50 protein-coding genes (1 of these 50 running past the window's edge) are annotated in these 57,671 nt (G+C 59.8%); 26 read left to right on the top strand and 24 right to left on the bottom strand.

What is annotated here, in order from left to right:
* Positions 1-1,644, bottom strand: the 5' portion of a protein-coding gene (locus tag DES53_RS20675; RefSeq protein ID WP_113960220.1) for a polysaccharide deacetylase family protein. It extends 231 nt beyond the left edge of the window; only the first 1,644 of its 1,875 coding nucleotides appear in the window; its start codon is at positions 1,642-1,644; the stop codon falls past the left edge of the window.
* Between the two features lie 245 nt (positions 1,645-1,889).
* Here DES53_RS20675 and DES53_RS20670 point away from each other — a divergent pair, with 245 nt between their 5' ends.
* The 3 genes from DES53_RS20670 (at position 1,890) to DES53_RS20660 (ending at position 3,225) form a co-directional block, all read left to right on the top strand.
* Positions 1,890-2,213, top strand: coding sequence for a hypothetical protein (locus DES53_RS20670; RefSeq protein ID WP_147263517.1), 324 nt, complete (start codon positions 1,890-1,892; stop codon positions 2,211-2,213).
* A 148-nt stretch (positions 2,214-2,361) separates the two neighbouring features.
* Positions 2,362-2,628 (top strand): hypothetical protein, encoded by a 267-nt coding sequence (locus DES53_RS20665; RefSeq protein ID WP_113960218.1) that lies wholly within the window; start codon positions 2,362-2,364, stop codon positions 2,626-2,628.
* Between the two features lie 108 nt (positions 2,629-2,736).
* Positions 2,737-3,225 (top strand): hypothetical protein, encoded by a 489-nt coding sequence (locus tag DES53_RS20660; RefSeq protein ID WP_113960217.1) that lies wholly within the window; start codon positions 2,737-2,739, stop codon positions 3,223-3,225.
* Here DES53_RS20660 and nspC read toward each other — a convergent pair.
* Positions 3,195-4,343, bottom strand: a complete 1,149-nt coding sequence (gene nspC / locus DES53_RS20655) for a carboxynorspermidine decarboxylase (protein ID WP_113960216.1) — start codon at positions 4,341-4,343, stop codon at positions 3,195-3,197. The genes DES53_RS20660 and nspC overlap by 31 nt on opposite strands.
* Positions 4,344-4,486: 143 nt before the next feature.
* On the opposite strand from nspC, the gene DES53_RS20650 reads away from it, so the two are divergent.
* Genes DES53_RS20650 through DES53_RS20640 form a run of 3 tightly spaced genes read left to right on the top strand, consistent with a single transcriptional unit; the run spans position 4,487 to position 8,812 of the window.
* Positions 4,487-5,848 (top strand): hypothetical protein, encoded by a 1,362-nt coding sequence (locus tag DES53_RS20650; protein ID WP_113960215.1) that lies wholly within the window; start codon positions 4,487-4,489, stop codon positions 5,846-5,848.
* Between the two features lie 30 nt (positions 5,849-5,878).
* Complete coding sequence (locus DES53_RS33110; protein WP_170157260.1) at positions 5,879-6,250, top strand: hypothetical protein; 372 nt, start codon at positions 5,879-5,881, stop codon at positions 6,248-6,250.
* A 33-nt stretch (positions 6,251-6,283) separates the two neighbouring features.
* Positions 6,284-8,812 (top strand): DEAD/DEAH box helicase, encoded by a 2,529-nt coding sequence (locus tag DES53_RS20640; RefSeq protein ID WP_113960213.1) that lies wholly within the window; start codon positions 6,284-6,286, stop codon positions 8,810-8,812.
* Positions 8,813-8,822: 10 nt separating this feature from the next.
* On the opposite strand, the gene DES53_RS20635 is transcribed toward DES53_RS20640, so the two are convergent.
* Entirely contained in the window at positions 8,823-9,509 is a 687-nt protein-coding gene (locus DES53_RS20635; RefSeq protein ID WP_113960212.1) for a 3D domain-containing protein, read from the bottom strand.
* A 191-nt stretch (positions 9,510-9,700) separates the two neighbouring features.
* Here DES53_RS20635 and DES53_RS20630 point away from each other — a divergent pair, with 191 nt between their 5' ends.
* Both DES53_RS20630 and DES53_RS20625 read left to right on the top strand, forming a co-directional pair.
* Positions 9,701-10,135, top strand: a complete 435-nt coding sequence (locus tag DES53_RS20630; protein ID WP_113960211.1) for a BlaI/MecI/CopY family transcriptional regulator — start codon at positions 9,701-9,703, stop codon at positions 10,133-10,135.
* Between the two features lie 42 nt (positions 10,136-10,177).
* Complete coding sequence (locus DES53_RS20625; protein ID WP_113960210.1) at positions 10,178-14,860, top strand: M56 family metallopeptidase; 4,683 nt, start codon at positions 10,178-10,180, stop codon at positions 14,858-14,860.
* 5 nt (positions 14,861-14,865) lie between these two features.
* Here the strand turns inward: DES53_RS20625 and DES53_RS20620 are convergent, their stop codons facing one another.
* The gene (locus DES53_RS20620; RefSeq protein WP_147263514.1) at positions 14,866-16,122 is read right to left on the bottom strand and encodes a hypothetical protein; all 1,257 of its coding nucleotides are present in this window, start codon (positions 16,120-16,122) and stop codon (positions 14,866-14,868) included.
* 160 nt (positions 16,123-16,282) lie between these two features.
* On the opposite strand from DES53_RS20620, the gene DES53_RS20615 reads away from it, so the two are divergent.
* Together DES53_RS20615 and pyrE are read left to right on the top strand one after the other, a co-directional pair.
* Entirely contained in the window at positions 16,283-16,951 is a 669-nt protein-coding gene (locus DES53_RS20615; protein WP_147263513.1) for a hypothetical protein, read from the top strand.
* Between the two features lie 170 nt (positions 16,952-17,121).
* Positions 17,122-17,703, top strand: coding sequence for an orotate phosphoribosyltransferase (pyrE, locus tag DES53_RS20610; RefSeq protein WP_113960207.1), 582 nt, complete (start codon positions 17,122-17,124; stop codon positions 17,701-17,703).
* A 485-nt stretch (positions 17,704-18,188) separates the two neighbouring features.
* Here the strand turns inward: pyrE and gatB are convergent, their stop codons facing one another.
* The 6 genes from gatB to DES53_RS20580 form a co-directional block, all read right to left on the bottom strand.
* Complete coding sequence (gene gatB, locus DES53_RS20605) at positions 18,189-19,652, bottom strand: Asp-tRNA(Asn)/Glu-tRNA(Gln) amidotransferase subunit GatB (protein ID WP_113960206.1); 1,464 nt, start codon at positions 19,650-19,652, stop codon at positions 18,189-18,191.
* A gap of 188 nt (positions 19,653-19,840) precedes the next feature.
* Positions 19,841-20,302: a hypothetical protein gene (locus tag DES53_RS20600; RefSeq protein WP_113960205.1), complete on the bottom strand. Its 462-nt coding sequence runs from the start codon at positions 20,300-20,302 to the stop codon at positions 19,841-19,843.
* Positions 20,303-20,445: 143 nt separating this feature from the next.
* Complete coding sequence (bamD, locus tag DES53_RS20595; RefSeq protein WP_113960204.1) at positions 20,446-23,034, bottom strand: outer membrane protein assembly factor BamD; 2,589 nt, start codon at positions 23,032-23,034, stop codon at positions 20,446-20,448.
* Between the two features lie 139 nt (positions 23,035-23,173).
* Positions 23,174-23,695, bottom strand: a complete 522-nt coding sequence (locus DES53_RS20590) for a hypothetical protein (protein WP_147263512.1) — start codon at positions 23,693-23,695, stop codon at positions 23,174-23,176.
* A 51-nt stretch (positions 23,696-23,746) separates the two neighbouring features.
* Complete coding sequence (locus DES53_RS20585) at positions 23,747-24,289, bottom strand: hypothetical protein (RefSeq protein WP_147263511.1); 543 nt, start codon at positions 24,287-24,289, stop codon at positions 23,747-23,749.
* 136 nt (positions 24,290-24,425) lie between these two features.
* Positions 24,426-25,055 (bottom strand): hypothetical protein, encoded by a 630-nt coding sequence (locus DES53_RS20580; RefSeq protein ID WP_147263510.1) that lies wholly within the window; start codon positions 25,053-25,055, stop codon positions 24,426-24,428.
* Between the two features lie 192 nt (positions 25,056-25,247).
* Here DES53_RS20580 and DES53_RS20575 point away from each other — a divergent pair, with 192 nt between their 5' ends.
* Positions 25,248-25,526 carry a hypothetical protein gene (locus tag DES53_RS20575; protein WP_113960200.1) on the top strand — a complete coding sequence of 93 codons (279 nt, stop codon included), beginning with the start codon at positions 25,248-25,250 and terminating at the stop codon, positions 25,524-25,526.
* 430 nt (positions 25,527-25,956) lie between these two features.
* Here the strand turns inward: DES53_RS20575 and DES53_RS20570 are convergent, their stop codons facing one another.
* The gene (locus DES53_RS20570; protein WP_113960199.1) at positions 25,957-26,223 is read right to left on the bottom strand and encodes a hypothetical protein; all 267 of its coding nucleotides are present in this window, start codon (positions 26,221-26,223) and stop codon (positions 25,957-25,959) included.
* A gap of 271 nt (positions 26,224-26,494) precedes the next feature.
* On the opposite strand from DES53_RS20570, the gene DES53_RS20565 reads away from it, so the two are divergent.
* From DES53_RS20565 to DES53_RS20545, 5 genes are all read left to right on the top strand, one after another.
* Positions 26,495-26,779 carry a hypothetical protein gene (locus tag DES53_RS20565; RefSeq protein ID WP_113960198.1) on the top strand — a complete coding sequence of 95 codons (285 nt, stop codon included), beginning with the start codon at positions 26,495-26,497 and terminating at the stop codon, positions 26,777-26,779.
* 62 nt (positions 26,780-26,841) lie between these two features.
* Positions 26,842-27,270, top strand: a complete 429-nt coding sequence (locus tag DES53_RS20560; protein ID WP_113960197.1) for a hypothetical protein — start codon at positions 26,842-26,844, stop codon at positions 27,268-27,270.
* A 328-nt stretch (positions 27,271-27,598) separates the two neighbouring features.
* A complete protein-coding gene (locus DES53_RS20555) occupies positions 27,599-29,293 on the top strand; it encodes a GspE/PulE family protein (protein WP_113960196.1) in 1,695 nt (564 codons plus the stop codon).
* A 132-nt stretch (positions 29,294-29,425) separates the two neighbouring features.
* A complete protein-coding gene (locus DES53_RS20550; protein WP_113960195.1) occupies positions 29,426-30,661 on the top strand; it encodes a type II secretion system F family protein in 1,236 nt (411 codons plus the stop codon).
* 306 nt (positions 30,662-30,967) lie between these two features.
* Positions 30,968-31,210, top strand: a complete 243-nt coding sequence (locus DES53_RS20545) for a hypothetical protein (protein WP_113960194.1) — start codon at positions 30,968-30,970, stop codon at positions 31,208-31,210.
* Between the two features lie 172 nt (positions 31,211-31,382).
* On the opposite strand, the gene DES53_RS20540 is transcribed toward DES53_RS20545, so the two are convergent.
* Both DES53_RS20540 and DES53_RS20535 read right to left on the bottom strand, forming a co-directional pair.
* A complete protein-coding gene (locus DES53_RS20540; RefSeq protein WP_170157257.1) occupies positions 31,383-33,014 on the bottom strand; it encodes a LamG-like jellyroll fold domain-containing protein in 1,632 nt (543 codons plus the stop codon).
* A gap of 14 nt (positions 33,015-33,028) precedes the next feature.
* Entirely contained in the window at positions 33,029-33,574 is a 546-nt protein-coding gene (locus tag DES53_RS20535) for a sigma-70 family RNA polymerase sigma factor (RefSeq protein ID WP_113960458.1), read from the bottom strand.
* A 114-nt stretch (positions 33,575-33,688) separates the two neighbouring features.
* Between DES53_RS20535 and DES53_RS20530 the strand changes: the two genes are divergently transcribed.
* The 6 genes from DES53_RS20530 to DES53_RS20505 all read left to right on the top strand — a co-directional run bounded on the left by DES53_RS20530 (position 33,689) and on the right by DES53_RS20505 (position 39,855).
* On the top strand, positions 33,689-34,297 hold the full coding sequence (locus DES53_RS20530) for a hypothetical protein (RefSeq protein ID WP_113960192.1): 609 nt from the start codon (positions 33,689-33,691) through the stop codon (positions 34,295-34,297).
* A gap of 59 nt (positions 34,298-34,356) precedes the next feature.
* Positions 34,357-35,790 (top strand): dihydrolipoyl dehydrogenase family protein, encoded by a 1,434-nt coding sequence (locus tag DES53_RS20525; RefSeq protein ID WP_113960191.1) that lies wholly within the window; start codon positions 34,357-34,359, stop codon positions 35,788-35,790.
* A 223-nt stretch (positions 35,791-36,013) separates the two neighbouring features.
* Complete coding sequence (locus DES53_RS20520; RefSeq protein WP_113960190.1) at positions 36,014-36,397, top strand: bactofilin family protein; 384 nt, start codon at positions 36,014-36,016, stop codon at positions 36,395-36,397.
* 195 nt (positions 36,398-36,592) lie between these two features.
* Positions 36,593-37,645, top strand: a complete 1,053-nt coding sequence (locus tag DES53_RS20515; protein ID WP_147263509.1) for a bactofilin family protein — start codon at positions 36,593-36,595, stop codon at positions 37,643-37,645.
* 291 nt (positions 37,646-37,936) lie between these two features.
* Positions 37,937-38,878, top strand: coding sequence for a quinolinate synthase NadA (nadA, locus tag DES53_RS20510; protein ID WP_113960188.1), 942 nt, complete (start codon positions 37,937-37,939; stop codon positions 38,876-38,878).
* 227 nt (positions 38,879-39,105) lie between these two features.
* Positions 39,106-39,855 carry a YqjF family protein gene (locus DES53_RS20505; protein ID WP_113960187.1) on the top strand — a complete coding sequence of 250 codons (750 nt, stop codon included), beginning with the start codon at positions 39,106-39,108 and terminating at the stop codon, positions 39,853-39,855.
* A 150-nt stretch (positions 39,856-40,005) separates the two neighbouring features.
* Here DES53_RS20505 and DES53_RS20500 read toward each other — a convergent pair whose 3' ends face one another.
* The 10 genes from DES53_RS20500 to DES53_RS20455 form a co-directional block, all read right to left on the bottom strand.
* Positions 40,006-41,040, bottom strand: a complete 1,035-nt coding sequence (locus DES53_RS20500) for an ABC transporter substrate-binding protein (RefSeq protein WP_170157256.1) — start codon at positions 41,038-41,040, stop codon at positions 40,006-40,008.
* A gap of 73 nt (positions 41,041-41,113) precedes the next feature.
* Positions 41,114-41,908, bottom strand: coding sequence for an ABC transporter permease (locus tag DES53_RS20495; RefSeq protein WP_113960185.1), 795 nt, complete (start codon positions 41,906-41,908; stop codon positions 41,114-41,116).
* An 89-nt stretch (positions 41,909-41,997) separates the two neighbouring features.
* On the bottom strand, positions 41,998-42,912 hold the full coding sequence (locus tag DES53_RS20490; RefSeq protein WP_113960184.1) for an ABC transporter permease: 915 nt from the start codon (positions 42,910-42,912) through the stop codon (positions 41,998-42,000).
* A complete protein-coding gene (locus DES53_RS20485; RefSeq protein ID WP_113960183.1) occupies positions 42,909-44,015 on the bottom strand; it encodes an ABC transporter ATP-binding protein in 1,107 nt (368 codons plus the stop codon). Before DES53_RS20485 ends, DES53_RS20490 begins: the two co-directional genes overlap by 4 nt.
* A gap of 209 nt (positions 44,016-44,224) precedes the next feature.
* Positions 44,225-45,154, bottom strand: a complete 930-nt coding sequence (locus DES53_RS20480) for an alpha/beta hydrolase (RefSeq protein WP_113960182.1) — start codon at positions 45,152-45,154, stop codon at positions 44,225-44,227.
* A 342-nt stretch (positions 45,155-45,496) separates the two neighbouring features.
* Positions 45,497-47,509 (bottom strand): prolyl oligopeptidase family serine peptidase, encoded by a 2,013-nt coding sequence (locus tag DES53_RS20475; protein ID WP_211325628.1) that lies wholly within the window; start codon positions 47,507-47,509, stop codon positions 45,497-45,499.
* 170 nt (positions 47,510-47,679) lie between these two features.
* Positions 47,680-49,017, bottom strand: a complete 1,338-nt coding sequence (locus tag DES53_RS20470) for an outer membrane protein assembly factor BamB family protein (protein ID WP_113960180.1) — start codon at positions 49,015-49,017, stop codon at positions 47,680-47,682.
* Positions 49,018-49,172: 155 nt separating this feature from the next.
* Entirely contained in the window at positions 49,173-49,571 is a 399-nt protein-coding gene (crcB, locus tag DES53_RS20465) for a fluoride efflux transporter CrcB (RefSeq protein ID WP_113960179.1), read from the bottom strand.
* Positions 49,572-49,672: 101 nt separating this feature from the next.
* Entirely contained in the window at positions 49,673-50,092 is a 420-nt protein-coding gene (locus DES53_RS20460; RefSeq protein ID WP_147263508.1) for a hypothetical protein, read from the bottom strand.
* A gap of 155 nt (positions 50,093-50,247) precedes the next feature.
* Complete coding sequence (locus tag DES53_RS20455; RefSeq protein ID WP_211325627.1) at positions 50,248-51,828, bottom strand: hypothetical protein; 1,581 nt, start codon at positions 51,826-51,828, stop codon at positions 50,248-50,250.
* Positions 51,829-52,162: 334 nt separating this feature from the next.
* Here DES53_RS20455 and DES53_RS20450 point away from each other — a divergent pair, with 334 nt between their 5' ends.
* Both DES53_RS20450 and DES53_RS20445 read left to right on the top strand, forming a co-directional pair.
* Positions 52,163-53,296: a hypothetical protein gene (locus DES53_RS20450; RefSeq protein WP_113960176.1), complete on the top strand. Its 1,134-nt coding sequence runs from the start codon at positions 52,163-52,165 to the stop codon at positions 53,294-53,296.
* A gap of 41 nt (positions 53,297-53,337) precedes the next feature.
* The gene (locus tag DES53_RS20445; RefSeq protein WP_113960175.1) at positions 53,338-54,423 is read left to right on the top strand and encodes a hypothetical protein; all 1,086 of its coding nucleotides are present in this window, start codon (positions 53,338-53,340) and stop codon (positions 54,421-54,423) included.
* A gap of 25 nt (positions 54,424-54,448) precedes the next feature.
* On the opposite strand, the gene DES53_RS20440 is transcribed toward DES53_RS20445, so the two are convergent.
* Complete coding sequence (locus tag DES53_RS20440; protein WP_113960457.1) at positions 54,449-55,312, bottom strand: AAA family ATPase; 864 nt, start codon at positions 55,310-55,312, stop codon at positions 54,449-54,451.
* A gap of 170 nt (positions 55,313-55,482) precedes the next feature.
* Between DES53_RS20440 and DES53_RS20435 the strand changes: the two genes are divergently transcribed.
* Together DES53_RS20435 and DES53_RS20430 are read left to right on the top strand one after the other, a co-directional pair.
* Positions 55,483-56,640, top strand: a complete 1,158-nt coding sequence (locus tag DES53_RS20435) for a Gfo/Idh/MocA family protein (RefSeq protein WP_113960174.1) — start codon at positions 55,483-55,485, stop codon at positions 56,638-56,640.
* Between the two features lie 169 nt (positions 56,641-56,809).
* Positions 56,810-57,319: a hypothetical protein gene (locus DES53_RS20430; RefSeq protein ID WP_170157254.1), complete on the top strand. Its 510-nt coding sequence runs from the start codon at positions 56,810-56,812 to the stop codon at positions 57,317-57,319.
* Positions 57,320-57,671 lie beyond the last annotated feature (352 nt).

The raw sequence follows: 57,671 nt of genomic DNA, 5'->3' as shown, positions 1-57,671 counted from the left end.
GTCGCCAAGCTGGCCAATAGTGCCAATCCACGCCATCGGTTTCAAGCGGGGCAGGATGAGGTCCACGAAGCGGTGCTTGTGGCTGATGACATCCGGGTGGCTGAGCACCACGAAGGTGCCCCCATATTGAGCGAGTTGGTTCGCAAGGTCCATGGCACCCTGCACACGCTGATCCATCAGGGGCAAGTGCTCATCTTCCACCGCCACGGGAAACTCGATCACTCCAGTCGAAGCGGCGTATTCGCGATTGTAGTTCTTCCGGTATGGGAGGTAGGTCATGACGTTCCCTGCAGTGACAGAGGAACTGTACCGATAACCGGAGGCCTCAAGCGCCTGTGGGAGACTGGGAGGGCACGCGAGGTAGCCGGGACGGAAGGAATGCACCTGGGCGCCGGTAATGCTCTCCAGCAGGTACTTGCTCACGCGCATCTCTCCGAGGATGGAGGCATTGCGCGTGTCTCCCTTCCCCTTCACGCGCGGCTGATAGTCCGGATAGGCTTCCGTGCCCGTGCCTGGAGGAAGGCTCGCGAAGACATCTGTGTGAGCCACGGAGTGACTGGCGATCTCCATACCGCTCTGCTGCAGGCCGCGGAGAAGGCCCACCGTTTCATCATTGAAGAAGCCGCTGTCATTGAAGTCACGGTAGTACTTCGCCTGGATAAAAAAGGTGGCAGGCACCCCATGCTTCACGAGCAGATCGCGGTAGGCGATCATGTTCGTCATGGACTTCACGTAGTCGATGTCAAAGGAGAGTACGGCGGAGATGCTTTTCCCTTCCGGCACGGTGCCCACGGTCACCGCGAGCGGTTCACGCTTCCGGTAGAGGTGCTGGATGAGACGCAGCCACACATCCACGGAGGGCTCGTAGGCATTCACATAGCTCCGCGAGGCGTCGTCATCACGGTCGTTCTGGGCTTTCAGGATGAAGAAACCGAGGTCAAAGCCCAGCGCCATGGCCAGTCCACCACCGGGATGTTCTTTGGCAATCCATGCAGCCTTGCCATCCTGAAAGGTGGCCAGCACCTGTGCTGGCTCCGTGTAGTACTGGGTGCCTATCCAGGACTGCGGCCGCTCTGGATTGCCCAGGCGCACCGTGCGCTCGCTTTCATCCCGCAGCCAGTTGGTGAGCGCATGGTCGGCGGAGAGTTTCACCTCATAGTGGGCGCGGGCCTCCTGCACCTCCGTGTAGCCGAAGAGGTCCTTCAGGTCAGTTCCCAGTACCTGGGTGGCGAGCACGCAACCTCCGTCTTTGACATGCTGGCGCAGCGCCTCCTGCTTCTCGCGATCAAGCAGCTTGCCCGAGATCATCGGGTAGACCAGTACCACCCGATGCTTCACAGCTCGGGCGGCATCATCGGTGATCACAAAGGGGATGCCCATGGTCTCCAGCGCGTGCTGGATACCGGTCCAGGCAGAGTTCGGGTCTGTGAGCAAGACGGCCAACCTGCTGGGCTCACCCTCGCGACATTCCTGCCAGGCAGTCTCCGGCTTCTGGGGTGCCAGCGCACTCGTCCCAGTGGGTCCGCTCAGGCCCTTCAGCGCATGGTAGGTATCGCGTGGCAGTAAGAAAAAACCCGCCACCGCCATGGCAAGCAGCAGTAGGGGCAGGAGGGTGGCGAGAGAAAGAGGGCGTTTGCGTTGCATGAACAAAGACTCAGGCACCCGGCAAAAACGTGAAAAACGCTGCCCCCACCGGCACGGTCATTGCGTTCTTCCATCATCTCAACCAAGGAACCTTCCAATAAATGTAGAACACCTAGCCATTTCTTCAGGAGAAAATCAGCAACTCCAGCGCATACCTGTTGGCCTCGCTGTTTTTTGTGCAAAGATTGAAGGGTCCTTCAGATGCGAAGCCCCCAAAGCGCGTCAATACCGTTATGATTCCTGCGATGCCCCCCACTTTCAGAATCCGCGAAGACGTGGCCCGTGCCACGGCCGCGTTTCTTGTGCAGGCGAAGTCCCAGCAGGCGGAAACCTTCTCCGGCAGCCTCAGCCGTTCCATTCTCGAATCTCCCACGACCTCCCGCTGGTCCGCAGGCCCGGGGCATCATGTCATCGTCTGGGAGAGTCGCACTGCGCACCAGATCATTGATGACCTCCTTCTGCTCAAGGAGCAGTCAGGCGGCTCGGTCTCGCTGCATGGACTCACGCTTTCTTACGTGATCCTGGAGTGGGATAATCTTATCCTGAACGCCGAACGCATCCGCGCCTAAAGCAGCGAAGGAAGGCGATGGTGGTCGATGCCTCCTGCAACAGGGAGCATGAGCGTATGTGAGATTCCGTACACGCGGTCATTTCACCTCCAGCAGTACGTCCGCTTCCGGGGGCAGACTCGAAAGTACCGCAAACCCCTCTGCCCCCATGACCGAACTGGACTCTCTTGCCCTCAAGCTGGCCACCGTGCATGCCACTGATCTCATCCAGGGAGAAGCGCTCTCCGTGGACGGAAGACCGTGGTTCGACGCCTCGGCCGCCGCCTGCGAAGGAAACATGCGCGCGATTGAAGCACTGCGCTTCCTGGAACTCGCTGGCTTGCTTGAGAATCACCCCACCAACCCGGACCTTGTACGCACCACCGGCAAGCCGGGCAAACCCAAGCCCCTGGTCTACGACGCGATCGCGGCCTGACACCTTGCGTTTTTCCAGTGACTGGAGAACGGCCGGCGGGTAAGATGCCCGCCTCTTCTGCTTTGGCATGCAAGCGGGAGGATGCGGCATCTACGCCCCAGTCCGGCCATGAACAAAAGCTCCGCGAACGGCTCTCTCTCACCGTGGTGGTGGCTGGGGTTGGTCGCGCTGGCGCCGCTTCTGTATCTGCTCAGCGTACCTGCGGTCCTCTGGTGTACCGGCGTGAACGTGCACCCCCAGGATCTCAGGTACCACAAAAAGAAGCCGCAATGGATCAAGGACTACTGCGCTCCCTACATCCGTGCCCTGAACAGCAATACCCAATTCAAGAAGCCACTCGAGCACTACATGACCCTGTGGGGTTACAAACGCAATCCCATCCTCCTGCGGTCCGAGGTATTCCTGGAGAAAGCCAGGGAATCACTGCGCAAGTCCAGGGAGGAACGTGAGAAAATACGCGCCCAGATGGATCGGCTGCAGGAACTGATGGAGCAGCGCAAAAAGAAGCTGCCAGGGAGCGTCCCCACGGCCCCCGTTCCCGTGATTCCAGAAAGCAAGCGCCGCGACTACGAGAGCTTGTTGCGGAAGTCCTCGTAACCGAAGCGGCGCACCACGCGGAGTTCATCCGTGACAGGATCGTAGGTATCGATGTCCGGGTGCGGCACACCATTGAAGGTCGTGGTCTTCACCATGGTGTAGTGCGCCATGTCCGTGAAGACCAGCTTGCGACCGGGCTCCAGTGGCTCGGCGAAGGAGTACTCATTGATCACATCTCCCGCAAGGCAGGAAGTGCCGCCGAGCTTGTAGGTGTGCGCAAGTTCACCAGGCTGGCCGCTGCCGATGATCATGGGACGGTAGGGCATCTCCAGCGTGTCCGGCATGTGGCAGGTGGCGGACACATCAAGGATGGCAGTCTGCGCACCGGGTTCACCCACGAGATCCAGCACGGAAGCAACGAGGTAGCCCGTGTTCAGCGCGATGGCTTCGCCCGGTTCCAGATAGACTTCCACGTCATGACGCTCGCGGAACTCACGGACGAGGCGGATGAGGCGCTCCACGTCATAGCCCGGCTTCGTGATGTGGTGGCCGCCGCCCATGTTCACCCACTTCACCTGCTTGAGGAATTTCGGGAATCGCTCCTCCACGGCTCTGATGACGAGTTCCAGCGCATCCGACCCCTGCTCACAGAGGGCATGGAAATGGAGACCTTCCAGACCTTCGAGGTCGCCATCCTTGATCTCCACGGCGCGAGTGCCGAGGCGGCAGCCGGGCGAGCAGGGATCATACAACGCGACTTCCACGGTGGACTTCTCCGGGTTCACACGGAGACCCGGGCTGGGAGCATCCCTCCCCGCCGCCTCAATCATCGGGCGGAATTTTTTCCACTGCTGCACGGAGTTGAAGCTGATATGGCACGCGATGGGGATGATCTGCTTCATCTCCTCCTCCTTGAAGGCCGGGCAGTACACGTGCACCTCCTTGCCGAACTCATGATGCGCCAGCAATGCCTCATGCAGACCACTCGCACAGCAGCCGCTGAGGTACTGCCGCACCAGCGGGAAGGTGGAGAACATGGAGAAGCCTTTCAGCGCCAGCAGCACCTTGCATCCGGCTTCGAGCTGCACATGGGCGAGCAGTTCGAGGTTCTTTTTCAGCAGGGCTAGATCCACCACATAGGCGGGGGTCTGGATGCGGGCGGGGGCGAATGAGAGCATGGGGTGGGTACGTTTGCTGGACATCCGACGGGGTCAAGAAACAACGGCAACACAGCGATGCGAATCTTTAGCCCCGAATGCGTTTTCTCTTCATTCCGGCTGGAAGGATTGACGCTTTGCGCCGTGTTCCTGTAATACTTGTCATGATGCTTCCTCCCCTCACCCGCCCTGCTGCTGCTCTGGCGTTCTGCCTTGGGCTCGGATGGTGTGCTATTTCTCCCCATGTCCATGGTCAAGCGCAACCGGCAGCACAGTCACGCACGTGGACGGATGCCCAAGGCCGCACCATGCAGGCCACCCTCGCTGGCATCGAAGGGGACCAGGCGCTCTTCCTCATGTCCGGTGGGCAGACCATCAAGTTTCCCATCTCGAAGCTTTCTCCTGCGGACCAGGATTTCCTCAAGAAGAATACGGCAGCCACCCCAGCTCCTGCGCCCGCCCCCGGTGGCAGTGTGCCCGCGACTCCCACTGGGGTGACACCGCGACTTCCCATCGAGAAGCGCGTGTGGCCCAAGGAAGTGGAAGTGCCGGCACGCTCGATTGAAATTGCCGTGGTCACGGAGAAACCCGAGGACAAGAACTGCGTGTACCAGTCTGAGGCCTTCTCCTTCCACTCAGAGGAGAAGCTCGCGGGCAGTGTGATGAAGGAAATCGCTCGCACCTTTGAGGCAACGCGGACGCTGCTGCAAGCCCTGCCGTGGGCCATCGATCCGAAGCCGCCCGTGGATGTAGGCCGTTTCCAGGCGAGGTTCTATGCCTCGCGCCAGAGCTACATTGCCGATGGTGGGCCAGAGAACTCCGGCGGCGTGTACATGTCGCGTGATCGCACCTTCCGCATTCCCTTCCAGAGCCTGGGTCTCAAGCTGCTGGGCAAGACCTGGGCGAAGGATGATGGCTACTCAAACGACACCATCATCCATGAAATCACGCACCAGCTGATGCATGACTACCTCGCCTTCCTGCCCACGTGGGTGATCGAAGGCACTGCGGAGTACACGGAAATGCTGCCGTACAAGGCAGGCCGCTTCCGTGCGGCGGCACATGAGAGCGGCTTCAAGGAATACCTACAGCACGCGGAGCAACGCGGCGTGACGCTGGCAGACATCAATGTGCCCGGTCACCTGATGATGAAAGGAAGGGACTGGCAGATGCAGGCACAAAGCGGTGGCATCTCGCAGTTCCGCCTGTACTTCGCCTCGTGTGTCATGGTCTACTATTTCTGCCACCTGGATGGCGATGGCAAAGGCACCCGCTTCCTGAAGTACCTCGACAAAATCGCCGAAGCCCGAGAAGCGTGGAATGCCTTCTTCGCGAATCCGCTGGTGAAAGTGAACAAGGAAACTGGCAGCTACCAGTGGCCCTCGGGCAAGGTCACCCCTCCCGCCTTCAAGCAGGATGAAGAGTACGGCTTTGAGCAAATGCAAATCCTCCTGGACGGCCGCACGGCGGAGCAGCTGGAGGCAGAGATGAAGGCGGGGTTCAAGAAGATTGGAGTGAAGTGGTAAGGGGCACAGTCGGGAGAGCGTCCACCAGCCATGCCCCCGGTCCACGAAACGCTCATTGCGGTGTGCAATATCGCTCGCGACTTTCCGACCTCGTCACTGAAAGCGCTCATCGACCGATCCGGCTACCGCATGCACCGGCAGGAGATTACCAAGGATGCCATTGAGGAGCACGTGCGTGCAAACCAGCAATTGATAGATGAATGGCTCAGGTACTCTGAAGACAAGCGCACCAGTGGGGGATGGTATCTGGACGTTAGAGGCCCATTTGTCGTTGGTGCCTTGCGAACTGGCGAACGAAAGCAGTTCGATGACCGTGCTGAGGCATGCGCTGCTTTTATCAAGAACGAAGTCGAAACGTGGGCATCTGTCGACGACGCCCGGAAGACTGCGACCGGAGATTGACTTCCGTGCGATGCGGATGAAACGGGAGTTGAGGTGCAATTCGAAGGTCTTACTCATCAATTGAAGCTGCCGGACTTGTGGCAGCATGCCGCGGTGAATCACCTGCGTGCGGGGAAGGATGTGATTGTGAGTGCCCCCACGGGCGCTGGGAAGACTTTCATCTTCGAGCTGCTGGTGCAGGCGCAGCATTTCAAGCGGCAGATGGTGTACACGGTGCCAACGCGGGCGCTGGCGAATGACAAGTTCGCCGAGTGGACGGATGCGGGATGGAAGGTGGGCTTGGCGACGGGTGACCTCTCGGTCAATGTGCACGCACCTGTGCTAGTGGCCACGTTGGAAACACAGATTGAGCGGCTGCTCACGGGTGAAGGTCCGGCGCTGCTGGTGATGGATGAGTACCAGATGATCGCAGATGTCTCGCGCGGCAGCCACTATGAGGGCGCCATCGTGCTCACACCGCCGGATACGCAACTGCTGCTGCTCAGTGGAAGCGTGGCGAATCCGGGTGACCTTGCGGAATGGATGCAAAGGCTCGGCCGCCAGGTGGAGGTCGTGGCCACGCACGAGCGGCCGGTACCCCTGGATGAAGTACCTGTGGAAACTCTGCCGCAGCGCCGCAACATCGAAGGCTGGTGGCCACGTCTCGCGGCTGCGGCGTTGGCAGGTGATCTGGCACCGCTGCTTATCTTCGCACCACGCCGTCGTGATTCGGAAAGCATGGCGAAGAAGATTGCCGATGCCCTGCCTCCGGGTGAACCATTGCACCTCACGATGGAGCAGCGGGCCCTCGCAGGAAAAGAAATCGCCGCACTGCTGGAGAAGCGGGTGGCCTATCACCACAGTGGGCTCGCCTATGGCGTGCGCGCAGGCCTGGTGGAGCCACTGGCCAAGGCAGGACAGCTTCGCGTGATTGTCAGTACCATGGGACTCGCCGCTGGCATCAATTTCAGCGTGCGCAGTGTGCACGTGTCTTCCACCCAGTTCCATGATGGCCTTACGGAACAGCAGCTTACCGCGGATGATTTGCTGCAGATGTTTGGCCGTGCGGGCCGTCGCGGGCTGGATGAGCGCGGTTATGTGATCACCTCGCGCGACAGTCCTTCACTCATGGATGCACGTCCGGCCACATTACGGCGTAGCAGCAAACTTTCCTGGCCACTCTTCCTGCGGGTGATGCGTCGTGCGGCTCTGGATGGACGTGAGCCTTTCCAAGCCGCGAAGGAGTTCGCACAGCGGCTTTTTGCGAAGACACCACCGGAACTCGGCCTGGAGGAGTCCGCTGGACTTCCACTCAGCGGCAAATCAGCGGACTCGCTCTTTGGCCTGAAGGGCACCCGCAAGGAACTGCGCAACAGCGCGGGCGTGTGGGAAGAATGGAAGGCCAACAGGATCACGCAGGTTTCGCTGGGTGAGGCGATGCGCTCCGTGGAAGTATTCCATGGCCCTGTCCTTGCTGATTCACGATACGTTCAAGGGCTCGCGAATGGCTTGGGCCGCGTGTTCAAGTTGGCGAAACACGACGGCTCACAGCTTTATGGCAAGGAGATGGCCCTGGGCAAAGTTGAGCATGTTCCAGCCGGATCGCCGGATGCCGCTGCGGATGTGAGCACGGAGACTCTCCGCATCACGCCTACGCATCACCTGCGCAAGCTGCTGAAGATTCCGCGCCACATCGAAGTACTCACGATTGAGAAGGTGCAGAATGTCGCCATCCCGAAGCTGCTGCCGCACTTCGAAGGCGCGAGTTTCCTTGCAGTGGTGGAGAAGGAGGGGCTGCTCTATGCGCAGTTCGACTTCGCACCGCTGCTGGTGGACGCCACCCAGGACGCGAGTGGGAAATGGATTGCGAATGCCGAGGTGCGCACTGTCGAACGGGCCACTGATACAGGTCTCACCGGCACTGGCACCGAGGGTGTACAGAACGCGCGCCCCGGCACACCGGTGCATGCGTGGCGCTCACTCGGTCTGGTGGAAAGTGATGGTGCGCCCACGCGACGCGGCATCATCTTCAGCTTCTTCCAGCATGGTGAAGGGTTGGCCATCGCTGCAGCACTGGAAGATGAGAGCTATCCCATCGCCGAGCTCATCCTACACACCGCCAACCTGCGCAGTGATGTGCACTTTGACCTGCCGGAAGGTGGCAGCAGCGAACGCCTCGCTGCGGTCTGTCGCGCGACCTATGGCTTCGTGAATCACCATGGCTACCTCGAAGCGGGATTGCCGCTGGGCTATGGCGAAGGCACGGCGGAACTGCTGGGATTGATCGCGGGTGTGTCCGCCACAACGACCGCAAATTCGAACACGAAAACCAAGGGAGGCGGACGCGAAGTGGCTGAGGGGGACCTGAGCCGCGCTTACATCGAATGGCTCAGCCTGCTGCGCCACATCACGCGTGCACCCGCGCATGACTGGACGAGATGGACGGAACTGCGGCAAGCAGCGGGCGTGGAACTGGAGAAGCACCTCATCGCCTCTCACGCCACGTTGCGTCCCAAGCTGCCGGCACTCACGCCGAAGCAAAAGCATGACCGGCCACGGCACTATCTGCTGCGGGAGCGTTGAGCCAGCCGTGTCAAGCAGTGTGCTCCGCTTTCAGGAAGGCAATCGTACTGGCACGTTTAACGATCCGGGCTGTGAAAGTCCCCTCCGGCTTGCTCTTGATGAAGCTGAAAGGATTCTGCTTCCCGACTCCATGATAGCTGTCGATGTGGTTCTGCTTGATCAAACCGCCGACATCTGCCGCGAAGAAATAGCCGTCGTGCTTGACCTTTTTGCCATCCGGCAGTGTGATTTGAACTCCACGGGCCTCCTCCACGTACAGCGCAGTGCCGAGTGGAATCCGGGTGCGATCCACAGCCCAGCTCCGGAAGGGTACGAGGACAAACCCATTGCTGCCCTCCCCAAAGGGACCCTTGGACTTCCTCCAGCGAACGCGTTCCGTACCAGCAATGACGGCATCACCGACATTGGGAAAGTACACGCCACATTGGATCTCCTGGGTGTCCCCCTTGGATTCGTAGTTCAGGGTCATGGTTGAACCATCCGGCTGGGACACAATGATGGTTCCCTCCATGGCTCCAAGACACCAGTCCTTCTGTGACACGGGTGCACCGAGCTGGACTCCATTCTTGGTGCGCAGCGGCACCCCTCCGGACGAGAGCCCCTTCGCGGGGTGCACATAGTAGTAGGTTCCCCACAGCGTGTCACTCGCGCCCAGGTCGGCGTTTCCCGGCGCGGGCAGTTCGAACTTCAATGTCATGGGATGAATCAGCGTTGGAGTGGAGTTGCAGCCTGGCTGTCGGATTTATCCCGCAGCGGCCAGCCCTACCAGGCTATCACCCACTGAAATTTAGTCAACTTATCGAATAATTTTTCGACAACAAGTCAAACACGTTTACATCTGTAAACATTTGCGTTGACACTTGTAAACAAATCACGCCATGATTCGGCATGGCTGTGAAAAAATCCTCTGCCTCACCCCGGACACCCGAGGCGCCTGCCTCGATTTCCATTTCCTCGGCTGAGTGGTCTGTGATGGAACTGCTCTGGGAGAAGTCACCCCAAGGCTCGCCGGATATCTGCGAGGCACTCACCGGGAGCGAGGGGTGGAAGCGGGCCACAAGCATGACCTTGCTGCGTCGTCTCATCGACAAGGGCGCCATTTCTGTGGAAGGTGGAGCGAAGCGCTGGCTCTACTCCCCGGCTGTAGACCGCGAACGCTGCATCGCCCAGGAGACACGTGGATTCCTGGACCGGCTGTTTCAGGGGGCATTGCTGCCCATGGTGGCCCACTGCCTGGAGCACCAGAAGCTTTCCAAACGGGAACTGTCCGAACTTCGGGCCATGCTGGATGAGGCCACGGAAAAGAAGGGACGCCAGCCCTGATACTCTCCACCACCCTGCCAAACGTATTTACCGCCCACGGTCATGACACCGATTTTCGAAAGCATCTTCCTGACGGTTCTCAGTGTATCGAGCAAAGCCGCCATGATGGTGGTGGTCATCGGATTCCTCTGCCTCCTCCTGCGACGCTGGATATCCGCGGGATGGCGGCATGGACTATGGCTGCTGGTGTTTCTCAGGCTGGCAATGCCGGACGTGGGCGAATTCAGGTGGACGCTGCCCTCTTGGAAGGAAGAGACACGGAGCACCGCGCCACCGCTCCTTGAATCACCGAATCCGATAGCTCCCCTACCCTTGCGCACAGATGACTCACGCGCACATGATGGTTTCTCTCAGCAAATGATATCTCCCATCCCACCGGATGCGCCAACGAACTCGCCTTCCGCACCCCATCCAGCCTTGCCGCCATCCGTAGCGCAGAGCGTACCGGTCGCGAGGCCTCAAGAGGAAGCCGTCCCCTGGATGCTCATCGCTGCCGGTCTCTGGCTGACAGGTGCAATCGCCTGGTGGATTTGCCTGGTGGCGGGATGGCTGCGGTTCCGACGCCGGGTATTGCGGCCCTCGACACCTGCTTCTGAAGGTCTCACTCACCTGCTGGCGGAAACCCTCGTGCAGGCAGGCATCAAGAGCCGGGTGCAGCTTCGCATGACGGACAAGCTGCACACACCTGCCATCTGTGGACTGTGGCGCCCGGTGATTCTGTTGCCAGAGGAGGCGGCATCCACCTTGCCTGAGGAAAAGCTTCGCCTGCTGCTATTGCACGAGCTTGGCCACACGCGCCGCATGGATGTGATGGTGCAGGTGCTCGCCTCGCTGCTGCTGGGATTACACTGGTTCAATCCCCTCCTCTGGTATGCGCACCGCCAGCTTCGTGCCGAAGCGGAGGAGGCGACGGATGCATGGGTGCTGGAGCGCTCCGGCAGTGGCGAAACGCGGCGCTATGGTGAGGTGCTCATCGACCTCGCAGCGCGCTGCTCATGGATGGGCTGGCTGTTTTTCCTCGCTCCCTCGGTCATCGGTGCAGCGGAGAGTGGCAGCAGCCTGCGCACGCGCATCCGCGCGATTTCCAGCTATCGCCGGGCCTCACGATGGTCCGTGCTGGCAGGCGTCGGGTGTGCAGGTGTGATGATTGCCACAGGAATGACTCAAGCGCCCCAACACGAGATCACCGCATCGGAAAAAGACAAAGACACAAACATTGCCGAGGTGCCGAAGGACAAAGCTACGGAAACGAAGGAAACCCCCATCACTCGCAAAGCCACTCCGGAGAATCTGGCCACGCCCGGATTCTTCATCGCTGAGGAAAACAAGGTGGTGCTAAAGGCCGGCAACACCTTCCCCGTGCCGGAACCGCGCAAGGACATGGCGAAGGATGAGATTGGCGGAGTGGTCGTGGATGAAGATGGCAAACTCGTGGCGGGTGCCAAGGTGTACGCTCGCATCCTGAGAAGGCCCTCAGGTCTCAAGAACCCTGAGGCGGTGACCTCGGACGCGGAGGGCCGCTGGCGCATGAAAGGGATACCCGCAGGCATGGAGGTTTCAGGCGCATCAGGCGTGCGCGGCACGGGACCAGAGATCAAGGTAACGGTATCCCATCCTGACTATGTCTCGCTGGACCTTTACTATCGCATTCCATCGCCCGGCCCACACATAGCGGACTTTCGCCAGGGCAAGGCGGTGCTCATCATGGAGAAGGGACTCGTGATGAAAGGCCGCGTAACGGACACCAACGGCAAACCCGTGGCGAATGCGAAGGTGCGTCGTGGTTTTCAGGAACGCAACGTCGATGACCCCACGACGATGACGAATGCGGAGGGCTACTATGAGCTGAAACATGCCCGCACCGGGGACTGCCGCATGCGCATCGAGGCCAAGGATTGCGCCGTATGGATGAAGCGTGTGAACATCGAGCAAAGCGGCACATGGGACTTCAAGCTCGACCCTGCGAAAAAGCTGACGGTGCGCGTTGTGGACGGAAAGGGGCAGCCGATTCCTGAAGCTTATGTGGTGTATCAGGGCACCACGCATGAGGACCACGGCGGAGGCAGCATCGCGTGGGGCACGGTGAATGACGAAGGCAAGTACACCTGGGCCTGGACACCGCCGCGCGATGTCACTGCCAGTATCTCCCACGAGTCCTACCAGGACAAAAAGGTTCCAGTGAAGGAACAGGAGACCGAGGTCACGGTCACGCTTCAGGCACGGCACCAGATCACACTCCGAATCTTGGACGCCTCCACAGGCCAACTGATACCCAACTGCACGGTGGAGCGCGGCCAGGCCTTCCCCCGCAGGCGTGATGATATGGAGATGCAGACCGCATGGCCTCCCAATCCGCCGCTGAAGGCAGACGCGCATGGCATGCTGGAAGATACCCTTCGCGAAGAAGGGGAACTCGTGCTCTACCGCATCAGCGCAGAAGGGTACACACCATTCATCACCCGCGTGCTGAGCGCCAAGGACCACAAGGTGGTCGAGGAAGTGAAGCTGCGGCCCGTGAAATCTCTCGCGGTGCAAATCCTGCAACCTGATGGACGCCCTGCGGCAGGCGCCTTTGTCTACGCACTTCTGAGGACACGAGGCTTCGTGATCGAAGATTTGAGTGTTCGCGTTCATCCCAACCTCACCAGCTCGACCGACGCTCCGCTCGAAGCCAGTGTCGAGGCAGACCCAAATGGCGTCTGTGCCCTGCCCTCCTGCACAGATGACACCTCGCTCCTCGTGGTGCATGAGTCCGGATTCGCCACTGCGCTCTGGACGGAAGCCCCTCGCGGCACAGGATGGAAACTGGAACCCTGGGCCCGTGCGGAAGGAACGGTCCGTGACGACGGCAAGCCCGTGGCGGGTGTGGAGTATGAATACCAAGGCAGCATGGCGCTGCCCGGGCAGCATTACGTGAGTGTCAGGTTCCGAGGCAAATCTGATGCGCAGGGCCAGATTGTCATGCCTCGGGTCTTCCCGGCCAAGCAGGCTCACTTCGCCGAAATCATTGCGCGAAGCAACGACCGCGTCGGAGACTACGAAATGAAGGTGACACGCGCTGGTGAGACCACCCATTTCGATCTCACGCCCAAAGGGGAAAAATCATGGACTGTGGTGGGGCGCTTCGTCACAGAAAGTGGCCCCATGCGTGATGGGCGCACACCGCGCTCGTTCCTTGTGGACAAGGAACGAACCGCTGCGCCGAGTGCAAGCACCTTCAAGATGGCAAACGTTCGCAGCGATGGAACCTTTGAACTGGGTCCTCTCACTTCTGGAGAATATCGCATCCAACTTTGGGACAAGGACAAGCCCAACTTCACGGTGAAGTCGCCATTGCTGAATCTGCCCGAGGTGCCACGTGGTGCGACGCTCGCCCAAAGACGGCGCGACATCGGCGATGTGGTGCTGGTGGACCATGCCTCTGCTACTACCAAACTCCAGACACCGGAAGGCCGTGCCCGTTTTCGTGTCACAGTGACCGATGCGGAAGGCAAACCGTTGCAAGGTGCCAGCATCAGGCCGGTGGCCTATCGGGTGAAGGAAAACTCCGGCACGAGGATGATGATGAAAAATGCCGTACCGGATCTCCCCGAAGAGGCGGTGCTCACGGATGCCAGCGGTGTCGCTGAAATCGCATGTGCTGCCAAGGCAAAGGACGGCGCCACTCTCACGGAGTTGCAGCTCTTTGTCCTCTGCGAGGGACATGTGGGGAACTACGCATTCTTCTCCAGGGCGAATGTGAACTCCACCACGTCCCTGCTCAAAGCGGGCACGGTCATCGCAAAGATCACGAGGCAGGGGAAGCCTGTGGAAAGCGACCGTGTGTACATCACCAGCAGCAAGGAGAGCACCGATGCCGACAAGGGATTCACCCATGAAGGTGCAGGGACCTACAAGAACACCTCTGTGCGTGCAGGTCCGCTGCTGGTACAGGCCTTGTGGAAGTCTGACGAGGGCAGCCTGCTTTACAGCAAGCCGATGGAATTGCAGGTGGCCCTCGACAAGCCAGCCGCTTGCACCCTGGAGCTTGAGCCAGGTCAGCGGCTCAAGGGCCGCCTTGATTCGCAACTTCCCCGTCCCGTGAAGAACGCACGCATCAGCGTGTGCGTGGTGAATCACTTGAAGCAAAATGAAAATGCTCTCGTTTCGATGCAGGACTGGCAGGAAGTGCGTGAGGATGGCACCTTCGAATTCACCTCGCTGCCACCCGGACAGATTCGCGTAGTCGTGCTGGCAGAGGGGTGGATGCATTCCTATGAATCCGATTCGTGGAGCATCGTGCGCCCCCTGGCGCTCACCATGCCTGTGCCAGACGAAGTCATCATTCCTATGACACGAACCGCCTCCTGCGAGGTGACAGTGCTGGGAAAGGACGGCCAGCCACTCCCCAATGTGATGGTAACCGCCTCGCCCGCTCTCAACTGGGACAGCCGGGCCAATGGCTTGCTGGACATCCACGGCCCGCGTCTGGAGCAGGTCTTGAGTTCACCGCTCAAAGCCATTCCAGATTGGGAAGCCTACCTGAAGACATGGCGCTCCTATGGCGTCGTCACCGATGCCGCAGGGCGTGCCACCATCACGAATCTACCCTCCGGTTCGCAGCACCTCAGCGTCATTTCCAGGGCGCGGAAGTTCGGAGATGATTTCAACGCACTCGCAGAAGGGCAAAGCGATGAAATCAAAGTGGGCCATACAGGGAAGGTGATCCTGCGAGTTCAGAAGTGAGAGCATCACTTCAGCTTCTCAAGAAGGAAGTCACGGGCCAGACCATTCTTCTTCAAATACTCACCAACGCGGGCAGCGCCCTCGCGCTTGGTGGGATCCTCAAGGGCTTGGACCACGAGCTGGCTCGCTGAGTTGACCAAGGCTCCGGCAATCTCGTCCGTCTTTGCGTACTTGGAGGCCTTCAGGATGGCGCTTACCGCACCGAGTCTGGGATCTTCGCGGGCCGTCAGCGCCACCACCATTTGATTTTCCGGAGACATCCCGGGAAACATATCCCAGAGACGGGTCGTCATTGCAGCATCGCCGATGCTTACAATGGTCTGGGCCAGCACATACTTGGGTGTCCGGAGGAGTTCGGATGCGTTGCCGTGACTGGGCTCCGCATTGGGAGGGACGAAGATGGAGGACAGTCGCCAGAAGTCGGTCCAGATCTCTTCTGCCACCCAGGTCTGCGGGCTCCGCGAGAGCAGTCTCAGGGCGTGACTCCAGTATATCCCCTCCTTCTTCGCCGCAGTGTAAGCACGGAAAAGCAGGCGTAGCGCGGCAGGGTCATCCGCCTTGATGAGGGGTTCGAACCTGGCCAGATCTCCCCGCTTCAGTGCTTGGACCAGTTCGTCGTCTTTCAGCCTGGTGAAGTCCGCGATTTCCACCGGGGGCGTTGAGGCATCCGAAGTGTGCAAGGCGGCCGGCTTCCTCCTTGAATCTGGTCCGAGCGCAACAAAACCTGAGTGCCCCCAAGAGTCATCAAAACTTCCGGGCTTCCATTCGCACTCATTGCGAAGCACCGTGCGGTAGAGTGCATCACCCTCTTGCGGTTCCTCCGTGATTTCAAACTTGAAGACCACTCTCTTTTTCCGCAGGAACTCGAGTACACGGATGGAGCTGAATCGGACCTCGTCGAAGTTCAAACCCGTCGTGGTTCCCAAGGTGGCCAAGTCCGTCAGCTGCCACTTCCCTTCCTTCAGACTGTAGCCCCAATATTCCGTCCCACCGGGGGCATTTCCCCTCCACAGGGCAATCTTGTCTCCGTCGAAGTACCCAGCACTCAAGGTCCAGTGCATGTCGGGTGTGGAGTTCCGTACTGACCGGTCCAGCACCACGCGAGTTCCTCCATCGGGCTCCCAGTACAGGATTGACTGGGCCTGCCGGACCGTACCGCCATTGATTTTCAAAGAGATTTCGTCGGCTGCCGCTGCCGTCCTACCGGGCACAGCCAGCACGACAGACAGGAGCATCGCGATGAGAAAAGATTGAGACCACATGGCGAGGGAGTCTTGGGTGATCTGTTCTACCAGAAGTCTCCACCACTACCCAGTGCATTTTCTGGGAGGGCGATCTTGGCTCTTGGTCAATCGTTCATGCGACACCATCCAATCAAAAGCATGCTTGTTATTTTTCACCGGCTGCGATGGAATGCGTGGCATGAAAATACCCTGCTCAATCTCACGCGCGGAATGGGTGACCGGCTCCCTTGCGGTCGTGGTGCTTGGATTGACGCTCTCCGCCTCTCCGGGAGATTCACTCTCGCTCAAGCAGAAGCAAACGAAGGCCATCTCGAACTGCCGGCAAATCATCACAGCCGTGCGCATCTACTCGGCGGACCACGCTGGAGAACATCCGACAGGCAGCACTGCAAACGAGGCTTTCCGAGCCTTATTTCGAGAAACCATTGTTGAAGTCGAGGATATCTTTGGCTGCCCGGACAGCATGTTCAAGCCGGATGGCGTCATCGGAAAAGCACCGGACTTTGCCGATGCCGTGAAGCCCGGAGAAAACCACTGGGCGATGACGGCGGATCTCACCGACTCGTCTTCCAACAGCATCCCCCTCGTCTATGAGAACCCCGTAAAAGCAGCATGGCCGGCCAAGTGGATCACCCCCGCCGAGGAAGCCAAATCCAAGGGCGCCGCATGGATCGATGGAACCGTCATTGTAGGATTGAATGACAGCTCGGTGCGGTTGATGAAACTACTCCCGGGCAAGGGCTCTCCAATGGGCCTGGAACTTGATCCGAAGACAGGAAAGGACATCTTCGATCCCAGCGCGCCTCAGACCATTCTGGATGTGGAGCTTGCCAAAAAAGGGCCATAACAGTCCCTCCCCCCTCTCCGGCACCGGCCACGCTGTCATGGACAAGGCAGCTTCCGTGGCTATAGGGCTAAGGCAGTCACGACCACGCGAGAGGCTCTTGCCGAGCCACCTGCTCTGGTCATCCATTTTGCATTTTTCATTTCACACTTTTCATTCCCCCCTCCCATCCCATGCCGACCCTCTCCCTCGCCGATGCCAAAGCCGCCCTCCGTGCCATCCTTCTCAAGAAGTCCGTGATGCGCGGAGACTTCACGTTGGCGAGTGGCGCCAAGAGCGACCTGTATGTGGACTGCCGTCTCACGACACTCGATGCCGAGGGCGCGAATCACGTGGGTCAGGTGATGCATGCGCTGCTGCGTGAAACAGAGCAGGCTCTGGGCGCGGCCCCCGTGGGCGTGGGCGGCCTCACCATGGGCGCAGACCCCATCTCGCTGGCCACGGCGATGTACTCCCACCTCGCCGGTGATGCGAAGCCCATCCAGGCCTTCAGCGTACGCAAGGAAGCCAAGGGCCACGGCCGCAAGAAGCAGGTGGAAGGCAACTTCAAGGAAGGCGACTCCGTGGTGGTCGTGGATGACGTCATCACCACCGGCGGATCCACGCTGAAAGCGATTGATGCCATCGAAGCGGAAGGTGGGAAGATCGCCTTCGTGCTCGTGCTGCTGGATCGTGAAGAAGGCGGACGTGCGAATATTGAAGCCCGCGGGTACAAGGTGGCCTCGGCGTTTACGAGGACGACGGTGCTGGGGTAGTTCGGTGGGACGGCGTGGTGGAAGATTGGAATGATGGTATAGTCATTCCAATCTTGGAGCAGTACCAGGCTGTAGCATGGTGTGATATCATCGAGAAGGTGATACACGCGGATGATCCGGAGACTGTGACGCGAAGCGTCCCTGGACTGCGTGCAGCCTGCTGCCGCTTTCCTGAAGTGCAGCCTGCTGCACACTCCACCGCGACGTAGTCGCCAAGATTTTCGAGGCATGTCACACTACGAGCGAGTGTCACCATCGCCACAGCAGGCTGTGGACTCTGGAAAGCGGCAGCAGGCTGCACGCAGTCCAAGGCCTTCGGCACAGCTTCCTCATCTTCTCACGGTCAGGTGCAGAGTGAGTCGCCGCTCCTTGGGAGGCTCGCGCCTCCATGACGGGACTAAGGCTAGTCCCGCTCCCTGCGAGCTGGCGCAGCTTTCACGTACCACTCCCACCGTCGCACCGTTTACCGCTCACCGTCGAACCGTTTACCCCAGCTTCGCCCGCAGCAGCTCACCCAGAATCTTCGGGTTCGCTTTGCCGCCGCTGGCTTTCATGATTTGGCCGGTCATCCAGTTGAGGACTTTGTCATTGCCGGCTTTGAACTCTTCCACCTTGGCGGGATTGGCGGCGATGACGTCGTCGCAGAGTTTCTCCAAAGCTCCGGTATCGCTCACCTGCTCAAAGCCTTTTTCCTTGATGACTACGGCGGCGGTTTTGCCGGTGGCGAACATCTCGGCGAAGACTTCCTTCGCCTGATTGTTGCTGATGCTGCCGGTCTCCACTGCAGAGACGAGCTCGCTCAAAGCCTGCGGAGTGATGGGTGACTGCTCGAGGGTGACACCGTTGGCATTGAGCACACCAAGGAGTTCGTTGATGACCCAGTTGGCAATCTTCTTCGCGGGCACCTTGGATCCGGCAGCGGCCACGGCCTGCTCGAACCATGCAGCGAGGGATTGCTCGCTGGCGAGCACATTCGCATCATACGCGCTCACGGCGTAGTCCTTCACGAAGCGGTCACACTTCTCGTGCGGCAGCTCGGGCACGCGCTTCTTCGCCTCGGCGAGCAAGGGAGCCGTGCGGATGGGAAGCAGGTCGGGACAGGGGAAGTAGCGGTAGTCATGCGCGTCTTCCTTCGTGCGCATGAGCTGGGTCTCACCGCGGTCGTCATCCCAGCGGCGGGTGCTTTGGATGAGCTTCTCGCCACGGTCCAATGCCTCGGTCTGACGCTCAATCTCAGCGTGAATGGCGCGGCGCACGGCGCTCACGGAGTTCAGGTTCTTGAGCTCAATCTTCGCGCCGTATTCCTTCTGGCCCTCGGGACGCAGGCTGATGTTCACGTCACAGCGCATCTGACCCTTCTCCATGTCGGCATCACTCACGCCGCCGTAGAGCAGGATCTGGCGCAGGCTGCTGAGGTAGGCGAAGGCCTCCTCCGCGCTGTCGATGTCCGGGTCGCTCACGATTTCCATGAGCGGGGTGCCCGCGCGGTTGAAGTCCAATAGGGTGCCAGCACCGGTGTGCGTGCTCTTGCCCACGTCCTCCTCCAGGTGGATGCGGGTGAGCTTCACCACCTTGCCGGGGTTCTTGATGTTCTTCTGCGCGTCCTTTGGGTAGGCGAACTCATACAGCGGCACGCCGCCACCGATGCACAGCGGCAGGTCGAACTGCGTGAGCTGGTAGTTCTTCGGCATGTCCGGGTAGAAGTAGTTCTTGCGGTCCCACTTCGAAATTTCCGGGGTGCTGCAGCCGAGCATCTGGCCTGTGATGAGCGTCTTCTCAATCGCCTCAAGGTTCAGCACCGGCAGCGCCCCCGGCAGGCCCAGGCAGGTGGGGCAGGTGTGCGTGTTCGGGTCCGCGCCGTATTCCGCAGGGCACGCGCAGAACATCTTGCTCCGCGTGTTGATCTGCGCGTGGACTTCGAGGCCGATGGTGGTGATGTACTTGGGCATGAAAAGGGCGGGGCGGGCGGGGCGATGCGGAGTCTATTTGAGTGGCTGAATCTGGGGCGGGGGTCAAGTGATTCGGTGCGACGGTGAGAGGTGTAGCTCGAAGGAGGTTAGGCGTCCCGCCTGACAGTGGGCGTTAGGCCTCTGGCCTGACCGACATGAGGTCATGACCCGGGACGAAGACGGCGGAATCAGTCGAAGCTTCGTTTTCTATCAGGATTGCTTGAGAAGGTTCCTCTCAATCGAATTTCTCCACCCACTTCTCCTTCGCCCGTGATATCCAAAAGGACGCGCCCCTCAGGGAGTACCTCAATGACGCGCACCACTACATTCTCAATACCAGCATGCGAGTAGTAGTAGATGTTCGTCAGCCACCGCCCCGCCACGTCATCATAGGCACCAGTATGGCGCACAATATTTGGATTCAATTCCACCTCATTCCTCTTCGTTGAATCGAAGTTGAGCTCAATCCAGGGTTCAGGATTGGAATCATCTGGCGAAATCTTCCTGGGTGCCCGCGCATAGATGCACAGGCAGTGTTTGCCACCCTTCTCGTAGACATTGTAGTCTGCCACCGATACTGCATAGCGGTGAATTTCGTTTTCGTCGTCCAGGACCCAAAGCTCATCTGGAAGTGTCTGAGAGAGATCCATGGCCGTTGTTTGTGTCACTCAATGTGGTCTTGCGCCGGCTGATTTTCTTCTTCGTTTCCGCACCTTCACAGACTGTGCACCACTGAACGTCAGGCCAGAAGGCCTAACGCCCACTGTCAGGCGGGGACGCCTAACCTCCGAGATCACTTCTCCCAAATCAAATGCTCCAGTCTTAACCGCTCGGCGCGCTGGGCAGCTTCATCGGAGCGTTCGCCGCCAATCTTGGCGAGACGGTCGGCCAAGCGCGCAGCGGCTTCCCATTGCTTCTGAGCTTCGAGGAGCTCGATGGCCATGAATCCAGCTCGGAAGATCCACACCCGGTCCTGCAGTGAGAGTTGCATGGCAGCGTGCGGGGAGAGGCCGCCTTCAAGCACATCAAAGCACGCCTCTAGCGCAGCGGAGCGGCGGCCAGCCTGCTGATGGCACTGGGCAAGCAGGATGCCGGCCCGCTGGCGCCAGGCGCGCGTGGCATTCTTGTCCTCCACCACGGAGCGGAAGACGGCGGCGGCGTCATCGAGATTCTTCGGGTCCTTGCGCGCAAGCAGCACGAGGAGTTCCCCCTTTTCCATGATGAGGTCGAAGCGCGCATCGCCTTCCGGCGCGGGCTTGCTGCTCAGGAGGGCATCGATGACACTCATCGCTTCATCCTCCTTGCCCTGGCGGCGCTTGGCCACAGCCTGCTGTCGGCGCGCCTCGGAGGCGAGCGGGCTCTCACGCGCCACGAGCTCTGCCCACAGACCAATGGCTCTCTCCAGGCCAGCCGGCGTGAGCTGGGCCATGGCGGCCTTTCCCGCGAAGAAGATGGCGACATCCGCATACGGCGAATCCGCGTGCTCCTCCGCGAGGGTTTCAAACTCGGCGACCGCGCGGGCATATTCCTCCCGTCGATAGTAGGCCTGCGCGACCTTCATGCGCACTTCATCCCGCCAGTCCGACTCGGTCCACTGCGAGAGGAAACTCGCTCCGGAGGCGGTGACACCTTCCAGATTTCCCGCAGCCTCATGCCACCACACGCGGATGTAGGCGAGGCGTTCGCGCCACTTGTCTTCCAGCGCAGGGATTTGCTCGGCAGCGTCCAGGGCAGCGCCGGCGGCCTTCGTGCGCGCGGGCAGGTCCAGCATGGCGAGTTCCGCCTGTGCCACGTGCGCCTCCACGGCGCGGGGATGACTTGGATACGCCTGAAGAAATTCCTCCAGTGCCTTGTCCGCATTGGGATCACGCTTCGCAGCGAGGCCGAGGGCACGCTCCACGAGGAGCTTCGGCGCCTGGTCCTCCGCGACCGCCTGGGAGGAGGGCTGCAATGGCAGGCCGCCGGGGGGCACAGCCACGGGCTGCTGGAGCTGGGTCAGGCAGTAGCGGAATTTCTCCTCATTCTTCCCCAGCACGGCGGACATGCCCGCATTGTAGATGGCCAGGCGTAGCAGCAGGGTATCCGTGGTCTCCGCGGCAGAGCGCAGGAAGTGGTCGCCTGCGCCTGGATACTCGCTGCGGGCAAAACGGACCATGCCCAGCAGGTAGTCCACGATATCCGGACCGGCATTCCCATAGTGGCTGCGCCAGAGGTCCACCACACGGTCATCCGCACGGGCGGCGCCATACAAGGCCATGAGCGAGCGCAGGGCATCTCCCTGCCGGGCGTGATTTGGGTGCAGGACGCGGAAGCTCTCAAAGAAGCCGATGGCCTCCTCCCCGCGTCCATGCTCCAGCAGCCACTGTCCCGTGTGATAGAGCGCGAGCGCCTGCCGCTCAGGCGGAGTGGGGTCCGCGGCCCAGGCGAGCAAATACTTCAAAACGGTGTCATCATCCTCGTCCGGCACCAGCGCGCGAAACATGGCGAAGGCCTGTTCCAGATAGTCGCTCGGGGTGCCGCGATCAATGAAGGCGCGGAGGCGCTTTCCCGCGATGATGGTGCGGCCCTGCATGGCATAGGCCTCGGCGAGACGCACGAAGGAGGCATCATGCAGGCGCAATGGAAGCGGCTGCCCTGCATCCAGAAAGCGGCGCAGGACAATCTCCGCCTGCTTCCCCTCCCCTTCCTCCAGGAGGGCACAGGCGCGGACGAATTCAGACTCATTCGTGCCACGCTCCGGCCCCAGACGGCGCAGCACGATGTCCGCCCGCCCGGACATGGCCTCGGACTCATTGCTCAAATCATACGCCACCTCCGCGAGCACGCCGTAGGGGTCATTCAGCACATCCTTCAGCTCCTTGCGCCCGGCATTCTCGCGGCCCTGGCCGATGATGGCCTTCCCCAGGGCAAGGTGCGCCTGCGACGCGTAGCGTGCGGCGGCCTTGAGGTAGGTCTTCAGCTCGGACTCGGCATCACGAAACTTGTGCTGCTGGAGATAGGCCTGGGCTTTCCAGAAAGAGGCCTCCGGAACCTCGAAGAGCGTGAGGGCCACCAGCGCCTTCTCCGGGAGGCCGGCGCGGATGAGGGCATCCACGAGCCGCTCACTGAGCTGGGCGGCCTCCTGCTTGTTGAGGTCCTTTTCCTTCAACAGCTTTTCATACTTCAGCGCGGCCACTTCATGCATCCCTTCCTGAGAGGCAGCGAGGGCAAGTTGATAGCTGGCACGGTCTGCCAAGGCGACCTTCTGCGCGTGGGCAGGCGCTGTAAAAAGTGAAAGCACCAGGCCGCAGGCAAGCACGAGGACAGCAGGCTTGTTGGAACAACGGGCCTGGAGAAAGGAATACGGGCGATGGCTGGCGTGCGGGAGGTCGCGCTGCGGCATTGGGCCATGGTACGAGCACCCCGGGCAAAGCTCAACCGGGAAGGTGACGGGTTGGGACACGCCTCATGCTGGTTCGTCCGTGCCACGCCCATGGTCCTCCCCAGGGACTACACCATGTCACGACAGGCGTAGGACCGGGCTACTTCTTCTCCTCCACCGTCTCAAATGCCGCACTCAGTATCTGAAAGCCACTGCTCTCTCGGAGCCCCTTGAAATGACCTGCTGCCAGCTCGATTTTGATGTTGGTGAACCCCTGTTTCGCTTTTAGAAACTGCTGCACGAGCCCTTGCTGCCGGCGGTCAATGTCCAGATGCGCCTTCAGCTCGGCCATACGGGAGGCGTTTTCCTCCCGTTCACTCTCCAGAGTCGCCTGCAACTCCCGCAGTTCACGCACAGCGGCAGTTTCCTTTTTGAGACGCTCCGCCAGCTCCCCCTCCTTGCGAGTGAGCTGCTCTTTCGCCGAAGCCAGCTCCGCCGTCTGTTTGTTGTTTTGTGAGACGAAGGCCTTGGACTTCACACTCCACTCCTTCTCCTGCTTTTTGAATGCGGTCGAGGTCTGATTGGCCGCCACGAGATACCCGCCCGCAAAACCAAGCCCCATAAAGATACCGATGACAACCAGCCACAATCCACCGGCAAACCTTGTCGAATCTGCTTGCATGGAAAAATCCTTTCTCCATGAACCTACCATACGCCACCGGAGGCCGTCAAATCATCTGCCACCTATTCCCTTCGCCTCATCATAGGCGATGTTGAGCTCTTCAAGGTCGGGATTCTCAAAGATAGCCTTAAGGCGCTGATAGGCATTCGTGAGATCCAACCCCTTGAAGTTACCCGCAGCCACCTCGTGCTGAATGTCGTGGAAGGAATTCTTCGCGGTGACAATTTGTGTCAGGGTCAACGGGCTCTGGAATTCAAAGGCTCCCAGGACGAGCGCATCCTTTTTTTCAACAAGCCGGCGCGCCAGCTCAATCTGCTCGTCCCTCAGGTTCACATAGGCCTCGAGCGATTTGATGGCATGCTCACGCCTGTCCAGCGCCTGTCTCGCCGCGGACTCCGCATCCCGCAGGTTCAGATTGAGTTCGGCGACCTGGCTGCGCAGTTCCACCAGCTCCGCCTCCTTGTCGGTCAGAGTGGACTTCAGCACTGCAAGGTCCATGCCCACCAAGTATCCCCCTGCACAGGCCGCACTCGCACAAGCAGCTACCGCTGCGAACCAGCTGCCGACGGTGAATCCGGCTGATTGCGTCTGCATTAGGTCGAGCCTCCTTTCTCGACGAGTTTACCGTCGCGACGTCCAAAGTCAATTCGGAGCAAATGCAGGAATTTATGGAATTCACAGTCACCTGCCATGCACCCCCATCAATCCGCAGAGTATGCGCCTACCGCAACTACTGACTCTGCCCCCTGGCAGCATCGTGCAGGCCAATCAGTTGATCCAAATCAGGATTGTCAAAAATCGCCCTCAATCGCTGATAACCGACGGTGAGATTCAGCCCCTTGAAATTTCCGGCGGCCACTTCGTGCTGGATGTCATTGAAGGCCTGCTTTGCCGTGATGACTTGCTTGAGGGTCAGTGGGCTCTGCAATTCCACACCCTCCATGGGAATCAGCCGTTTCTTGGCGAGAATCAATTGGGCTTCTCTCAACGCAGCAGACTCCCATGTCAGCGACAACTCCAGCTTGGAAATCTTGTCCAGGAGCGGCTGTCTCGTCGTCTGCAGTGCCGTCTGGGTCTGGCTCAGCTCACGCTTCAGGCTCTCGATTTTCGTCTGCGCTTCGCTCAGCTCACGTTCCCGGTCCAGGAAGGTCAACTTCAGACGCCCCAATTCCCCGGAAAGGCTGCTTTCGCGCTCCTTCGAGGCCTTGGACTTGGATTCCCAATCCGCTTCCTTTTGCTTCAGCGCGATCATGGCCTGATCCATGGCTACGAAGTATCCACCAGCATAGGTGACGCCCGCACAGATGCAGATGACGGCCAGCCAGGTACCTGCATTGAATCCAATGGATGACGTGTTCATGGTGATGGTGGAAGCCCCCTTTCTCCATGAGCTTACCAGATTCATCAGAAATGGTGGAACCTTTTTCCGAGCCCGGCGCCTAAAGAACTGCGCCACGGTGAATCAATCATGCTCCAGCTTGCACAATACTGACTTTCGCGGGTGACGTTTTCGTCTACAGAAAACAGCGTCCGCCCCAGGCGGCATTCTCTCATGGAGTCGACTGTCGAGCAGATTCAGGCCTACCGCATGGCGCGGTGGAGATTGAAATGCGCGACCATTGCCGTGGCGATGGCACGAGGCTGGCCGCTGGCGGACGACGTGGACACGGAGCACTACCGGGAATGTCTGGCCCGGTTGGAAGAAGCCAGGGCTGAAGTGGCAGCCTTCCCTGCGGAATGGAGCCGTATGGAGGAGGAACCTACCCAGCCGCCTGAAACGCCGGTTCCGCCTTCCAGCTCCGATGCCTCTCAGGAGCTCCGCAGTAGCTGACCGGATGCGTTTCAATACTGACGATAGCTACACTTGGAGAAGAGGACGGGACGCATGATGGTGAAGTCAGGGCGCCACCTGAATGACAACTGGTCAGACTTCGCTTAAAGTAGTGCGGTCTTTCGCGGCGAAATACTTATCTTCACCCGCCCGGAAAGCTTCGCTTCCCTGGGCTGTGTGATTCCAGAGCCATCACAAAATGGATTAGGAAAGGAGGAGCTCTCATGCACGCCAATTCGGCAGAGGAGATGATGCGGCAGGTTTGTGCCCATATTCCGCAGCCGTTTTCACTTTTCCAGGCGGCCTTCCGCATGGGTGACATGTTTCCCACGGAGCCGAGGGGCACGTTCATGGACGGGTGGCACCAACTCCAGTCCCAAGGCGAGCTGAAACAAACCGGCCCCACCGAGTGGCTGTATTCCGGGCCCACTTACTCTCGGGAACGTTCGCAAACGCCCGGCTTCAGCTGATGGCAGCCTCCATTCCCCGCAGAGGGGCTCTGACCCGCCACCATCGGAACACCAACATCGTCCGGACCACCCTCTCCCATCGGGGTGACCACGTCCTCATCAGCAATGATGAGCCACGGTTTGCCCTGACCATCCAGCATCACCTGCTTGCCGTTCCATTCAGACAACTCCCCCTCGACCTCCAATCGAACGCCGTCGGGTTGCAGAATCTCGTAGAGCCGGGTCATTCCAAGGAAGACTCCCACCTCTTCTATCGAAGGCAACTGGCCATTTGCACGGATGCGATAAGATAAACCTCAGCTCAGCCCGTATCTGCAAAATATTGCGTACCGGAATTTTTCTGCGGAGGCAGGTTAAGGTCCGGAGGCGCACCATCTTCAAGGCCATGGAGACCGCAGTCACCGGTGACCACTGGGTGCCACTGCAAACGATATTGTCTTTTTTGGTAGCCGAATTTTTCTCCACGTGATATCCATTTATCTGGAACTACCAACTCTCATGCAGCACAAACAATACAAAACCACTGCCATCGTCTCCATTGTGATCGCTCTCCTCAGCTTGGGACTTGCCGTCTTATTTCCACAGCATCGTGTGGTGATGGCATTTGTCCTTGGTGGCTGGGCGATCATACCGCCAGTCTACTTTTTCTTCGAGCTTCACCATGCCATCGGAAAGAACATCCCTGGAGAAGTCGACCGCATCAAAGCCAGTCAGGAAGCTGCGGCAAAAATCTGGGCCGGAGTAGCAGCCGCATTGGGATTCATCTTCATCGCCGACTCATAACCAGCCGTCCTACCCATCCCAGATGTGCGTGACAAGGTCGGCCTCCTGCATTTACCTCTGTCATGTCGACTGCTCCCAAGGCGAATATTGGCGCGTGCATCTCCGGCACCCTGTTCTGGGTGTTCATGCTCCAGTTCGCCCTGGGGCTGTACCAGTCCAGCAAGCTCAATGTCCTGCATGGCGACTACAATGCCCCGGCAAACCTGCGTAGCGCGGCGGATCGCTTTCAATCATCTCTGTCGGTCGAGCAGTTGAAAAGTGACGACAAGATTGCAGACTTTCGCACCACTGAAGCCTGGAAGAACCTGGAGAAGAATCTGGATGGTTATGCGACGCGGCTGGAGATCATGCAAGATCTGGACTGGACGCGGCAGATACTGCTGAACCTGGCCTACCTGGGTTCCGCCTTGGCGATGTTCCTTTTCACCATGAAGAATCGATGGGTGCCTGAGAAGCTGACGCTGCGGAAGAACCAGCCGCCACCGCAGTGATATGCTGGCCAAGCTTTGCACGTCGACCCCGCGAACATGGTGGCATCAGCACACACGCATCATGGCGGCAATCCTATGAACTCCTCCCGTCAGGCCAGAGGCCTAACGCCCGCTGTCAGGCGGGACGCCTAACCTCCTTCCCATTCGCGCACCCGTCCTACCGTCCCACCGCTCACCGCACTGGGGACAGTGCGGACCACCCGGCCAAACTGCGCAACCAAATCGCGGTCGGTGGGTTAGCATCACGGAGCTTGTGCAATGAAGGCTGCTCCTTCATCGTTTAGGCACCACCACCACTTTCCCGTCCCCCACTCCGCCACCACCGTACATGTCCCTGTCCCTCACGGAACTCCTCGCCAATGCCGCCACGGAGGCGGGTTGCAGCCAGCCGCAGCAGTGCCGCCAGACGCTGGAGGAAGCCGCCGCCCGGCATGGCTCCCTCGTCGAGGCGCTACTGGATGCGAACATCGTGGATGAGGACCTCTTTTTCGAGAAGCTGGGACGCGCGGTGAACCTGAACTTCGTGCCAGATGAGCAAATCGAAGCCGGGGACGCGCTGCACAACCGTTTCCCGGCCAAGCTGGCCCTGCGCCACCGGCTCTACCCCTCCCACCTCAGCGGGGCGGACCTGACCCTGTTGACGTACGACCCCTTCAACCTGGACGCGAAGCAGGCAGTAGGGCATGAGGTGCGCAAGCGGGTGACCTGGGGCCTGGCCACGCGCCGGCGCATCCTGGAGGCGCTGCACATGGGCTACGGCGTGGGCGCGGAGAATTTCGAAGAACTGCTGGAAGGTCGCGATGGCGATGGCGGCCACGATGACCTGAAGCAGGAGACCACCGTGCTGGATGAAGCGGATGAGGAGGCCACGGTGATGAACTTCGTGAACCAAATCTTCCGCGAGGCGCTGAAGGAGCGCGCCACGGACATTCACGTGGAGCCGCTGGAGCGCGACCTGCGCATCCGCTACCGCATCGACGGCAAGCTACAGGAGGTGCCGGTTCCGCCGAACATGCGCCTGCTCCAGGCCTCCCTCATTTCCCGCCTGAAAATCATGGCTCACCTGGACATCGCGGAGCGCCGCCTGCCGCAGGACGGTCGTATCAACCTGGAGCTCGACGGCGACCCCATCGATGTCCGCGTGGCCACCATCCCCTCGGTGAATGGTGAGAGCGTGAGCCTTCGTCTCCTCACCCGCCAGAAGTTCGACTTTGAGAAGCTGGGTGTGGACGGAAACACCGCCACCACCATCTCCAAGCTGCTCGCCGCGCCAAATGGCATCATCCTCGTGACCGGCCCCACCGGCAGTGGTAAGAGCACCACGCTCTACACCTTCTTGCGCCAGCTCAATACGAAGGAGCGCCGCATCGTGACCATCGAAGACCCGGTGGAGAACAAGCTGGATGGCGTGGTACAGATTGCCGTGAAGCCGGAGATCAATCTCACCTTCGCCGCAGGCCTGCGGTCCATCCTGCGCGGTGACCCAAACGTTGTGATGGTGGGGGAAATGCGCGACCTGGAGACCACGGAAATCGCCATCCGCGCCGCACTCACCGGTCACCTCGTCTTCTCCACGCTGCACACGAATGATGCGGTGGGTGGCATCAGCCGCCTGCTGGACATGGGCATCGAGCCCTTCCTCATTTCCTCCTCGGTGCGTGCCTTCCAGGCGCAGCGCCTCGTGCGCACCCTGTGCCCGCACTGCAAGCAGCCGTCGAAACTGGAAGCAGGCTACCTCGCCGGCATCGGCTTCCCGCTGGAGCACATCGACAAGCTGAAGCGTCCTGAAGGCTGCCGCCAGTGCCGCGGCACCGGCTTCACCGGACGACTCGCCATCATGGAAATCTGCCTCATGACTACCGCCCTCGCGGAGAAGATCAACTCCCGCGCCGCCATGAGCGAAATCAAAACCCAAGCCATCGTCGACGGCATGGTCCCCATGCGGCAGTACGGCTTCCAAAAGGCCATCCAGGGAGTGACGACGGTGGAGGAGGTGATGCTGGTGACGGCGAGTTCGGATTGATGGTGTGTGATGGGAGGTGAATTGGGAGTATTCAGTAACCAGTAATCAGACCTGAATACCCCAAGCCTGACGAACACCTCACAAATGTTCTTCCTTCTGATTACTGATCACTGATTACTGTTTACTGCTAAAATGCCCGCCTTCGCCTACACCGCACTCGACGCTGCTGGAAAGCAAGTCACCGGCTCCCTCTCGGTTTCAACGCGAGCTGAAGCATATCGAAAGCTCGAAGCACAGCGCCTGGTGCCCATCAAAGTCTCCGAAGACGAAGTGGCGGCGAAGGCCGCGGCAGTGGTAAAGGCGGAAGGCGAAGGACCACCGCCGAAGCTGAAGCGCGCGGAACTTATCCTCTTCACGGAGGAATTGGCAGACCTCATGGATGGCGGCCTGCAACTGGAGCAGGCGCTGCGGGTGATGCACGAGCGGCAGGAGTCACCGGTCCTGCGCAAAGTGAGCGGACGCATCCGTGACCAGCTGCGCGAAGGCGCAATGTTCTCGAAGGCCCTGCAGCATGCCTCGCCATCGTTTGATGAGATGTACTGCAATCTCGCAGCGGCGGGTGAAGTCTCCGGCTCGCTGCCGCAGATTCTGCGTCGCCTGAGTGCGGGCATCTCGCAGATGCATGACCTGCAGTCGCGCGTGATGAGTGCGCTCATTTATCCCGCATTCCTCTTTGGCGCGGTGATCGTGCTGCTCATGGTCTTCAGCCTCTTCCTGGTGCCGAAATTCTCCGAGATGCTGGCGAAGAGCCGCACCTCCATGCCCTTCATGATGGGCCTGCTCGTGCAGTTTAATGCCTTCATGGCAAAATGGTGGTGGCTCGGGCTCACCATCATCACCACCGGCGTGATTCTCTTCCGCGGCTACATCTCCCGGCCGAAGGGACGCCTCTGGTGGGACCGCGCCCGGTTGAAGCTGCCCGTCTTCGGCTCCATCCTCACCGCGCGATTCTATGCACAGTTTGCCTCTTCTCTGGGCAATCTCATCAACAACGGCATTCCCCTGCTGAATGCGTTGCGCCTCACCGCAAAGACCACGGCGAATGTATACCTGCGCGGTTTGCTGGAGCAGGCCACGGTCTATCTCGGTGAGGGCGCCTCCCTTTCCGGCGCCCTTCGCAAGGTGGGTCACCTGCCTGTGATGCTCATCGATATGATTGCCATGGGCGAGCAAACCGGCCGCCTAGGCCGCGCCATGGAGAAGATTGCCCTGCGCTTCGACAAGGAACTAGACAAGACCGTGAAGCGCATGATGGCCATGCTCACGCCCACCATCCTCATCTTCCTATTCGTGATTGTGGGTGTGGTCGCCGTGTCCATCGTGACCGCCATCTTCGGCGCGATGTCCGGTGTGCGCAGCCGGGCGTGAAGGGCAGAAAGCAGTGCCTCCCGTGGCATTTCTGCGCGGCCGTTGCTGGCAGGGATGCATCAATCCCCGCGACCAACGGTCGCAGCCACAGCAAGCGATCCAGCCCCAGTACTTCGAGTGAGCTGCGACTCACCTCTGTGGCTGCGACCGTTGGTCGCGGATGAACGGCACCTGAGTTGACGCCCTCCCTGAGATTTCACATGGCCATCCCATCAACCTCCGGTATCCTCGTCATGGCATGACCCGTCACAAGAGGCTGTTTTCACACATCCTCTTGGTAACAACAACATTCCGCCCCCGCCAATCATGAGCTCCACGCAAAAGTTCCTCCTGGCCATCCTGCCCAAAAGCTGGGCTCAAGGCATGGAAGCAGAATCCCGCGCGTGGATGCTGAAGTGCCCCTGTGGTCACGCAAAATCCGTCTGGGACTGGGGCGGCATCCGCTGGAAAGCCGCAGGCAACCCGAAGAAGTACCTGCGCTGTACTCAGTGCGGCGAAATGACATGGCACACATGCGTGAAGGAAGCGCAACCGCAGCGGCAGGGTTGATGGTCTATCGTTGATGGTTGATCGCCTGAATCGGCTCAGATTCTTGAGCGCACGTTGTGACTCTCCCACGTGTGGTCGGAGAATGCGCGCCTCACAACCGTGAGGCAGGTCGAAAACAGTCCCTCCCAGCCCCTCAGGCTATCAACCATCAACGATAGACCATCAACTCCCCTCACGGCCTCCCCACCTCGTACAGGCGAGCCACCTCTTCCGGCTGCAGAGCACCGCCAAAGAGCAAAAATTCATCCATCCTGCCATTGAACGTACGCACTTCCGTACGTGGCTTGCTCCCCTCTGGCAGTCCCCAGTTGCCCAACTCACCAGTGCCAATGATGATCTTCTCATCCGGATGCACATCCGGTGATTTGTATTCCGTCACCACTTTCCCATTCACAAAGTTCCGCCCCAAACCGGTGCGCATGTCAAATGTGGTGGCCACATGGTACCAGACACCCAGCGTATCCGGTCCGAACATCTCCGGGGAGTAGGCGATATGCTGGAGACTCTTTGAGCCCTTCGCCTCGCGAATCCCCAGCGCGAAAGAACCAGCCTGCACAAACTGCCAGTGGGGATTTCCGGGCTCCCAAGTATCCGTAAGGAAGAGGCTGTTGAAACGGCGATCAATGCCATCCACCTGCACCCATGCAGCGAGCGTGATGGCATCATACTTGCCCGGCACGGTGAGACGCACGCGGTCGCCTGGACTCTTGAACTGCAGAGCCTTCTTCCCCTGCCAGCGTCCTGGCACCCAGCGGGCGCCCACGATGCTGCCGTGACTGTACTCCTGTGCGCCGGGGTGCTTGTTCTCCACACGACGCTCCCACTCATTCGCCGGCTCAAAGGTGTAGCCCACCAGCAGGCGCGGATCCTTGAGGAAGACGCTCATCCCTTCACGCCATGCGGTGAGCCGCTGCTCATCCGCACTGCGCGTCTGCGCGCGAAGAGCGGTGAGATCCACAAAGGACGCCGACGCGGATGCAGGGCTGCTGGCCACGCCATTCGCCGCATCCCAACCCGCGCCCTGCTTCACACTGAGCTTCGCAATCGCTTGATTCGGCAGCACCTCCACCTCGCCATCGAAGACATGCACCTCGGCCTTGCCAGCCTCGCTCACCTTCAGGCCAAACTCCGTACCCAGATCCACCACCTCTGCATCAGGGGTGGTGAGCTTGAACCCACGCGCATGCGGTGGCACATGTACGCGCATCTGACCCTGGGCGCACTTCGCCTCCTTCACGGAGACAATCTCCAGCTCGCTCTGCCCTTCCAGCGTCACCGAGGCACCACTGTAGAACTCCAGGCGGATGAGCCCGCTCTTGAGCTGGAGCTTGCCCGCAGGCACGGACATGCCCACCTGCCATGCATGGGTACCCTCCGCCCACTCCGCGCCGGCGGCATCCACCAGCACGGCACATCCCGCATTGCTCGTCTCAGCCACGGTCGCAGTGCCACTCGCGGACAGGCTCCGGTCCGGACGCATGGCCAGCACCAGCGCCACCGCACAGGCAATCAGGGAGGCGGCCATGGCGAGCTTCGCCGAGAGCGGCCACGGTCGGCGCAATTCCGCACTCGCCGTGATGATGTCATCCTGCTGCTCAGACTCATGTTGCAGCTCGGCCTCTTGCGCCTCATCCGCCAGCTTGCACAGGGCCGAGCCGAGGCTCATGCGCTGCACATAAAAACGACGTGCTTCCTCACTGCGCAGGAGCAGCTCCTGGAGCTTATCCATTTCCGCCTGCTCCAGCCGCCCCTCCTCCAGGTCGTGCATCCACGACTGGAGTTGCAACAGTTCGGCGTCACTCATGCTCATGTTCATGCTCATGCCGCCTCCTCACGTGTCATCGTGTTCAGCACACAATCATGCAGCACCTGCTTGATGCGCATGAGCGCCTTGTACGCCGCCTGTAGTGAGCGGCCACTCACCAGCGCCGCACGCTCCACACCGCTGCCGTGCTCGTAGCGTGTGAGCACCATCCGGCGGTCGCGGTCATTGAGCTTCTGCAGGCACTGCGAAAGAGCCACCTGCATGGGACTCGTCTCCTCCGCCATGGTCACCGCCGTGTGAGAGATGGCCTCCATGACCTCGTCATTGAAGACCACCTTGGACCTCGCATACTTCTGCCTCGCGGCGCGCACCTTCCACCAGGCGATGCGCATGGCCCACGCCATGAAATCCGTGCCCACCGTGAACTCATGAAACTTGTCGTAAATGGTGAGGCAGGTCTCCTGCAGAATGTCCTCCGCATCATGCCGGTGCGGCACCAGCGTGTAAATGTACGCAAAGATCTGCCGCTCGTGACGCATCAGCAGCGGCACGAGGGGACGGTGCAAATCCGATGATGGCGCGGAGTCCTCCTCTTTCATGGGTACCAGTGAGTGGGAGTCCCATTCTGGGACCTGGAAAATCATACCTCAGAAGGCCCGCTTTTGGACAAAAGAACGTTTGCGACGGCAGGTCCGCGGGCTGACAGACGGCCCATGTCCGCAGAAGAGCACATCCTCGTCATTCCCCGCGCCCTTTTTGATGAATTGGGCGCCTTCCAAGGCTTCCAGCCTGACGCCCAGCGCTATCTCGATGCCATCCTGGCTCCCGGGGCAAACTTCTTCCTCCCCCGCGGCCCGGCCGAGAATGACCCCACCCACAAGCAAATCATCCCCTACTCCATCTTCCACCACCAGGGGCGCTACCTCGTGTACAAGCGGGGCGGCAAATCCGGCGAAAAACGCCTCGTGGCCAAGCAGAGCATCGGCATCGGCGGCCACATCAATCCCCACGACGAGCGCGAGGACTCGCTGGCACGGACCACCTACTTCAACGGAGTGGAGCGCGAAATCACGGAGGAGCTCCGGATTGCAGGCGGACACACCAATGAGGTCATCGGCCTCATCAATGATGACTCCAATGAGGTGGGCCAGGTGCACCTCGGCGTAGTGCACCTCTTCGACCTCGAAACAGACGATGTCGTCTCGAATGAAGACGCCATCCAGGACCTGCGGTTCGTACCACTCGATGAGCTCGTGGCTGGCAGGGACTCACTCGAAACGTGGTCCAGCATCTGCGTGGCTCACCTGCAGACACGTGGTTGATCACCCGTGTATGTGAGGTTCCGCAGACAGTTGCATCACAGCATCCTTCCCCCACTCCCATGAGTACTGAGCACTATGACTTTGCCATCCTTGGGGGTGGCAGCGCGGGCTATGCCGCTGCCCGCACCGCCCACGGACAGGGCATGAATACGGTCGTTATCGATGGCGCGGAGGAGCTTGGCGGCTTATGCATCCTGCGGGGCTGCATGCCCAGCAAGACGCTTATCGAGTCCGCCAACCGCGCCATCACCATCCGGAACGCCGCTGAATTCGGCCTCTCCGCGAAGGCCGGCCCCGTGGACACCAAGGCCATCCGCGACAGGAAGCGCAGGCTCATCGGAGAGTTCGCGGACTACCGCCAGCAGCAGCTGCAGGACGGCCGCTTCAAGCTCATCCGCGGATACGGAACACTCGAGGACGCTGGAGAGGACAAGGTGCGCATTGCCATCCAGCTCCATGAGGGTGGGACGCAATCCATCACAGCCTCCTATGTCCTGATTGCCACGGGATCCGTCATCAACTGCCCGGATATCGCGGGTCTTCACGAGGCAAAACCGTGGAATAGCGATACCATCCTGGATCATGATACCATCCCGGAGTCCTTCATCGTGCTCGGTGGCGGCGCCATCGCACTGGAGATGGCGCACTACCTCGACGGCATCGGCCGCAAGGTCACCGTACTCCAGCGCAACACCCAGCTACTCACCGGCCTGGACAAGGACGTGGCGGATGTAGTTTACGACGCCTTCGAGAAACGCGGCATTGAGATGTACTGCGGCACCTCCCTGCAAAAGGTGGTTCGCGAGGATGGCAAAGTACGCGCCACGTTCAAAAAGGCGGGCGAGGAAATCACCGTGGAAGCTGCTGAGGTCTTATGCGCTCTGGGCCGGTCCCCGAACACAAAAAATATCGGATTGGATAACCTCAAGATAGCGCATGAAGATAACGGATTGATAGCAATCAAACCGACTCAGCAGACTACTCATCCGAGGGTGTTTGCGGCGGGTGATGTGTGCGGTCCGCTGGAGGTGGTTCATCTCGCTGTGCAACAGGGTGAGGTCGCCGCGAAAAACGCCGCATTGCAATGGCGGCAAAAGGCACCCGCTCACACCATGGACTACCGGTGCATCCTGTTTGGCGTCTTCACCCACCCACAAGTCGCCGCGGTGGGCCTCAACGAGTTGGAGGCGAAGAAGAAAAACGTGGTGTATCTTGTTTCATCATACCCTTTCAACGACCATGGAAAGTCCATGGTGATGGGTGAAACGGACGGCTTTGTGAAGATGCTTGCCGACCCAAAAGATGGAGCAATTCTGGGCGCATCTGTGGTGGGTCCAGAAGCTACGGAATTGATACACGAAATCGCCGTCGCCATGCACCTTGGCGCGACAGTTGCTCAGCTTGCAAAGGCCCCGCATTATCATCCCACGCTTAGTGAGATCTGGACGTATCCCGCGGAGGATTTGGAAGAGCAGATTGCTGCAAATTCGTAAATATGATTTCAACCAAAGTTTCAGGACGTTGTAATTGACACTCAATCCCGCTCCAGCTTATTTTCTCGCAATGCTGAAACAAATCATTGGCCAACCCACGGACGCAGGCAAAGACGATCGGCGCCCGGAGACATCTGCGTCTTCGGCCCCAGCAGCTCCCCGCCCAGTTTCATCTCCCACATCATCCACTTCAACGGTCCAACCTCAACGAAACTCCTCAAACATGACCACGAGTAAGAACGTGCTTGCCAACGACGTCGAAATCAAAGGTTCCATCAAGTTTTCGCATGACCTGATCATCGATGGCAAGATTGAGGGCGAAGTTCAGTCCGATGGAGCTCTCACGGTGGGTGAGAACGCGCTGATCAAGGGCGAAATCAAAACGCGTGCAGTCACCCTGTTTGGCAAGGTCGAAGGCAACATCACTGTGCAGGAACGCTGCGAGCTGAAGAGCAACGCGGTCCTTGTCGGCGATGTCACGGCCAGCACCCTTGCCATTGAAGAAGGTGCCACTTTCCTCGGCCGCTCCCAAGTGGGCAAGGCTGCAGCGAGTGGCGGTCAGAAGCCTGGCGGTAACCCCCAGGGAGGCAACCGCCCCCAATCCTAAGCATCTACTCGCTACGTGCTCGGCAAGTTTTTAGGTAAGGAACAGAAATCCGCTCTGCCGAAGAACCAGATTGAAGTGGTTTGCCCTGTTTGCGGCGCGGCTCAGATCGAGCCGCGTCTCGTGGTGACCACTCATTGCAAGAAGTGCCGTGAGCACTTGCGGATTGTAAACGGGAGGGTGCTGGCCTCCTCCCACATGAACCCCGTCCCCAGCGCGGTTTTCCCCGCAATGCTGGACTCCCACCCCGTCGCGGGTGAGACGAAGACGGCGGCCACCCCCACAGCCGATGGTGAACAGGCGCAGCTTCCTGCTGCCCTGATGCCATCGGAAAACGTTGTAAATGAGGACATTCCACTCGGCCTTGGCCATATGATGGGCTTCAAGGAGGAGGAAGAAGGTCCCAAGCCGTCCAAGAACCCCGTCCGTCCGAAGTCGAATCTGCCACCCCGACCGACCGAACCTGCCTCCACAGCCCAGCCCCCCCTCTCTGCTGGTACCTTCCAGAAGATGAAGGAGCAGGGCTACTACCGGCAGCAGTACTTCAAGGATGTGGAGTGTTTCGACTGCCGGAATAAGTTCAAGACCGGCCGCTCGGCCCGGTCTACCAATTGCCCTGCCTGCGGCAGCCTCATCTGCCTGGAGGACGTGGACATCAATGTCCCTTCCACCACCGCCATCCGCACCCGCGGAGACGTGCTCATCCGCAAGAATGGGAATGTGAACACCAGCGAGGTGCGCTGCCGCGACCTGAAGGTGCACGGCCAGATCTGTGCGGAAATCGAGTGCTCCGGAGACCTGACCATGCGCACCATGGGCATCGTCATCGGCGAGATCCATTGCCACCAGTTCGTGGTGGAGCGCGGGAGCGAAATCAAATTCCTCAACACCATCTATGCGGAGAATGTGGATATCCAGGCCCGCATTGAGGGGAATATCGAGTGCTCCGGCCGTGTGACCATTGGCGCTCAAGGATGTGTGCAAGGAGACGTGACCGCCCGCTCTGTATCCATCGAACCCGGCGGCCAGCTCAACGGGGCCATGAACATCCTGCGGACCACCACGGCCAAGCCTGCCCAGAAGCCTCTGAAGTCTGACACGGGCGGGACCGGCAGCGGTGGCGGCACCAGCGCCAGCACCGGTGACCTCAGGCTCCCGCCTGCCTTTGCGGCCATCTTCAAGAACAACCCGGGAAACAACGCTGGCAACAGCAGCAGCAACTCAAACAGCCAGCCCGGCAACCCGGAGTGAACTCCGGGCGTGGTGCTGGCAAAGGAGCTTCGGCTTCAGTCGAATCGGAGACACGATGATGGGGCGCAGAGGGCGCAAAGACTACGAATACGTCCCTCGCAGCTCCCAAAGAGTTCCTCAGTTTCATTCTCAGTCTCCGAAGTTCCTCTGCGTCTCCGTGTCTCTGTGTTGAATCCCAAGCATCCTGCCATACCCAGCACCCCTTTCCCAACCTTCCCCACACTGCATCTCATTTGAAAAACTCATGCACCTGCGCACTTGCGGAACGTCGCTGACGTACCAATATTGAGCATGGTTGCCGTAGCCGCCCCCAGTCTGGTTGATGAAATCCTTCGCCTGAAGAAGGAGAGAAACGCTGTCATTCTCGCGCACAACTATCAGTCGCGTGAGATTCAAGAACTCGCCGACTTCGTGGGAGACTCCCTTGGCCTCTCGTACAAGGCGAAGGAAACGGATGCGGACGTCATTGCCTTCTGCGGCGTGCATTTCATGGCCGAGACCGCGAAGATCGTGAACCCGAACAAGATCGTGGTTCTTCCGGATGCAAACGCCGGCTGCTCGCTGGAGCAGAGCTGCCCCGCCCCACAGTTGGAGCAGTTCCTGAAGGTGAACGCGGACAAGAATTATTACGTCATCGCTTATATCAACTGCAGCGGTGGCGTGAAGGCACTGAGCGATTGCATCTGCACCAGCGGCAACGCGGTGAAGATTGTGGAAGCCGCGCCCAAGGATCGCCCCATCCTTTTCGTGCCGGATCAGAACCTTGGCTCGTGGGTCATGGAGCAGACCGGCCGCAAGATGGACTTGTGGAAGGGCGCCTGCTACGTGCACGTGGAGTTCACTCGCGACAGCATCAATGGCATCAAGGAAGAATACCCTGACGCCAAGGTCGTCGCCCACCCCGAGTGCACCTACGCCGTGCGCATGCTGGCCGATGAAGTGTGCAGCACGGAGAAGATGGTGCACTACTGCCGCGACAATCCCGCGAAGAGCTTCATCATCGTGACGGAGAGCGGCATGCTCCACCGCCTGCGCCGTGAAGTGCCGGACAAGACCTTCATCGAAGGCCCCACCGGCCACTGCCGCTGCGCCGACTGCCGCTACATGAAGATGAACACCCTTCAGAAGCTGCACGACTGCCTCAAGGACCTGCGCCCGCAGGTGACTATGCCCGAAGATGTGCGCAAAAAGGCTGAGAAGCCGATTCTGCGGATGCTGGAGCTGAGTAAGTAACTCAGTCGGAGGTTAGGCTTCCAGCCTGACAGTGGTGGTTAGGCCTCCCGGCCTGACCAGTCATGTGCGCGGCGATTGCATATCAACGTCAGGCCAGAAGGCCTAACGCCCACTGTCAGGGCAGAAGCCCTAACCTCCTGTCACTGACGCGCTGCGACACGTGAAGCATCACAATTTCCTCTGTGCCCTCGTGCATCGGCGTACAATGCAGCCTACAGTGCTGCACCATGCCCATCGCCCTCCCGGACCTCACCCAGCGTCTCGCGGCCCGCGAGCACCCGGGGCGTTCACCGGTGATGTACCAGAGCTGGACGCACCTGCTCTTCCTGCATTGGAAGTGGGACCCGGCGGAGATTCAGAAAACGCTGCCTCCCGGACTCACCGTGGATACGCATGATGGCAGCGCCTGGCTCGGCATCGTGCCCTTCTTCATGCGAAATATCCGCCCGCGCTTCCTGCCAACCGCGCCCTGGATCAGCAACTTTCTTGAGCTGAACGTGCGCACCTATGTGCATGACGAAAACGGCAGACCTGGCGTGTGGTTCTACTCGCTGGACTGCAATCAGCCGCTCGCCGTGTGGACAGCACGGACCTTCTTCCATCTGCCATACCAGCACGCGCGCATGACCGCGCCCATCACGCAGCCTTCATCCGTGGCCTACAGCAAACACCGACGCGGCGCACCGCAGGCTTCGGAATTTCACTACCACCTGGAAACCGAAGGCCGCGAACCCACCATCGCCGAGCCCGGCACCTTGGAGTTCTTCCTGCTGGAGCGCTATTATCTCTTCGCCTCCACCCCACGCGGCATCCGCTCCGGCCAGGTGCATCACAAGCCCTACCCCATGGTGCCCGTGCGCGTGGACAAGTGGGACACGCGTGTGCTGGCGCTGAATGGCTTCAAAGAACCAGAGCGCGAGCCGGATCACATCGCCGGCTCACCGGGAGTGGATGTGCTGATATTTCCGCTCACGTGAGAGGAGCTCGCATTCCAAAGTAGCTTCGGCTTCAGCCGAATGGAATCGGCTGCAACGCTACACCCCGTTCCTGAATTCGGCTGAAGCCGAAGCTACCTTAGGGCAGCCCGCACACGGAGTGTGCGGACCACCAAGAGTGCAGACCAACAGCTACTTCGCCGCCTTGATCTCGTCCCACACCTTCGTGTACTTCGCGAGATCCGCGCCAAGCTCCTCAATCACTTCGCTCTTCGCCTTGATTGCATCTGGAATACTCACGGCAGGATTCTTCAGGAAGTCCTCGCTCACCTTCTTCAGGCCCTCCTTGTTCGGGCAAAGATAGCCCATCCACTCCATGTTCTCTGCAGAGACTTCCGCATCGAGCAGGAAGTTGATGAACTTGTGCGCCAGCTGCGGCTGGGGCGCGTTCTTGGGAATCACCATCTGGTCGCAGCCGATGCTCACGCCTTCCTTCGGAATCGCGATGGCCACCTTCTCATTCTCCTGCGCCACCTGGAAGAGGTCGCCGCTATAGCCCTGCACGAGAATGAATTCCCCGCTGTCCAGTCCCGCCTTGTAGCCTTCGTTGTCAAACTTGGCGATGTTCTTCTTCCACTTGATGACCAGGTCACGTGCCTCGGCGAGTTGCTTCTCATCACGCGTGTTCAGGCTGTAACCAAGCTGCTTGAGTGCAGCGCCAATGGTCTCGCGCATGTCATCGAAGAGCGTCGCACGCTTCTTCAGGTCCGTGCGGGCGAAGACCGCCCATGAAGGCTCCACATCCTTCAGCTTGTCTTTGCGATACGCGATGACGGCATAGCCCATGGTGTACGGAACGCTGTGCGCCATCTTGGTGTCATACACCTTCGTGAGCGCCTCCGGGTCCACGTTCTTGAGGTTCGGTACCTGTGACTTGTCGATGCTGGCCAGCATGCCCTCCTGCTCCATCGCCTTCACCATATAGCTGGTCGGGAAGATGAGGTCATACCCCGCGCCGCCCGCCTTGATCTTGGCAAACATGGTCTCATTTGAATCAAAGGTGTCGATGACCACCTTGCAGTCATTCTCCTTCTCGAAGCGCGTCACCAAGTCCGGGCTCACATAGTCTGCCCAGTTGTAGATATGCAGCGTCTCCGCGGCGAAGGTGGAAACGGCGGTGCCACAAAGCGTGACAGCGGCTGCGAGCAGGAATCGAAGGCGGGACATGCGTTTCATTTCAGTGCAGGGAAGTACAGGAGATTGGTGCAAGGTATATCAGTCAAACATTCAATCGCACGAGTCAGCGAGCAGAGCTGGAATTCCTCCGCGCCAGCCAGAAGCTGAAGCCCACCGCGACAAACGTGACCGCCAGCAGCAGCGTGGAGAGGGCATTGATGACGGGCATATTCCGGCTGATTTTCATCATACTGTAAATGCGCAGCGGCAGAGTTGTAGTTCCAGCACCCTGCACAAAAAACGTGATGACGTAATCGTCAATGGAAAGTGTGAATGCCAGCAGCCCTCCCGCGAGGATGCCGGGAAAAAGCAACGGCACCAGCACCCGGCGCGCCACCTGCCAGCGACCTGCGCCGAGGTCCCGTGCCGCATCCAGCAAGGTGTGGTCAAAGTCCTGCAACCGCGCCAGCACCACCATGGTGACATAGCTAGTGCAGAACGTGACATGCGCCACCCAGATGGTGAAGAAGCCCGTCTCCACGCCCAGAGCGACAAAGAAGAGCAGCAGCGAAATGCCCATGAGGATGTCCGGCATCACCAGCGGCACCGTGAGCAGCACCCCATGCGCGCGTTGCAACTTTCCTCGAAACCAATGCAACGCCAGCGCCGCCAGCGTGCCCAGTACCATCGCTCCCACCGCAGCCAGCACCGCAATCTGGAGCGACGTCGTGAGCGCTCCCCAGATTTCGCGAGCATCGCGACCCTCCATCAGCTTCTCATACCAAGACCAGGTGAACCCCTTCCACTCTCCGCCAAAGCGGGAGGCATTGAAGGAATTCACCACCAGCACCACCATGGGCGCGTAGAAGAAGGCCAACACGAACGCCAGCACTGCTCCGGGGATGATGCTGCGTTTCATGGGTGGAAGTTGCTAACAGACTTCATGGCGTGGTATCGAAGCACAATGCAAAATGAGAAGTGAAAAGTGCAAAGTGGCCTGTGCTTCCGTCATTTTTCATTTCCTGCAGCTCCGCTGCTGCTGACAGATAGCACGTACGGGCTACCACCTTCTGGAGCGGTGAGCAGTCTTTTCACCAACGCTTGTGCAAGGAACATGAGCGCCACCATACCGAGCATCGCTCCAGACAGCGCGGCAGCTAGAGGCAAGTTCCTATCCGTACGCACACGCTGGGCAATGCGATTGCCCAGCATCTCTGTATCCGTGCCACCCACGATATCCGGCACCACATACATCCCCAACGTGCAGACGAAGGTCGAGAGAAACGCCGTGGCGATGCCGCGACTCACGCCCGGAACAAACACTGACCAGATGGCTCGCCTGGCACTCGCACCCAAATCTCGCGCTGCCTCCAGCAGGCTGAAATCAAACTTCTCCGCGGCGGCATAGAGCGGAAGGATGGCAAAGGGAAGCTGGGTGTACACCATCACCAGCAGCACCGATCCGCTGTTGTACAGGAGCTGTGCATCTTCACTCAAGAGACCCGCGGAGCGCAGCGTGCTGCTGAGGAAGCCCTCCGGATGCAGCAGCGACTTCCACGCAAAGATGCGGATGAGGAAGTTCGTCCAGAAAGGAATCACCACCAGCAGCAAAAGCACATGCCGCCATGCCCCCTGCAGACGCGCCAGCACCAGTGAGCATGGTACCGCAAGCAGCACACAGATGCAGGACGTCGCCGTGCTGAGCCACAGCGTGCGCCACAGGATGGGCCGGTACTGCTCCTCCACCAACGCACTCCAGTGAGCAAGCGTCCAGCCTTCCCCTACCCCACCCATCGAATCAGCGGGCTTGAAGGAGAGATACAGCACGATGAGCGCCGGGATGAAGAAGCACACCAGCATCCAGCCGAATGAAGGCAGCGTGAGGAGAACCTCTCCCGTCCTGCTGCGTGAGGTGCCGCTCATGACGTGCGCACTTCTCCTTCCAACAGCAACGCATCCGCATGCCGCACCTCCAACCACACCGGTGTGCCCTTCGCCAATCCAGACAACGCGCCCCCCACCTCATCATACGTGACCTCGATGCTGATACGATGACCAGCAGCCACCGCCTGCACCTTCGCAGAGCGGCCGAGATACGTGCTCTCCGTCACGGTCGCAGGAAACTGCGTGCTAGAGGCATTCTCCTTCGGCTTTTCCAAACTCAAGCTCACACGCTCAGGCCGCAAGCTCACGTCCACAGCGGCCCCGGAAGCAAATGTCTTCCCATTCCGCAAACGAAACTCGCCCACCCCGTCCACATGCACAACGTGCGCGCCCTCTTCCACCGAGCGCACCACGCCGGGCAGGAAACTCGCATCCCCCAGAAACGACGCCACGAACCTGCCCTGCGGACGCTCATACAACTCCGCCGGCGTACCCACCTGAGCGAGACGTCCTTGATGCATCACGGCAATTCGATCACTCACGCCCAACGCCTCTTCCTGATCATGCGTGACGTAGATGAACGTAATGCCCACTTCCTCATGCAGGCGCTTCAATTCCTCCAGCATGTGCTGGCGCAACTTCAGGTCCAGCGCTGCGAGTGGCTCATCCAGCAGCAGCACACGCGGTCGATTCACCAGCGCCCGCGCGATGGCCACGCGCTGCTTTTGTCCGCCGCTGAGCTGCAGAGGTCGCTTCCTCGCATGCTCATTCAACCGCGTGAGCGTGAGCATGGCCTCGACCTCCCGCGCAATCTCCGACCGGCTGCGTTTCGCAATGCGCAGTCCGAAGGCCACATTCTCCCACACACTGAGATGTGGAAAGAGCGCGTAGTTTTGAAACACGGTATTCACCGGCCGACGCTCCGGCGGCAACTGCGTGATGTCCTCACCATCGAGCAGGATACGCCCCTGGTCCGGCCTTTCAAATCCCGCCGCGAGCCGCAGCAATGTCGTCTTCCCACAGCCACTCGGCCCCAGCAGTGAAAACGTCTCTCCCTTCGCAATGTCGAGCGTCACACCATCCACCGCACGGGTAGTCCCGAAGTGTTTGTGGACATTGTCGAAGACGAGGAATCCGCTCATTGGGCAGGTGGAACGTGTCGGGCCACCGAGACACGGGAACGCGGGGGATTCAAGTGATCAGTAAGCAGTATTCAGTGTGCAGTAACCAGAAGGCCAGTAAGTAGTGAGTGGTAAGTAGAAAGCTGCGTGTCACAGAGACCTTAGTCTCCAAAGTGCTCTCACGTCTGCGGACTGACTACTGACTACTGACTACTGACTACTGACCAACCTCACTCACTCCTTCCCAGCTTCTCCACAAACCACCCCGCAAACACGTGCGCATCCCACAGCATGGTGAGCCAGCCATGTTTCTGGCCCGGCTTCACTTCCAGCAGCACCTGATGCCCGAGTTCCGCGGCCTTGGCCTGGAAGCGGAGAGATTGGTCGAGCGGCACCAGAGTGTCCGCATCGCCGTGTGCGATGCGAATGGGCGGCAACGCCGCAGTGACGTGGTAGATGGGTGATATGGAACGGCCAATCACCTGCCAGCTGGGCGGATTCATGGCATCAGGACCGAAGGCCTTGCGGAAGCTCTTGGGCGGACCGTTGTCGTGCGCGTTCTCCGTGGAGGGTCCCAGGTTCAGCAAATCCGTGACAGGAAAGAACACCGCCGCCGCCTGCACAGCTGAAGACTCACGATCCACCGGGTCAGTTGCTGCGGCATCGCCAGGTCCTCCGCAGGTCGCGAGCATGAGTGCGAGATGTCCACCCGAGCTGCCCCCTACCACACCGAACCGGTCCGTTTTGATGCCGTACTCCGTGGCGTGATGCCGCACATAGCGCGCGGCGCGCTGCACGTCCGCCACAATCTCCATCACGCTCGCCTTCGGCTGTGAGACATGGGTGACAGCCACGACCGTCAGCCCCTTGCGCAGAAGGGATGCGGCCATCCAAGGCTGGAAACCCTGCGGATTCGACTTCCAGCTTCCACTGACCATGATGAGGACCGCCGCGCCGTTCTGCCCCGCGGGACGATAAACATCCAGCGTGAGGTCCTGCCCGTTCCGCTGGGTGTATATGATGCCGGGCGTTGCCGTGAACGCTGGATGGAAATACCACCACGCCGTACCCGCAATGGCGCCCACGAGGAGCGCCATCAGCAGCACGATGCGCAGGAACCAGCTGAGAATGCGGCGGAAGCGGGAGCGTGGGGTTCTCATGGTGGGAGGATGTGTTGGGTGTCGATGATGACCTGTAGGGGCGCCTCAGATTTTGCATCGCACCAAGCCCAAGGACCGGGAACGCCTCGTTCCCGCACGACTGATGTGGTCATCACGAGCGTGTGTTGCATGAGACGCCGCGTTCCTGCACGGGAGCAAACCGCAGGCACACGGTGGAAATGTGGCGGCGCAGGTTACGGGCGGCCAGGCTATCACGTCAGGGGTTCGGGAACGAGGCGTTCCCGCTCCTTGGGCCTGGCGCGACATCATAAGAGTATAACAAGCCCCCAGAGGCATTTGTTCGCGAATGAAGTCCCTGAAGCAACCGGATGAAACGGCAACTCACCTCGCCGGTCTCACCTGCCACTTCTCATCAAAGAAATCCGCCGCCACGATCTTGCCGGGGCGCTCAGCATCCGGAGGCGTGGTGACATCGATGATGGCCCAGTCAGGCAGCTTCGGGTTCTGCAGGGAGTTCGTGCGGTCATGCGCCTCGCGGAAGGTGAGGCCGGAATTCAGCACCACGCGACGATGCGGGGCGAGTGGGTTGGGGTAGCCCATCACCAGCACATGTGTCTCCGCATCCCCTGCCCTGCCACCGACCACCACGTCATCCGCAGTCCAGCGCACGGGCATCTTGGGCAGGAGCTGGGCGATGAGGGGATTCGACCGCGTATCCCCCCACAGGATGAGATGCGAGGACTGGATGTCCTCAGGAGTGATCTCTGAAGCACGTTTCACAATGGCATCCCCGCGCATCAGGCTGCGCCAGCGGCGGAGGAAGTGTTGTGACTCCTCCTTTACCCAGGCATTCACCTTGGGCGAGTAGCTATCCTTCTCCGGCAGGACTACGATGAAGCGGTCCAGGAAGGCATCCTCAATGGTGGTACCACCTGCTTTTCCAGAGCCGGGGGCCTTGAAGGGACCCGTGGCCATGCTCCACTTCCCCGACTCATTCTGCGCGAAGTAGTAGTTCTTGGGCGCGATCTCCGCCTTCTCATTGTAAATGATATCCTGGCCATTGATGGAGATCGTGTAGGGCCGCGCCACAGCCTCGCGCACGATCGCGGGGTCAAGCCGGAAGGCGCGCACGTTCTTCGTGTTCACGCGCAGCACACCGCCCTGGGCGATGTTTGCATCCACACGAGTGTCCTCCCACTCCTTCTCCACTTCAGTGACCTCCATCCAGAACATCTTTGCATAGCGCCCGGAGCGGAACTGCAATACCACACGACGCGGCAGCGGATCGCGTCCCTTCTCCATCTCCGCCTCCACGAGTGCCTGCACCTCCTGCTGCACGCCGGGCTCATACTTGTGTTCCACGCCGGGGCCAATGAGATGCTTCAGGGTGAACTCCTCCTTCGCCAGCACCTCCGTCATGTATTCTGCCGAGTCACGCTGCGAGTCCTTCTCCCCGCTGTAGGAGACCAGGGGCACATTGAAGAAATTGCGCGCGTAGTCCGGCACGTCATACACACCCCAGAGCGTCTGCTCATAGGAGGAAGGCATCTTCTCCGGAGTGAGCTTCTGGTAGCGCTTCACATCCACAAAGCCCGCACCCGTGTGCACACAGGCCCACTGGTCTGCGTAGTGCGCACCCATGTGCCAAGCGCCCGCCCCACCCATGCTGAAGCCCGCGAGCACCACGCGATTCGGGTCCACACCGAACCTCGCCGTGGCGTCATCCCGCGCCTCCAGCACATCTGTCTCGCCCGCGGACTTGTACCCATTGCAGTACCTGCCGAAAGGATGGATGACGATGGCTCCCTTTGGCTGGAACTGCCCCGGCTTCTTCGCTGTCAGCTTGCCATAGACAAAGCTCAGATCCGTGGCCGTATCACCACGACCGTGCAGCCACACCCACATGGGAATCTTCGCACCACTGCCCCACGAGAGTCCTTCGGGAATCTCCACCCCGTACGGCTGCGGCGAGCCATCGACGCGGGAGTAGAACCCCACCACCTTCGTGCCGGAGCCCAGCAGCCAGGGTGTTTCATTCTTCCGCAGGGACTCGATGCGGCTCTTGGCCTCCGCCAGCAGGGCATTCGCCTTCTTCACACCATCCTCGGGCGTCTTGTCATACCATTCGCTGAACTCGATCGCATAACGCACGGCCTTCAGGAAGATCTCCGCATCCGCAGCGCGAGGATGCCGTTTCACGGCGATGAAGGCGCGGGTCAGCGTGTCCAGTTCCCGCTCCAGCGCCGTGCGTTGTGAGGCGCTGATGGGCGCCGTCGCCTTTGGAGGAAGGCTGCCGCGGAAGGACGCGGTGGCGCCGTTCGGCCCGAGCTGGGCATGGGATGTAGCGGCACTGCCCAGCAGCAGGGCCAGGATCACGGAATGGAATGGCTTCATAAAGAGTTGATGGTCTATGGCCGATAGTTGATAGCCTGAGTCGATGCGATGATGAACGAGTGGTACCTGATCTCGCGCGACGCTGACTACCTTCATTCCTCGGTTTCGCCATCAATCGGTTCAGGCTATCAACTATCGACCATAGACCATCAACCCCTCCCATCAGGCAATCACTTGCCGATGCAATACAACCTGTCCTGCGCGCGAATGTAAAGACATCCATTGGCCACGGCGATGCCCGCACGGCAGATGCGGTCGCCCTTTACCGAGGTGGTCCCCTCCTGGCCAAACGCGGCCTGATGCAAAAGCTGGAAGCTGTCGCCACCCGCCTTCACCACAAAGACATTGCCCATGAAATCAACGGCATAGATTTTTCCATCCGCCCCTGTAGGTGAAGCCTCAATCTTCTGGCGCGTGGGGAATTCACCCTTCCACACCACCTTGCCCGTGCGCGGCTCCACGCAGGAGAGCGTCTTGCGATCGCTGTCCAGCACGTAGAACTTGCCCTGGTAGAAGAGCGGCGTGCTCACATCGCTGCTCACTTCCTTGCCATCGGAGACCCACGCAGGCTCCACGGTGCCCTTCGAGTCGAGCTTCACGGCGTACACCGGCTCCTTCTTCGGAGCGCACACCAGGGCCACGCCATCCGCCGCCACGGGCGAAGGCACCAGGCGCCAGTGGCCAATCTTCGCCGTGTTGTAGGTGGTCATGCGCCACAGTTCCTTGCCGGTCGCGGCGTCATGACCGGTCATGGTATCGCCACCGCTGATGAGCATCTGCCGCTGGTCATTGTAGGTGTGAAACACCGGTGTGCTGAAGCCTTCCAAAGACTCCGCCACCGCATCGCTGGGGCGCACCTGCCGCCACAGTTCCTTCCCCGTGGCGGGATCGAGCGCGAGGATGTAGCTCTCGTTCTTCCCCTTCGGGTCGCCCTTCTGCAAGTTCTGGAACATGAAGGCCTCATTGCGCTGCAGCACCTGGATGTAGAGCTTCCCACCGTCCAGCGCGGGGCTGCTGGAGTAGGTCCACTGCGTGCCGAAGTTTCCGTAGTCCTTCCCGAGGTCACGCTTCCACACTTCCTTCCCAGCGAAATCATACGCGACCAGCACGCTGGTGCCGTAGAAGAAGAAGGCCCGCTCACCATCCGTGCAGGGCGAGGGAGAGGCCAGGTTGCTGCGGTCGTCATGCTGGTAGCCGTCCGTCACCTCGTGCTGCCAGACGACCTTGCCTGTCTTTGCATCCAGGCACATGGCCATGAGCTTCTGCTTTGCCGGGTCTGACGAGCTCACGAAGACCTTGTCCCCCCACACCGCCGGCACGCTGGCGGCAGGTCCAGGCATCGGTGCAGCCCACTTCACATTCTCACTCTGGGAGAACTTTTCCGGCAGACCCGTCTCCGGGGTGGAGCCATCGTGATTGGGCCCGCGGAATTGAGGCCAGTTGGCGGCAGTGGCAGGCAGGGAACAAAGCGCGAGCAGCGCGGCAGAAAAGAGGGCGCAGGGTTTCATCAGCTGGTGGGGACGTCGTGGTGGTGGGGTGAAGCTGGTGGGCTGAGGTAAAGAGTATCTCTACAGGACGGATTTCCACCATAGGGGAAATCCCGCCACGAGGGCAAGAAACAAGACGAAATCCGGCGCGGGTCTCTATCTCCGCGGGCCATCACTCAGGAGCTTTTCCCATTCATCCAGCCGCCCAGCAACATGCCCGCCCACGTGGCCAGCAGGCATCCGAGGACCGAGATGAACACATTCGCCACTGCGGCGGTGAGTTGCCCATTCTTCAACAGCGTGAGTGTCTGGATGCTGAAGGACGAGAATGTGGTGAATCCACCCAGCACCCCCACAATCACCGCCTGTCGGACAAGTGGCGACGCAGCCCAAATGCCCTCCGAAGCCGTCAGCACGGCGAAGAGTCCAATCACAAAACATCCGGTGATATTCACCGCGACCGTGCCCACCGGAAAATCCTCACCCCACCGCGCCTGCATCGCCGTGGACATCCATAGACGCGCCGACACACCGAAGCAGCCGCCGAGCATCACCATGAGGTAGGTCTTGAGCATTGCTGGAAGAGGGAGGTGGGATGACTGGGAAAGTGGAAGAGCGGGAGAGCGGGAAGGGTGCCAGATAAACCCGGCTGGGCAACTGGTGCACGTCTCTTGCCTCAAAAGCGTCCCGGTCCCCAAGGATGGTCCACGAGCCAGGTGAGAGCCTCACGCAGCTTATCATCCTTGAGGGTAGCCACCCAGGCTTTCATCTCGGCGGGTTTGGTAGCTGCCCAGACGCGAGCGGAACAAAAGGTGCGATCAATGACGCTCGTATTGTCCCGGTACTCATTGTTCTTGCCGGCGAAGAAGTCGATGACCTCATCCTTGGGATGCCCATACCAACCGTATTTCTCCAGTTGGGCAAAGCCAAAACGTGCCGTGGCGCCTGCATCATGACCACCCCACGGCAGCTCAGTGACTGGCTTGAAGTCCTCCAGCTTCCAGTCAAGATGCTGGGCATGGAGCGTAGCCGGTGTGAGGCCATGGCAGATGACCATTAATGTCAGGGTCGGGAGAATGCGGGCGAGTCTTCGCATGAGTGACAGGGATGAGGTGGCGATGCCGGAGCAGACTGCAATGACTCTATAGTCCAACCCAATGGAATGCGCTTTTCAAAGGGACCAAATAAAACGGGCTTTGACGCGACTGCATTGGAAGAATTCAAAATGCGCCTCCCTCAGCCACGTCCGAACTACTGCTCCACATTCTCCCCGGTCCCCCACGGATTCTCCAGCAGCCAGGTGAGGGCGTCACGCATCGCGGAATCCTGGATAGTCGCTATCCACGTTTTCATCTCATCCGGTCGCACCACGGCCCAGACACGGAGATAGCAGAAGGTGCGGTCAATCATGTCCCCAGTATCTGAGAACTCATTGTTCTCACCCTTGAGGAACTTTATCAAATCGCTGCGCGGGTAATGGTTCAGCTTCATCAGTCCTTCCAGACCATAACGGGCCGCTTCGCCCACATCGACCCTGCCCCAGGCCTCCATGGCCTCGGTAGCCCAGTCGTAGAGATAGCCGTCGTCAAAGCGCTTGCGGAGGAGTTCCACGTCAAATTCGCGAATGAAGCCGAGATTACCGTGCCTGAGATTCGGTGGCAAAAAATTGTTGGTGGCGTCGGATTGGACCGTGGACGAAAGATGGGGCGACTCGTGTTTCTGAAAGCCCAGGGCCGTACGCATGGCGGCCCTTGTATCCCAGATGGACCACTGACCGAGCAAATCGGAGAGCACCGCGTCATGCTCATCCGCATCTCTTGCTGCCTGAAACCACTCTGCACGCGTACGCTCATCCACCTGGCTGAGAAGCATGCCTCTGGCTGCGAGGACCACTGGGTCGGAAACGCTCCCTGCCCGCCTGGCCCACGTGAGCATGCCCTCAGGATCCAGCCCGCGCCAGAGCCACAACCACTCGGTGGAAGGGAACGGCAGCGCCCCTTGAGGACCCACCTCCCTCCCGGCTTCGATCTCGGAAATCTGGTAGGCCTTCCATTCTTCGTTTTGCACCGTGATCTTGTCCAGAATCTGCACGGCCTCCTGCGGTGCCTTCTCCAGCCAACGACGCAGGGCAATCTCCGATTCAGCTCGCGCGCCGTTGTCTCGCGCAGTCAGAGGGTAGGGCCGCAGCTCATCCAGAGTCAGATCGAAAGTGCGGAATCTTCCCCAAAGCGACCAGCGATAGTCCGAATACAGGCCTTTGTTTGGCCACGTCTTGAACTTCGTAAACCAGATATCCACACACTCCCTCATGAGGCGCACACGTTCTTCCTCCGGCAACGGAGAATCCTGCAACCCTGTGATAAACCCCAGGATGGACGCCTTCTGCTGGAGCCAGTATCTGGACGCACGGAACGCATCCCGATTCTGCACCGTGATCTTTGGGCGGTCCATGTAGCTGTCGTAGCAGAGAATTCCCTCCTCAATGCCGACAAGGTCAAAGAGGGTTTTTGCCTTTTTCCAGCAGGCATGTGGATCACGACGTGCCCAGATGTGCAGAAGGAACTCCACCAGCTCATCCGGCGTCTGTTTCCCTTCAAGAAGGATGCACCGGTTGTAGGCCTCACCCAATTGCTCGACCGGAATCATCGCGAGATACTCAGCCAGCACCGCATAACGGATGGTCTCGTTGGGCTCGCGGAAAATTTCATCAAGCATCACATCAAGTGGCCTGAGTTCCGCGCCAAGCCACGGCAACTTGGTGAGAGGCCGGACATCATCCGAGGTCCAGGAGTTCCGCTGGGCTTCCACGCGGGCAGACGCAGCCAGGAACACGAAGGCCGCGAACAGCAGACACCGGATGGCACAGGAACACCTGCGTGCAAAAGTGTGGGAGTGCATAAATGTGCGAGCCGTGGCAGGCCCCTCTGAATCCATGGAATGGTGGCCATGGACAAAGCAGGAATCAAAACAAATCGCAGCAGCGCCAAGGTCGCCTGAGGACTTGGAATCCAGGCCTGTGTAAAAGCCATGTAAAAAGACGGCCGAAGGGCATCGCCCAGGGGCAATTCATCTTGCCGCACCATCGCCAAACCCGTAGCCTCCTGAAGACAATGGAAAGCACAGACGACGCGATGGCGAGTTTTTCCCATCCCTGGATGAAGGTGTCATGAGACTACAGCGTTCTTTCACTTCCACCATCCTTGCATCGCTGGCATGGATACTGGCAACCTCGTTCGGAACCTCCCCACTCCAGGCACAATCACCCGCGCCCGTGGAGGACTACGTGATGCCAGAGGAGCTGGCAAATCTGCAGAGCCAGTACAGCTCCATCCCGGACTGCATGTATGAGTTCATCGTACACCAGTACCCGGCGATCGAGTCCTGGAAGCATCGCCACTTCCGTTTCATGACAGCGCGCGGCATGTGGCGTTATGAACGGCTGGATGAGAACGGCCTGGTGGCAGAGAAGGTCTGCTTCGATGGGAAGCTGTTCTACAACTACCACAAGCTCTCCCCGACGCTGGAGATCCTTCCTGATCCTCCTCCACCGCCTAGCAGCGAGAACGACTTCCACGGACAACGCTATCGCCGCCTGGCGTACACCCACTTCAGCCTCAATCCGCTTTTCGCCAGCTTGAACATGCCCTTCATGGCGAGACCGGCCGTGTTCAAGATTCCGGACATCCACTCTCCCCAGATATGGAAAAATGTCATGCGACGCAGTGCGACGCGTCATCGTCTGCCGCCAGGAACGCCGGCCAACCAGGTGCACTTTCTCCTGGATGATGAAGCACTGAACGGCATTCTGAAACTGGAGAAGCTCGACACACCCGGCCCGCCATCCTGGAGAGTGGTGGAGCACAACTATCTGGCGCGCTCAACCAGCGGGCATGTGACGACCAGGTACGAAGGCTGGATGCGTTTTCCATTGGGCGAAGCTCAGGATACGAGTGCAGTGCTGCACATGCCATTGACGACCACCATCACCACCAAGGTCTTACCACAAAGCTTCGTGGTCACCATTGAACTGCTGCCCAATACGGTGATGAAGGCGCCGGGCCAGCTTTCGATAGATGACTTCAGAATTCCCAAGAGCATCGTGGGCCCACCACCGGGATATGTCTATGACGCCACGGCTGTGCCAGTCAATGAAACACCCTCCGAAGCGGCGAAGGCAACCAGACCGGTGAAGCCGCCATCAACGTCAGGACAAAAGCCAGACAAGCTGGGAGGCACTGAACTGAAACCGGCGCCCAGGCTGAAGCCATCTCCCGGGTTGAAGCCTGCACCGAAGCTCTGAGAACCGTGACTCTGCGAAGATGGATCTGTGCACTGTTCCCGATGCTGCTCACGGTCAGCTCGGGAATACCCGAGACACGCGCGCAATCACCCGCTCCTATCGAGGAATACGTGATGCCTGAAGAACTGGTCGCGCTGCAGCACCAGTACAGCACCCTGCCGGACTGCATGTATGAATATGTCGTGAACCTGTATCCACCATTGGACAGTGTGGTTCACAAGTTCCACTACCGCTTCATGACCGTCCGCGGGATGTGGCGCTATGAGAGGGTGGATGAGAATGGCCTGATGTTCTACAAGGTCTGCTTCGACGGAAAGGTCTACCATCAATTCTTCAAGGAGAGTGACATCGGCAGAATCCGGCAGGAACGACCTAACCCGCGCTATCATCATGCCTACTTTACGGGCGGCAACAAAATCTTGATCACGCCTGATCCACTGCCAGCAGATGCGAAGAACCTCGCATCTACCGAGTTCGCATGGAACCCGCTCTTCGCCCCCGTGGAAATGCCCTTCCTTGCGAAGCAGAAGGTATTCAAGACTCCTGACCTCCACTCCGCCTCACTGTGGCAGGATGTCATGAGGCGTAGTGCCACGCGACATCGCACCGGCAAGGATACCCCGGCCAATCAAGTCCACTTCCTCCTGGATGATGAAGCACTCAACGGCATCCTGAAACTGGAGAAGCTCAACAGACCCGGTCTCCCTCCATGGCGGGTGGTGGAGCACGACTACATGACACGCGCGGGCAGTATGCATGTGGTGACCAAGTATGAGGATTGGAGGAAGTTTTCGGTCGAGTTTCCAGACGGTTCCCCTTCCGTGCTGCACATGCCGGCGCTCACCACCATCACCTCCAAGGGCGTGCCTCAGAGTTCCGTGACCACGATTGAACTCCTCCCAGACACGGTCGCAAAGCCACCCATCGGACTCACGATTGAGGACTTCAGGATTCCGGACACCATCTCGAATCCACCAGCGCAGCCAGCTGACAAGTCCATTGCCGCAAAGTCAAAGCCATCCCCTCCCACCAAGTCAGCTCCACCACCGAAGCCCGCTCAGAAGCCAAAGCTGGGTGGCACTGAGTTAAAGCCGCCACCCAAGCTGAAGCCTGCGCCGAAGTTGTGAGATGGCACGAGTTCCACAAGGCACTCTACTTTCCCCGGCGACGACGGAAAGGCTTCTTCCCCTCCTGCGAAGGCTCGCACTCCTCATCATGCTCCTGCTCCTCCAGCAGCTTGGCCACCATCCTCTCGTGGTGCATGAGGAAGTCGCGCGTGGTGCGGAAGATTTCCGTGTCCTCATACTTCACCGCGCGGATGCCGTGCTCGCCGCACTCGTAGATGAGGCTGTGTGGATACGCGAGCAGGATGGGTGAGTGCGTGGCGATGATGAACTGGCTGTGATCCATCACGAGGTCATGGATGCGCACCAGAGCGGACATCTGCCGCTTCGGCGAGAGGGCGGCCTCGGGCTCGTCGAAGAGGTAGAGTCCATTGCCCCCCATGCGCCTCGTCAGCAGGGTGAGAAAGGCCTCCCCATGGGAGCGCTCGTGCGGGGTGTTGCCACCCCAGGACGTGTAGGGCACGTGGAAGGGGTCAGCGGTCTCATACTCCTCCACCTTGGACATCAGCGGGTAAAAGCTCTCCGCACGCAGGAAGAAGTGGTCCTGCTCACGCCCGGGACGCCGGGAGCAGCGCAGGTGCTCATACAGGCCGGAGTGCGTGTCGCGGGAGGAGAACTGGTAGTTCCGGCTGCCGCCCTCCGCGCTGAAACCGAGCCGCACGGCCATGGCCTCCAGCAGGGTGGACTTGCCACTGCCATTCTCCCCGATGAGGAAGGTCACGGCCGGGTGCAGCTCCAGCCTGCCCATACCTTTCACACAGGGGATTGCGTAGGGATACCGCTTCCACGCCTCCTCGGGGATTTCCTCCTCCTTCAGTTCGAAAGCCTCCACAAAGCCGGCACCCTTCACCTCGCGAGGTGTTTTCAGGAGCCATGGCTGACGGTCCGGCATGGCTCGCAGCATAGCCGCACGTGCGGCAAATGGCCAGAGCCACAAAGTCCAAATGACCGGGAAACGGCGGCCAGTTTTTCCCACCCCCGCCCTTGACCGTCTCCCCCACCCTGCTCCACACTCGCCCTCTTCACAAAAGGTCAACTCTCACACTACAGCACAGCATTCTCATGAGCAGAAAGATTCGTTACGGCATGGTCGGCGGCGGCAGGGGCGCCTTCATCGGCGGCGTGCATCGCATTGCCGCAAACATGGACGGCCAGATTGAGCTGGTCTGCGGCGCCTTTTCCTCAGACCCGCAGAAGTCCAAGGACTCGGGCGCGGACCTCTACCTCCCCGCCGAGCGCTGCTACGGAAGCTTTGAGGAGATGATCCAGAAGGAAGCCGCGCTGCCTGCGGACAAGCGCATGGACTTCGTCTCCATCGTCACGCCGAATCACATGCACTTCCCCCCGGCCAAGGCCGCGCTGGAAGCAGGCTTCCACGTCCTCTCCGATAAGCCAGCCACCTTCGACCTCACGGAGTCCAAGGCGCTCGTGGACATCGTGAAGAAGACCGGCAAGCTCTACGGCCTCACGCACAACTACACCGGCTATCCCCTGGTGAAGGAAGCGCGCGACATGATCAAGGCGGGCAAGCTGGGCAAGATTCGCAAGGTGGTGGTGGAGTACCCGCAGGGATGGCTCGCTACGAAGCTGGAAGATTCCGGCCAGAAGCAGGCCGGCTGGCGCACCGACCCGAAGCGCAGCGGTGCGGCAGGCTGCATCGGTGACATCGGCACCCACGCCGAGAATCTCGCGGAGTACATTACCGGCCTGCACATCAAGGAACTCGCCGCGGACATCACTGCCTTCGTGGAAGGCCGCGCGCTGGATGATGATGGCAACGTGCTCCTGCGCTTCGACAATGGCGCCAAGGGTGTGCTGCATGCCTCACAGATCAGCGTGGGTGAAGAGAACAATCTCAACATCCGCGTGTACGGCGAGAAGGGTGGCATCGAGTGGCACCAGAATGAGCCGAACACCATGCTGGTGAAGTGGCTCGACCAGCCCATGCAGGTGTACCGCACCGCGAACGGCTACCTGGGCAAGAACGCCGCCGCCGCCACCCGCACTCCCCCAGCCCACCCGGAAGGTTACCTCGAAGCGTTTGCGAACATCTACAAGAACTTCGCCAGCCACATCCGCGCCGTTATCGCCGGCACCGCACCGGATGAAGTGGCGCTCGACTACCCGAAGATCGGAGACGGCGTGCGCGGCATGGCCTTCATCGAAGCCGTGGTGAAGAGCTCGCAGGCCAATGCGGCCTGGACGAAGCTGGAGGTGTAAGCAACCTCTCGCGCAAGTTTGAAATCCAAGGTGGGCATCATGCCTGCCTTGGATTTTTTTACGTACAGGCGAACTCGGGCATACGTCTTCCGGCGTACACGTCGGGGCTTGATTCTTTTAGTTCATGGCAAAACGTACAGCCCTCGTCTGTCCCATTCTCTTCACTGCCATGAAGACCAGAACACCCATCCTGCATGCCCTTCTTCTGCTCGTGCTTGCATTCACCGCACTGTCCAGCCCATCACTCTCAGAAGCGACCACGCTGGGAATGATGACGGTGAAGATGCCCCTTTATCTCCACGGCTCGGATGGTGACCCTATCATCGAGATTTCGGACGTTCCCTTTGTATCGGCCTATGCCGCCCCCGAGGCGACCTATGCCGCCATCACGAAGCCCTTCACTCCGCCCACGGATGGCTCCTGGAAGGACAAGGAGGATGTGAATATCGCCTCTGTCTATGGCATCAAGGTGGAAGCCACGGATGCTGGAGAGGGAGATGTCTCCCACCTCGTCATCACGGTGAATGCCTCCGCTGCGAAGGCACCGGAAGGTTATCCCTTCACGGTGCAACAGGTCACGGACGCCGTGGTCACGTGCGTGCGTCTGATGACGCCCATCCGTCCGGCGGATGAGCAGAAGGTCACGGTGAAGGTGTTGGAACCAGGGAAGAAGAAGTGAAGCCAAGAAGTGCGTGACTCATTTCACTTACCGAGAGCGGCTTCGCCAAAAAATCCACCCAGCACACACCAAGTCGCTTTGCGTCGTGGAGTGCGGTGGCAAGCTTCAAGCGCGACACCGCTTTGAACGAAGCGATTTCTCAATTCCCCAAAGAGTGGGTTGATTGAAACACTTGTTCCCCTGTCTTCCATCGGTATAGCATCGTGGATCTGCGACGAATCGCCAGCCACTCCGCTCAAGGCGGTGTCGCGCTTGAAGCTTGCCACCGCGTCTCAAAAGTCAAAGGTAAAAAGATCTCTCCTTGCCCGAACCCGAAGGGAACAAAGGGCTTGGTGTCCCCTCTTTCCCATTG

The organism is Roseimicrobium gellanilyticum, from assembly GCF_003315205.1.
Classification (GTDB): domain Bacteria; phylum Verrucomicrobiota; class Verrucomicrobiia; order Verrucomicrobiales; family Verrucomicrobiaceae; genus Roseimicrobium; species Roseimicrobium gellanilyticum.
The sequence above is the reverse complement of the archived record's forward strand: the minus strand, read 5'-3'. Positions and strand labels throughout refer to the sequence as shown.

What these genes read in the sequence shown, in the direction of transcription:
- DES53_RS20670 (WP_147263517.1), top strand. Translation starts at nt 1,890, where the DNA reads ATGCCCCCCACTTTCAGAATCCGCGAAGACGTGGCCCGTGCCACGGCC.
- DES53_RS20665 (WP_113960218.1), top strand. Translation starts at nt 2,362, where the DNA reads ATGACCGAACTGGACTCTCTTGCCCTCAAGCTGGCCACCGTGCATGCC.
- DES53_RS20660 (WP_113960217.1), top strand. Translation starts at nt 2,737, where the DNA reads ATGAACAAAAGCTCCGCGAACGGCTCTCTCTCACCGTGGTGGTGGCTG.
- nspC (WP_113960216.1), bottom strand. Translation starts at nt 4,343, where the DNA reads ATGCTCTCATTCGCCCCCGCCCGCATCCAGACCCCCGCCTATGTGGTG.
- DES53_RS20650 (WP_113960215.1), top strand. Translation starts at nt 4,487, where the DNA reads ATGATGCTTCCTCCCCTCACCCGCCCTGCTGCTGCTCTGGCGTTCTGC.
- DES53_RS33110 (WP_170157260.1), top strand. Translation starts at nt 5,879, where the DNA reads ATGCCCCCGGTCCACGAAACGCTCATTGCGGTGTGCAATATCGCTCGC.
- DES53_RS20635 (WP_113960212.1), bottom strand. Translation starts at nt 9,509, where the DNA reads ATGACATTGAAGTTCGAACTGCCCGCGCCGGGAAACGCCGACCTGGGC.
- DES53_RS20630 (WP_113960211.1), top strand. Translation starts at nt 9,701, where the DNA reads ATGGCTGTGAAAAAATCCTCTGCCTCACCCCGGACACCCGAGGCGCCT.
- DES53_RS20625 (WP_113960210.1), top strand. Translation starts at nt 10,178, where the DNA reads ATGACACCGATTTTCGAAAGCATCTTCCTGACGGTTCTCAGTGTATCG.
- DES53_RS20620 (WP_147263514.1), bottom strand. Translation starts at nt 16,122, where the DNA reads ATGTGGTCTCAATCTTTTCTCATCGCGATGCTCCTGTCTGTCGTGCTG.
- DES53_RS20615 (WP_147263513.1), top strand. Translation starts at nt 16,283, where the DNA reads ATGAAAATACCCTGCTCAATCTCACGCGCGGAATGGGTGACCGGCTCC.
- pyrE (WP_113960207.1), top strand. Translation starts at nt 17,122, where the DNA reads ATGCCGACCCTCTCCCTCGCCGATGCCAAAGCCGCCCTCCGTGCCATC.
- gatB (WP_113960206.1), bottom strand. Translation starts at nt 19,652, where the DNA reads ATGCCCAAGTACATCACCACCATCGGCCTCGAAGTCCACGCGCAGATC.
- DES53_RS20600 (WP_113960205.1), bottom strand. Translation starts at nt 20,302, where the DNA reads ATGGATCTCTCTCAGACACTTCCAGATGAGCTTTGGGTCCTGGACGAC.
- bamD (WP_113960204.1), bottom strand. Translation starts at nt 23,034, where the DNA reads ATGCCGCAGCGCGACCTCCCGCACGCCAGCCATCGCCCGTATTCCTTT.
- DES53_RS20590 (WP_147263512.1), bottom strand. Translation starts at nt 23,695, where the DNA reads ATGCAAGCAGATTCGACAAGGTTTGCCGGTGGATTGTGGCTGGTTGTC.
- DES53_RS20585 (WP_147263511.1), bottom strand. Translation starts at nt 24,289, where the DNA reads ATGCAGACGCAATCAGCCGGATTCACCGTCGGCAGCTGGTTCGCAGCG.
- DES53_RS20580 (WP_147263510.1), bottom strand. Translation starts at nt 25,055, where the DNA reads ATGAACACGTCATCCATTGGATTCAATGCAGGTACCTGGCTGGCCGTC.
- DES53_RS20575 (WP_113960200.1), top strand. Translation starts at nt 25,248, where the DNA reads ATGGAGTCGACTGTCGAGCAGATTCAGGCCTACCGCATGGCGCGGTGG.
- DES53_RS20570 (WP_113960199.1), bottom strand. Translation starts at nt 26,223, where the DNA reads ATGACCCGGCTCTACGAGATTCTGCAACCCGACGGCGTTCGATTGGAG.
- DES53_RS20565 (WP_113960198.1), top strand. Translation starts at nt 26,495, where the DNA reads ATGCAGCACAAACAATACAAAACCACTGCCATCGTCTCCATTGTGATC.
- DES53_RS20560 (WP_113960197.1), top strand. Translation starts at nt 26,842, where the DNA reads ATGTCGACTGCTCCCAAGGCGAATATTGGCGCGTGCATCTCCGGCACC.
- DES53_RS20555 (WP_113960196.1), top strand. Translation starts at nt 27,599, where the DNA reads ATGTCCCTGTCCCTCACGGAACTCCTCGCCAATGCCGCCACGGAGGCG.
- DES53_RS20550 (WP_113960195.1), top strand. Translation starts at nt 29,426, where the DNA reads ATGCCCGCCTTCGCCTACACCGCACTCGACGCTGCTGGAAAGCAAGTC.
- DES53_RS20545 (WP_113960194.1), top strand. Translation starts at nt 30,968, where the DNA reads ATGAGCTCCACGCAAAAGTTCCTCCTGGCCATCCTGCCCAAAAGCTGG.
- DES53_RS20540 (WP_170157257.1), bottom strand. Translation starts at nt 33,014, where the DNA reads ATGAGTGACGCCGAACTGTTGCAACTCCAGTCGTGGATGCACGACCTG.
- DES53_RS20535 (WP_113960458.1), bottom strand. Translation starts at nt 33,574, where the DNA reads ATGAAAGAGGAGGACTCCGCGCCATCATCGGATTTGCACCGTCCCCTC.
- DES53_RS20530 (WP_113960192.1), top strand. Translation starts at nt 33,689, where the DNA reads ATGTCCGCAGAAGAGCACATCCTCGTCATTCCCCGCGCCCTTTTTGAT.
- DES53_RS20525 (WP_113960191.1), top strand. Translation starts at nt 34,357, where the DNA reads ATGAGTACTGAGCACTATGACTTTGCCATCCTTGGGGGTGGCAGCGCG.
- DES53_RS20520 (WP_113960190.1), top strand. Translation starts at nt 36,014, where the DNA reads ATGACCACGAGTAAGAACGTGCTTGCCAACGACGTCGAAATCAAAGGT.
- DES53_RS20515 (WP_147263509.1), top strand. Translation starts at nt 36,593, where the DNA reads ATGAACCCCGTCCCCAGCGCGGTTTTCCCCGCAATGCTGGACTCCCAC.
- nadA (WP_113960188.1), top strand. Translation starts at nt 37,937, where the DNA reads ATGGTTGCCGTAGCCGCCCCCAGTCTGGTTGATGAAATCCTTCGCCTG.
- DES53_RS20505 (WP_113960187.1), top strand. Translation starts at nt 39,106, where the DNA reads ATGCCCATCGCCCTCCCGGACCTCACCCAGCGTCTCGCGGCCCGCGAG.
- DES53_RS20500 (WP_170157256.1), bottom strand. Translation starts at nt 41,040, where the DNA reads ATGTCCCGCCTTCGATTCCTGCTCGCAGCCGCTGTCACGCTTTGTGGC.
- DES53_RS20495 (WP_113960185.1), bottom strand. Translation starts at nt 41,908, where the DNA reads ATGAAACGCAGCATCATCCCCGGAGCAGTGCTGGCGTTCGTGTTGGCC.
- DES53_RS20490 (WP_113960184.1), bottom strand. Translation starts at nt 42,912, where the DNA reads ATGAGCGGCACCTCACGCAGCAGGACGGGAGAGGTTCTCCTCACGCTG.
- DES53_RS20485 (WP_113960183.1), bottom strand. Translation starts at nt 44,015, where the DNA reads ATGAGCGGATTCCTCGTCTTCGACAATGTCCACAAACACTTCGGGACT.
- DES53_RS20480 (WP_113960182.1), bottom strand. Translation starts at nt 45,154, where the DNA reads ATGAGAACCCCACGCTCCCGCTTCCGCCGCATTCTCAGCTGGTTCCTG.
- DES53_RS20475 (WP_211325628.1), bottom strand. Translation starts at nt 47,509, where the DNA reads ATGAAGCCATTCCATTCCGTGATCCTGGCCCTGCTGCTGGGCAGTGCC.
- DES53_RS20470 (WP_113960180.1), bottom strand. Translation starts at nt 49,017, where the DNA reads ATGAAACCCTGCGCCCTCTTTTCTGCCGCGCTGCTCGCGCTTTGTTCC.
- crcB (WP_113960179.1), bottom strand. Translation starts at nt 49,571, where the DNA reads ATGCTCAAGACCTACCTCATGGTGATGCTCGGCGGCTGCTTCGGTGTG.
- DES53_RS20460 (WP_147263508.1), bottom strand. Translation starts at nt 50,092, where the DNA reads ATGCGAAGACTCGCCCGCATTCTCCCGACCCTGACATTAATGGTCATC.
- DES53_RS20450 (WP_113960176.1), top strand. Translation starts at nt 52,163, where the DNA reads ATGAGACTACAGCGTTCTTTCACTTCCACCATCCTTGCATCGCTGGCA.
- DES53_RS20445 (WP_113960175.1), top strand. Translation starts at nt 53,338, where the DNA reads ATGCTGCTCACGGTCAGCTCGGGAATACCCGAGACACGCGCGCAATCA.
- DES53_RS20440 (WP_113960457.1), bottom strand. Translation starts at nt 55,312, where the DNA reads ATGCCGGACCGTCAGCCATGGCTCCTGAAAACACCTCGCGAGGTGAAG.
- DES53_RS20435 (WP_113960174.1), top strand. Translation starts at nt 55,483, where the DNA reads ATGAGCAGAAAGATTCGTTACGGCATGGTCGGCGGCGGCAGGGGCGCC.
- DES53_RS20430 (WP_170157254.1), top strand. Translation starts at nt 56,810, where the DNA reads ATGAAGACCAGAACACCCATCCTGCATGCCCTTCTTCTGCTCGTGCTT.